Raw genomic sequence first — 57,671 nt, 5'->3', positions numbered from 1 at the left:
CTGGCAAAAATTTTAAATATTACCGAGGCAACGGTGCGTAAGTGGCGTAAGCGTGAGTCCATCAGCAACAGTTCAAACACGCCTCACCATCTCAACACGACGCTCACGCCGATGGAAGAATACGTGGTGGTGGGATTACGTTACCAACTCAGACTCACCTTAGATAGATTGCTCAACGTCACCCAAACCTACATTAATCCCAATGTGTCGCGCTCCGGCCTTGCCCGTTGCTTAAAACGCTACGGCATATCGCGGCTCGATGAGTTTGAAGCACCACAAGTACCCGAACGCTATTTTAATCAATTGCCTGTGACGCAAGGCAGCGATATCCAAACCTATACGGTCAATCCAGAAACCTTGGCCAAGGCGCTGGCTCTGCCAAGTACCGACGGTGATACTGTGGTGCAAGTGGTCTCACTCACCATACCGCCGCAGCTTACTGAGCAAGCTCCAAGCTCAGTGCTATTAGGCATAGATACGGCAAGTGATTGGATTTACCTCGATATTTATCAAGACAGCAATACCCAAGCGACCAATAGATATATCGCCTATGTCCTCCGACATGGGCCGTTTCATTTACGAAAGTTGCTCGTTCGCAACTATCACACCTTCTTAGCCCGTTTTCCCGGTGCCCATGGCACGCCAAAGACAAGCGCGGCTGAATCCCAAAACAAGGTCACCGTATCCAGGTCGACCCGTGGAGACTCTTTATGAGCCATACCCCTTCTGTACCTAATTCTGCGACTGAGTCAAAAAAAGATAAACGACTCAACAAACGTTTGAAAGATATGCCCGTTGCTATCGTCGGCATGGCCAGTATCTTCGCTAACTCGCGTTATTTAAATAAATTTTGGGATTTGATCAGCGAAAAAATCGATGCCATTACTGACATCCCAGACACCCATTGGCGCGCCGAAGATTACTACGATGCCGACAAAAGCAAAGCCGATAAAAGCTACTGTAAACGCGGTGGTTTTTTGCCTGAAGTCGACTTTAATCCCATGGAATTCGGTCTGCCGCCCAATATTTTAGAACTGACAGATACCTCGCAACTATTGTCGCTGATTGTCGCCAAAGAAGTGCTCGCCGATGCCAATCTGCCCACCGATTACGATCGCGATCGTATCGGCATCACGCTAGGCGTGGGCGGTGGTCAAAAAATCAGTCAAAGCTTGAACTCGCGCCTGCAATATCCAGTATTGAAAAAAGTATTCAAAAGCAGCGGCCTGAGCGATGAAGACAGCGAAATGCTGATCAAAAAGTTCCAAGACCAATATATCCACTGGGAAGAAAACTCTTTCCCTGGGTCCTTAGGCAACGTAATTGCAGGCCGTATCGCCAACCGTTTTGATTTTGGCGGCATGAACTGTGTAGTCGATGCTGCCTGCGCGGGCTCGCTTGCCGCTATGCGTATGGCGTTGACTGAACTGACCGAAGGTCGCAGCGACATGATGATCACCGGCGGTGTCTGTACCGACAACTCGCCGTCCATGTACATGAGCTTCTCAAAAACGCCTGCCTTCACCACTAACGAAACCATTCAACCCTTTGATATCGATTCAAAAGGCATGATGATCGGCGAAGGGATCGGCATGGTCGCGCTTAAACGCCTTGAAGATGCCGAGCGCGATGGTGACCGGATTTATGCCGTCATCAAAGGCGTTGGCGCCTCATCGGACGGTAAATTTAAGAGTATTTATGCGCCGCGCCCTGAAGGCCAAGCTAAAGCATTGGAGCGCGCTTACGACGATGCAGGTTTTGCACCGCACAGCATTGGTTTGGTTGAAGCCCACGGCACCGGCACAGCTGCAGGTGATGTGGCCGAATTCAATGGCTTAAAATCGGTATTCGCCCAAGGCAACGACACCAATCAACATATCGCGTTAGGTTCAGTGAAATCCCAAGTGGGCCACACTAAATCAACTGCGGGTACTGCCGGGGTTATCAAAGCCGCGCTGGCACTGCATCACAAGGTATTGCCTGCGACCATTAACGTCAGCCAGCCTAATCCAAAACTGAATATCGAAAGTTCGCCATTCTATTTAAATACCGAAACTCGCCCATGGTTCCAGCGCGCCGATGCAACGCCGCGCCGTGCAGGCGTGAGCTCCTTTGGTTTTGGCGGTACCAACTTCCATCTCGTATTAGAAGAATACAAACCTGAGCACAGCCGTGACGAGCAATATCGTCAGCGCAGTGTGCCGCAGACACTATTGTTTGCCGCAGCCAATAAAGCCGCGCTGCTTAGCGAGTTAAAAGCGGCGCTGAGCCAAAGCGTGAACACGAACGCGAATAAGAGCAGCGCTGCGAGCCTGAACGCTATCGCTCAGCAATATCCGCTGCGCGTACTAGCAAACACAGATGCCCGTTTAGGTTTTGTGGCTAAGGATATCGCACAGCTGCAAGCTCAGTTAAATCAATCGATTGCGCATTTAGAAACCAATGCAATTGAAGTGTGGCAATTACCTTCTGGTATCAGCTACCGCTCTCATGCCTTATTGGCTAAGAATGAATCAAAGAAAGTGGCCGCCCTGTTTGCCGGTCAAGGTTCACAGTACCTGAACATGGGCCGCGAACTAGCCTGCCATTTCCCTGAAATGCGCCAACAAGTGATGGCCAGCGATAAGGTATTTGCTCACCACGACCAAACACCGTTATCCAACATCCTTTACCCTATTCCGGCATTCGATGCCGATGCGGTTAAAGCCCAAGAAGCGGCGCTGACCAATACCCTGTTCGCCCAAAGCGCCATAGGCGCGGTTTCAATGGCGCAATATTCGCTATTAACTCAGGCGGGTTTTGCCCCCGATATGGTAGCAGGTCACAGCTTTGGTGAATTGTCAGCTCTTTGCGCGGCAGGCGTGATTTCCAATGAAGATTACGTCGAACTGGCCTTCGCCCGCGGACATGCCATGGCGCAAGTGCCGAGCGATACCGCGAGTAAAGCAGCAGACACTGGAACTCAAACTGACTTAGGGACAATGTTCGCCATCATTCTTAAGCAAAAGAATGATATCGATGCGCTCAATAGCTGTTTAGCCCAGTTTGATGGCGTTAAAATTGCCAACTACAACGCGCCGACACAATTAGTCATCGCAGGTGGCACAGAGCAAACTCAGCTGGCCGCTAAAGCCATTAGCGAACTGGGCTTTAAAGCGATTGCCCTGCCTGTCTCAGGCGCGTTCCATACTCCATTGGTTGGACACGCACAAAAGCCATTTGCCAAAGCCATTGATAAAGCTAAATTCAGCGCACCTTCTGTCGCACTTTATGCCAACGGAACGGGTCAATTACACCCAACCGATGGCAAAGCGATTAAAGCAGAATTCAAGCAACATATGCTGCAATCGGTTCGCTTTAGCGAACAACTGCAGGCCATGTATGACGCTGGCGCACGTGTGTTTGTTGAGTTTGGCCCTAAGAACATATTGCAAAAGTTAGTTGAAAATACCTTAGGCGAACACTTAAATGAGCTTTGCCTTGTCAGCATGAACCCGAATCCTAAGGGCGACAGTGACAGTCAATTACGCTTAGCCGCAGTGCAATTAGCCGTAGCTGGCGTGGCGTTAACTGAGGTTGACCCCTATCAAGCCGTCACGTCACAAGAGATTGCCGAGCGTGAAGCGCCATCAGCAATGAACATCAAACTCACCGCCACTAACCATATTAGTGCTGCGACCAAAGCTAAGATGGCCAAATCCCTCGCCACAGGCAGCGTGACTAGCCAAGTGCAATATGTGGATCGCATCGTTGAAACGGTTGTCGAAAAAGAAGTCGAAAAAATTGTTGAGAAAGAAGTCATCGTCGAAAAAGTTGTTGAGAAAATAATAGAAGTGGAAGCGAATCAAGTGGCAGCTGTTGAAATGAAACAAACATCCCCAAGCGTTGTGCAAGGCTTAAGCAATCAGCAGCAAGAGACGGCGCAGTTAAACCCAAGCACACCAAACGTCAGCAGCGATGCGTTAACCGCATTTTTCAGCGCACAATCTCAAGCGGCGCAGTTACATCAACAGTTTTTAGCTATCCCGCAGCAATATGGCGATACTTTCACGACACTGATGACAGAACAAGCCAAGATGGCAAGCCTTGGCATTGCAATCCCAGAAAGCCTGCAACGCTCAATGGAAATGTTCCACCAGCATCAAGCGCAAACCCTGCAAAGCCACGCCGAATTTATGCAGCTGCAAAGCAGTAGTAGTCAAGCGGCCTTGGCCATGCTAAACAATGCGCCGATTAACTTTACTCCAGCAGTTGCTCAGCCACGAGTAACTGCGCCGGCTCCTGCGCCTGTTGCACCTGTAGCTCCTGCACCTGTTGCTCCAGCGCCTTTTGCTGCAACGACAGTGGCACACAATGCCGCACCAGTAGCGGCTCAGGCTGTTGCGACGAGACCAGCTGTTAGCACGCCTGTTGTGCCTGTTATGCAAACGGCTCCTGTTGCTTATGCGCCTGCGGCAACAGTACAAGTTGCGCCAGCAGCTCCTGCATTAGTCATGCCTGCTCTAGTGATACCAGAAGTGACACCTGTGGCACCAGCAACAAGCGGTTTAAGTGCTGCACTTGTTCAACAAACTATGATGGCTGTGGTGGCCGACAAGACAGGCTACCCCACTGAAATGCTGGAACTTGGCATGGATATGGAAGCCGATCTAGGTATCGATTCGATTAAGCGCGTTGAAATTTTAGGCACAGTGCAAGACGAACTGCCGGGCTTACCTGAACTCAGCCCAGAAGATCTGGCCGAGTGCCGTACCTTAGGTGAAATCGTTGACTACATGAACAGCAAACTGCCTGCGGCTGGCCAAGTTGTAGTTTCTACAACAGCGCCAACACCTCCTGCCGCCAACGGTTTAAGCGCTGCGTTAGTGCAACAAACCATGATGGCTGTGGTGGCTGACAAGACAGGCTATCCGACTGAAATGCTGGAACTTGGCATGGATATGGAAGCCGATTTAGGTATCGATTCGATTAAGCGCGTTGAAATCTTAGGCACAGTACAAGACGAACTGCCGGGTTTACCAGAGCTCAGCCCAGAAGATCTGGCCGAGTGTCGCACCTTGGGTGAAATCGTTGACTACATGCAAAGTAAGCTTACACAAAATGACAAGCTGCCAGCGGCTGGCCAAGTTGTAGTTTCGACAACCGCTCCTACCGCTAATAGTTTAAGTGCTGCACTTGTTCAACAAACCATGATGGCTGTGGTGGCTGACAAGACAGGCTATCCGACTGAAATGCTGGAACTCAGCATGGATATGGAAGCCGATTTAGGTATTGATTCTATTAAGCGCGTTGAAATTTTAGGCACAGTACAAGACGAACTGCCGGGTTTACCAGAGCTCAGCCCAGAGGATTTGGCCGAATGTCGCACCTTAGGTGAAATCGTTAACTACATGAACAGCAAACTGCCAGCTGTGGGATCAGTTATCGTAGCAACTCATGTGACAACTGCCGCACCTGCCGCCAGCGGTTTAAGCGCTGCGTTAGTGCAACAAACCATGATGGCTGTGGTCGCCGACAAGACAGGCTACCCCACTGAAATGCTGGAACTCAGCATGGACATGGAAGCCGATCTAGGTATCGATTCTATCAAGCGCGTTGAAATCTTAGGCACAGTGCAAGATGAGCTACCGGGCTTACCTGAGCTGAATCCTGAAGATCTGGCCGAGTGTCGCACCTTAGGCGAAATCGTTGAACTCTTTTCGAAAGAAATAGGGAACAGCAAACTATCTGCGGTTGGCTCGGTTTCAGCTACAACAGCAGCACAAGTCACTGTTACCGCTACAATAAATAACGGCTTAAGTGCTGAAAAAGTCCAACAAACCATGATGTCAGTAGTGGCCGACAAGACGGGCTATCCCACTGAAATGCTAGAACTGAGCATGGATATGGAAGCCGATTTAGGTATCGATTCGATCAAGCGCGTTGAAATCTTAGGCACAGTACAAGACGAGCTACCAGGCTTACCTGAGCTGAATCCTGAAGATCTGGCCGAGTGTCGCACCTTAGGTGAAATCGTTAGTTATATGCAAAGTAAACTAGGCCAAAACGCGGTAAGCCAGAATGTAGCGCCAATTAGCGCTGTCGTTCAGCCTGAACCTACTATCGATTTGCCACCACATGATTTACCACCCCATAGCGAGGTGGTGCTAAAAAAGTTGCCAGCGGCGGCTGAGCTAACGCAACTATCGCCACAGCAATCGTCAAAGCAATCAGCGCAACAAGCTCAAACACGCGTTTTTGCTAAAGATGCCTGCATTATCATTAGCGATGATGGTCACAATGCTGGCGTACTTGCCGAGAAATTGCATGCTCAAGGTCTAACGGTTGCGGTTGTGCGCTCGCCAGAAAGCCTTGTAGCCAGTGCATCACCGCTCAATAGCCACATTGCCAGCTTCACATTGGCGGCGATTGACGATACCAGCATCAGCGCAGTGATTAATGAGATCAAAAGCTTAGGTACAGTTGCAGGCTTTATTCATCTGCAACCACAACATAAAACCTCAGCCGATGCGAAAGGTTTAGTGTTGTCCAGTGCCGCCAAAGCGTCGGTCGAGCAAGCGTTCTTGTTCGCCAAACACTTACAACCGCTTTTAACAACAGCAGCAACGGCAAATACTGATAGCAGCTTTATCAGCGTCAGTCGTATCGACGGTGGTTTTGGTTATCTTAACCACAGCCAAATTGCCCGCAGCGAGTTAAACCAAGCGGCATTAGCAGGTCTGACGAAAACCTTGAGCCACGAGTGGCCAAGCGTGCATTGCCGCGCCTTAGATATCGCGCCAGCACTTGATGCCAAACAACTGGCCAATGCGGTCATCGCTGAGTTATTTGCAACCGATAAGCTATTAGAAATCGGTGTGAGTGAAGCAGGCGCAACTGAAGCGCTGGCACGCGTGACCTTAGTTGCAGGCAAGGCAGATACCCGCCACAGCGCAGCTAACTTGACCAGTGCTGATAAAATTCTGGTGACTGGCGGCGCAAAAGGCGTGACCTTTGAATGTGCCTTGAGTCTGGCAAAACGCAGCAAGGCGCATTTTATCCTTGCCGGCAGAAGCAGCCAACAAGCCATTCCCGCTTGGGCGCAGGGTAAAAATAACAGTGAACTTAAAGCCGCTGCCATTGCCCACATTCAAAGCTTGGGCGAGAAACCCACGCCAAAACAAGTGGATGCCTTAGTATGGCCAGTGCAAAGCAGCCTAGAAATTGCAGCTGCACTAGAAGCCTTTACCGCCGTGGGGGCCAGCGCTGAGTACTTAAGTCTCGATGTTAACAATCCAGATGCGATCGCCAGCACTATAGTGCCTATCACCGAGTTATCACCTATTACTGGCATCATCCATGGTGCGGGCGTACTCGCCGATAAACACATCCAAGACAAGACCTTAGATGAGTTAGCACGGGTGTATGGCACTAAGGTCACAGGCATTAGCAATCTGCTTGCCGCACTGGATTTAGATAAAGTAAAACTGATCGCCCTGTTCTCTTCGGCGGCGGGTTTTTACGGCAATACCGGCCAAAGCGATTACGCTATGTCCAACGACATACTCAACAAAGCCGCACTGCAACTGGCGCAGCAACTGCCAAATGCCAAAGTGATGAGCTTCGATTGGGGTCCGTGGGACGGCGGTATGGTGAACCCTGCGCTGAAAAAGATGTTTATCGATCGCGGTGTCTATGTGATCCCGTTAAAGGCGGGTGCTGAGTTATTTGCGAGCCAATTACTGAGCAACACAGGCGCACAATTGCTGGTCGGTACTGACATGCAAGGCAGCGCACCTCATGACGACACTTCTAATAAAGTGCAAGAGACTGAAGGTGGCAATCTAAAAAAGCCTGAAGCGGATCTGACCACTGACTCGTCGGATCCGCATGCTTTGCTTAACGCTTTAAATCCAAGCGCAGTAAATATAAGCGCTGTAAAACTGCAGCGCACACTGGACCCTAAGGCAATGATCTTTATTGAAGATCACTGCATTAACGGTAATCCCGTATTACCGACTGTGTGCGCGATTCAGTGGATGCGTGAAGCCGCCTTTGATGTGCTCAAGCAGCCTGTCAAAGTGCAAAGCTACAAGCTGTTGAAGGGCATTATTTTCGACACTGTGACGTTAGAAAAAGGTGCGTTAGAAAACGGTGCGCCCATCACGCTAGAACTTGAGCTTGCACCGATTGCGTTAACGGATAAAGCCGCGAAAGACACAGACGAGTGCTTGAGTGGACAATTCAGTGCCTTAATCAGCTTTGAAGGTCGTCCGCAATATCAAGCCATCCTAGCCGTTGATGATGCTGTTGATGACGCGGCTAACGATTACTTAGCCACTAACAGCAAAGCAACTGCCTTTGACGCGCACAGCTTGGCAGGACTTTCTGCCATCACAACCGCAAGCAGCCTTTACAGCGACGGCACGCTTTTCCACGGCCCAAGACTGCAAGGTATTGAGTCTGTGGTGAAGTTTGACGATGCGAGCTTAGTCGCCAAGGTGATTCTTCCCCATGTTGCGTTAGCGGACTGCGGGAGTTTTGTGCCCAATCTGGCCCGCAAAGGCTCACAAGCCTTTGCGGAAGATTTGTTGCTGCAGGCGATGCTGGTATGGGCAAGACTCAAATATGGCGCGGCGAGTTTGCCATCAAGCATTGGGGAGTTTATTTCCCATGCGCCGTTTGCCTTTGGCGATAAAGGCTATCTAGTGCTCGAGGTGGTAAAACACTCTGACCGTGCCCTTGAAGCCAATATTGCGCTGTATCATCAAGATGGTCGCTTAAGCTGCGAGATGAACAACGCCAAAGTCACGATTAGCAAAAATCTTAACGGTGCGTTTTTAGCCAATAAAGTTGCTGCTAATCAAACCGCTGCGAATAAAGCCATTGAAAGCGTGGAGGCGAAAGTCGAGTGAACTTAGCCCCCCCTTTAGCAACGACGCATAGCGGCCAAGCTGAAACGTCGATAGCTGACACAGCTAATGCCGACAAGGCTATTGCAGACACGGTTATTACTGAAAAGCTTGCCAAGCCACTGCGTATTGCAGTGTTGCTTGGCGATGCCGTCAACCTTGACTCTCACTCAGCCCAAGTATTAGGGACGTTTACTGAACGTGAAAGAGTTCAAATTTGCGCTGCCGATGCCAACCAATCGACAGTACATAGGCCGACAGCTCATGAACCAAAAGAGCATGAACCGTCAGTGTATGAGCAAAGGTCGCTCACTGCCTTGTTAGGCCAAGCAACAACAGCCATTGAGCAAGGCCAGCTCGTTGAACTGAAATTCAATGATGCTAATCAGCCCCAGTCTCTGTATTTGCTCGATGGTTTACGCGCTGCCAAACTGCGCCTACATGCACACGCGTTTATTGCTGGCTTTGCCGCTGGCAATGAGGTTACAGGTGTTGCAAATACGGCAGTTGAAAATGCGGCGACTGTTGCTAATGCGGCATTAGCGGCGGCAAAGCGCAGCCCAGCTCAAACCGTTCAACATCAGACTGTCGCCAACACACTCAACGAGGCATTTGTTGCGCTGCGCCAAGGTGTAACCGCCCTCGCTGCGCGAACACAAGCGCCGCTTAAAGGCACTACTGATATAAAACAGACAAACGACACCAATCATCAAACTGGCTATTGGTTTAGCGACCAACATCAAGCGCGGGTGTTGTGTCTAAATCTTGTAGCAAAGACGTCACATCAAGCGGATGAGTCTCGAAATCTAAACCAAAGCCTAGTGCTGACCCAAGGCACACAACTTGCCGCGCCCAAAGCCCTTGTCAATGAAAACAGACTGTTTGTGCCGATAAGTGGTGACAGTATTGATTCACTCATAGCGCAAGTATTGCAACTAGTTAACACTCTGGAAAATAGCGTAGGCTTTCACGCGGAATATCTCAAAGCTTGGTTTGAACACTATGATGCCAACGCACCACTAGCATTAGTCTTGATGGCAGCATCGATTGACGACCTCAAACTTGAAGCCAAAGCCATGCTTACGGCGCTTGAAAGTGATGCTATTCGTCATCATGGTCAACACTTTAAGACCCCAGCGGGTAGCTGCTTTACCGCTAAGCCGCTAGGGGATGCGGGACTCACCTTCGTGTATCCCGGCGTTGGCACGGTTTACGCCCAGATGTTCAATAACTTACATGAATATTTCCCCGCGCTGTATCATCAGCTAGAACGTGAAGGCGATTTAAGTGCCATGCTGCAATCACCGCAGATTTATGCGGCAGATGTTAAAACCGCGGCTGGCATGAACCTAAGTCAGCAAGCGATTAGTGGCGTGGGTGCCAGTTATCTATTCACTAAACTGTTGACCCAAGTCTTTAATATTAAGCCTAAAATGGCGCTCGGTTACTCAATGGGCGAAGCGGCCATGTGGGCCAGCCTAGATGTGTGGCAAACGCCCCATGCTATGATCAACGCTACTGAAAATAGCGATATTTTCAACCATGCGATTTCTGGTGAGCTAACCGCAGTCCGCCGAGCATGGCAGCTTGCAGATAATGAAGCCATAGTGTGGAACAGCTTTGTCGTGCGCGCTGATAGCCATGAAATCAAGGCATTATTGCCAGAGTTTCCTCGCGCCTACTTAGCCATCACCCAAGGTGATACTTGCGTCATTGCAGGCTGCGAAACAAGCTGTAAAGCCCTGCTTGCCACGTTAGGTAAGCGCGGGATTGCCGCCAATCGAGTCACGGCAATGCATACCGCGCCTGCCATGCTAGTCCATGGGCAAGTACAAGATTTCTATACTCAAGCACTAAAACCTGAGGCACTGGAACCTGAGGCGCTGAAAGCGGCAGCGCAAGATCTGCCTATTCGCTTTATTAGCGCAGCGCAAACTGCGCCAGTAACCGTGGATAGCCACAGTATTGGCCGCGCAATTGCCGATACCTTTTGTTCGCCACTCGACTTTAGTGCGCTCATTCAAAATGCCACTGAGCAAGGTGCAAGGCTATTTGTCGAAGTGGGCGCCGATAGGCAAACCAGCACACTCATAGATAAAATCAGCCACGCCCACGCAAGCCAAAGCACTGCGAACGCGGCGACAGCCGCCATTGCTTGCAATGCCAAAGGTGCTGATGCGATTACCAGCTTACTCAAGTGTTTAGCTCAGCTAATAAGCCACAGAGTACCGCTTTCGCTCGCGCCGCTCATTCAGCCACTAAGTGCTAACGCAGCCCCTTTATCATCAGCAGTATTACCAGAAGGAGAACCCCTGTGAGTTCTCAGCATTCCCCTACGATTGATAAAACTACCGTGCCTACCATTGCGTCAAACCGCGCATCAAAAATTGCGATTGTCGGCCTCGCGACTCAGTATCCTGACGCAGATAATCCCCAAACCTTTTGGCAAAATCTGCTGGATAAAAAAGACTCACGCACCCAAATTAGCCGCGAAAAGCTCAATGCTAATCCCGCCGATTACCAAGGTGTGCAGGGTCAGTCTGACCGTTTTTACTGTGATAAAGGCGGCTACATCCAACACTTCCAGTTTGATGCCAAAGGTTATCAACTGCCAGAGTCCGCCTTTGACGGTTTAGATGAAAGCTTTTTATGGGCACTCGATTGCAGTCGTAAAGCCCTCCAAGACGCAGGGATTGCGCAAAGCGATGCCGTACTGGCGCGCACAGGTGTCGTGATGGGAACCTTGTCGTTCCCGACCGCCCGCTCCAATGAATTATTTTTGCCTCTGTATCATCAAACCGTTGAAAAGGCGCTGCAAAACAAACTTAACCAAAGCGCTTTTCAACTGGCTGATTTTAACCAAGCTCACGCTGGAGAAGCGTTAAACGTCGAGCAAGTATTAAACGTCGCCAATGGCGCCGTTGCCCACACAGCTTCAAAGCTGGTCAGCGATGCACTCGGTTTAGGTGGTACTCAGTTAAGTCTGGACGCCGCCTGCGCTAGCTCGGTTTACGCACTTAAACTCGCCTGCGATTACCTGACCACAGGCAAGGCCGATATGATGCTTGCGGGCGCAGTATCGGGCGCTGATCCCTTCTTTATCAACATGGGATTCTCGATTTTTCACGCCTATCCAGATCATGGTATTTCAGCGCCCTTTGATAGCAACAGCAAGGGCTTATTCGCCGGAGAAGGCGCAGGGGTTTTAGTTTTAAAACGCTTAGAAGATGCCGAGCGCGATGGCGATAACATCTATGCCGTCGTCAGCGGCATTGGTTTGTCGAACGACGGTAAAGGCCAGTTTGTATTAAGCCCCAACAGCAAGGGCCAAGTGCAAGCCTTCGAGCGCGCCTATAGCGCGGCAAACACTCAGCCTGCCAATATCGAAGTGATTGAATGCCATGCCACCGGCACGCCGCTCGGTGATAAAGTCGAACTCGCCTCGATGGAGCGCTTCTTCGAGGACAAACTCGCGGGCTCTGCAGTGCCGCTGATCGGTTCAGCAAAATCCAACTTAGGCCATTTACTCACAGCCGCAGGAATGCCGGGGATCATGAAGATGATTTTTGCCATGCGCTCGGGTCGACTGCCGCCAAGTATTAACTTATCAGCGCCGATATCCTCGCCTAAGGGCTTGTTTAGCGCTAAAAATCTGCCAACAGAATTGCATGCTTGGCCCGATAAAGCCGGCAATGACCGCCGTCACGCAGGTGTTTCCGTGTTTGGTTTTGGCGGCTGTAACGCGCATTTGTTGCTGGAATCCTATGCTGCCAGTACAAACAAAAAGAATGAACAACCTGCAGCTACTGTAAGTTATCAGCACACGCCATTAAATATCATTGGCTTAGCATCGCACTTCGGCCCTTTATCCTCCATTAATGCACTGGATAGCACGATTCAAGCTCGGCAAGATGCCTTTATCCCGCTGCCCGCTAAACGCTGGAAAGGCTTAGATAAACACCCTGATATTCTAGCCAACTTTGGTTTAAGCGGAACTGGCCTCGCAGCCGCACCACAGGGCGCGTATATCGACCAGTTCGATTTTGACTTTCTGCGCTTTAAAGTGCCGCCCAATGAAGACGACCGCCTGATCTCCCAGCAACTGCTGCTGATCAAAGTGGCCGATGAAGCGATTCGCGATGCGAACTTAAAGCCCGGCGGCAAGGTTGCTGTATTAGTGGCGATGGAAACCGAACTGGAATTACACCAGTTCCGTGGCCGCGTAAATCTGCACACCCAACTGGCAGACAGCCTTAAAAAACAAGGGATAACACTCACACAAGCTGAGTATCTCGCCCTTGAAAAAATCGCCATGGACAGCGTGCTCGATGCCGCCAAACTGAACCAATACACCAGTTTTATTGGCAATATCATGGCGTCACGCATCGCATCCCTTTGGGACTTTAACGGCCCAGCCTTTACCATTTCAGCGGCGGAGCAATCGGTCGCCCGCTGTATCGATGTAGCCGAAAACTTGTTATCCCAAGAATCCTTAGATGCCGTAGTGATCGCCGCCGTCGATTTAAGTGGCAGCCTTGAGCAAGTGATCCTCAAAAACGCCGTATCGCCAGTGGCATTTAATGCCACAGACACTGGTTGGAAAGTCGGTGAAGGTGCTGGCGCATTAGTGCTCACGACAACACAATCAAGTGCAGCCCAGCCAAGCACTGCCGCTGACAATGCCAATAGCAAAAGCTATGGCGACAGTTATGGTCACATCAGCGGCCAAGTGTTTGGCGCTATTTGTGACATGCAAGGTAACAGCAACACAGCGCGTATTTGCGATGACCTGTTAACCCAAGCCAAGGTGAATAGCAGCCAAATTAGCTTGATTGAAACCAGTATTGCGGTTGAGCAACTTGCCGATTCAGAGTTGGTACTCAATACCCTGCTGCCGAGTGTTAACCAGCGCAGCCAAGCCGCTGATACCCTAGGCCACAACTTTGCTGCTGCGGGAATGGCGAGTATTTTGAGCGCGCTGCTTCAGCTTAAAAATCATGGGCAATTAAAAAACCAAGCACAGCCACAAGCTAATCAAGTGCAGCACGCGCTCGTTGCCACGTTTAGCCAAGGTAAATGCTCGCAGTTATTGCTCAGTCAAAGTGCCACGCAAGCACACAGTTTGCAGCAAAGGCTTGAACAAGACTTAACGCTTTCGGCGCAAAAACACTTAATAAAACAAGTGACACTTGGTGGCCGCGATATCTATCAACATATCCTTGATACGCCGCTCGCGGGCCTTGATGCTATACAACAAAAAGCCCGAGCCATTACAGCACTGCCAGCGCGCAGCCAGCGCAAGCATTTGGCCCAAATAGCGAGCAAAGATACGAGTAGCTTTGCAACAAGCAGCCCAATCACGGCTCTACAAAAAGAGACATTAAGCAGCATGCCAATAAATGCCCTAAGCACGCCCAATAACAACGCCGCTCAAGCAGAGCTAAAAGACGCTGCATTTATACGTAATCAGCAACTAGCCCGTGAAGCACATCTAGCCTTTTTACAAAGCCGTGAGCAAGGCCTGAAACTGGCCGATGCCTTGATGAAAGCCCAGCTTGCCAGCGAGTTAGCCGTCAATGGCCAAGCGACGTCAGTGCAACAACAAGCCATTGTTCAGGCATCTGCGCCAGCGGTTCTTCCACATACTGCACTTTATCCAAACCAAGTGCTTTATCCAAACCATGCAAAAGTGCCTCTGTACACGCCGCCAACGCCGATAAGCAAGCCTTGTATTTGGGATTATGCGGATTTAGTCGAATACGCCGAAGGTGATATCGCTAAAGTATTTGGCCAAGATTACGCCATTATCGACAGCTACTCGCGCCGTGTACGCCTGCCAACCACAGACTATTTGCTGGTATCTCGGGTAACGAAATTAAACGCCCAGATGAACCAATATCAGCCTTGCACTATGACCACAGAATACGACATTCCTGTGGACGCGCCGTATTTGGTCGATGGTCAAATTCCGTGGGCCGTGGCGGTTGAATCGGGTCAATGTGACTTAATGCTGATCAGCTATTTAGGTATCGACTTTGAAAACAAGGGCGAGCGCGTTTATCGTCTGCTCGATTGTACCCTGACCTTCCTTGGCGACTTACCGCGCGGTGGCGACACCCTGCGCTATGATATTTCCATCAATCACTTTGCCCGCAATGGCGATACCTTGTTGTTCTTCTTCTCCTACGAATGTTTCGTGGGCGACAAGCTGATCCTGAAAATGGATGGCGGCTGTGCCGGCTTCTTCACCGACAAGGAACTCGCCGACGGCAAAGGCGTTATTCGCACCGAAGCCGAAATCAAAGCCCGTAACCTTGCGCTCAATAATCCCAATAAACCGCGCTTTAATCCGCTGCTTAACTGCGCGCAAAACCAATTTGATTACAGCCAAATCCATAAATTACTCGGCGCCGATATCGGTGGCTGTTTTGGCGGCGCCCATGCGGCGCATCAAGCCCAATATGGGTTGCAGCCCTCTTTATGTTTTGCATCCGAAAAATTCCTGATGATTGAACAGGTCAGCAATCTTAAGGTGCATGGCGGCGCGTGGGGCTTAGGTTCAGTTGAAGGCCATAAGCAGCTCGAAGCCGACCATTGGTATTTCCCTTGTCATTTCAAGGGCGACCAAGTGATGGCGGGATCATTAATGGCCGAAGGCTGTGGTCAATTACTGCAATTCTTTATGCTGCATATTGGTATGCACCTAAGTGTGAAAGATGGCCGTTTCCAACCGCTCGAAAACGCATCACAAAAAGTGCGTTGTCGCGGTCAAGTCTTGCCGCAATCTGCCCTGCTCACCTATCGCATGGAAATCACCGAAATCGGTATGAGCCCGCGCCCGTATGCTAAGGCGAATATCGATATTTTGCTCAATGGCAAAGTGGTGGTGGACTTCCAAAACCTTGGGGTGATGATCAAAGAAGAAGCCGAATGCACTCGCTACCTTGCGGATAATGATGCCAGCACCGCTGACAATACTGCCAAAGATGCTGCTTCGGCTGCGCCGCTAGTTTCGACAACACCCGCATCGTTCGCCGCGCCGCTGATGGCGCAGCTGCCAGATTTAACCGCGCCAACCAACAAAGGCGTAGTGCCGCTTAAGCATGTGCCTGCACCAGTCGCGCCTGCGGATTCAAAGTATGCTAACCGCGTGCCCGATACCCTACCGTTCACGCCGTACCACATGTTCGAATTTGCCACTGGCGACATCGAAAACTGCTTCGGCCCTGATTTCAGTATCTATCGCGGCCTAATTCCACCACGCACGCCTTGCGGTGATTTGCAGCTCACGACTCGCGTCATTGCGATTGACGGCAAACGCGGCGAACTGAAAAAGCCTTCTTCGTGCATCGCCGAATACGAAGTGCCCGCAAATGCTTGGTATTACGATAAAAATAGCCATCACGCTGTGATGCCCTATTCTGTGCTAATGGAGATATCACTGCAGCCAAACGGCTTTATCTCAGGCTATATGGGCACCACCTTGGGCTTCCCCGGCCAAGAACTGTTTTTCCGTAACTTGGACGGTAGCGGTAAGCTTCTGCGCCACGTGGATTTACGCGGCAAAACAATCGTGAACGACTCACGTTTGTTATCGACTGTGATTGCCGGCAGCAACATCATCCAGAATTTTAGCTTCGAGCTAAGCTGCGATGGCGAGCCTTTCTACCAAGGTAAAGCGGTATTTGGTTACTTCAAGGGCGATGCGCTGAAAAACCAACTTGGCATAGACAACGGCAAGATCACTCAGCCTTGGCATGTGCAAAATGGTATAGCCGCCGATAGCCAAATCAATCTGTTAGATAAACAGCATCGCAGCTTTAACGCGCCAGAAGGTCAGCCGCATTACCGTTTAGCGGGCGGTCAGCTTAACTTTATCGACAAAGCCGACATCGTGAAGACCGGCGGTAAAGCGGGCCTTGGCTATTTATACGCCGAGCGCACCATTGACCCGAGTGATTGGTTCTTCCAATTCCACTTCCATCAAGATCCGGTAATGCCAGGCTCATTAGGGGTTGAAGCCATTATCGAGCTGATGCAAACCTATGCGATTGACCAAGACCTTGGTGCGGGCTTTAAGAGTCCAAAATTCGGCCAGATATTATCGGATATCAAATGGAAGTATCGCGGCCAAATTAACCCATTAAACAAGCAGATGTCGCTGGATGTACACATCACCAGCGTGACAGACGACAATGGCAAACGCATCATTATGGGCGATGCCAACTTGAGTAAAGATGGCCTGCGGATTTATGAAGTCAAAGACATCGCCATCTGTATTGAAGAAGCTTAATGCGGTAAATTCTATTTATTGAATCACTTAAAAATAATCCTGCCGCTGCGTTGGCTTTTTACACCCGAACTTTTTACTCAAGTAATAGCAACGCAGCTGCAATAAAAACGAGACCCAAGATGACTAGCCATACTCTAGATCAATTCAATAGCAATAACGAAAAACTCAGCCCTTGGCCGTGGCAAGTCAACGATGCAGAGCTGAGCTTTGATATCGACTCATTAGGCAAAAAACTCAAAGATTTAAGTCAAGCCTGTTACTTAGTCAATCACAGTGAAAAAGGCTTAGGCATAGCGCAAACGGCCGAAGTGACCACAAGTGACAGCCAAGCTCCATTGGGCTCACACCCTGTCAGCGCCTTTGCCCCTGCCCTTGGCACCCAAAGTTTAGGCGACAGTAACTTTCGCCGCGTCCACGGCGTCAAATACGCTTACTACGCCGGCGCTATGGCTAACGGTATTGCCTCGGAAGAACTGGTTATCGCCCTCGGCCAAGCGGGCATTTTGTGCTCATTTGGCGCGGCTGGGTTAATTCCATCCCGCGTTGAAGCAGCCATTACCCGCATTCAAGCAGCGCTGCCCAATGGTCCTTACGCTTTTAACTTAATTCACAGCCCAAGCGAGCCCGCGTTAGAGCGCGGCAGCGTTGAGCTGTTTTTAAAACATAAAGTGCGCACAGTCGAAGCCTCGGCATTTTTAGGTTTAACGCCGCAGATCGTCTATTACCGTGCAGCGGGGTTGAGCCGCGACGAACATGGCGAGATAGTCATTGGCAATAAAGTCATCGCAAAAATCAGCCGCACCGAAGTCGCGACTAAGTTTATGGAGCCGGCGCCTGCCAAAATCCTCCAGCAATTAGTGAGTGATGGCCTTATCAGCCAAGATCAAATGGCGATGGCGCAACTTGTGCCAATGGCGGACGACATAACAGCCGAAGCCGACTCTGGCGGCCATACCGACAATCGTCCATTGGTCACGCTATTGCCGACAATTTTGGCACTAAAAGATGAAATCCAAGCTAAATATCAATATAAAACGCCCATCCGTGTTGGCGCAGGCGGCGGCGTCGGTACACCCGATGCAGCATTAGCCACCTTCAACATGGGCGCGGCATTCATCGTCACAGGTTCTATCAACCAAGCTTGCGTCGAAGCGGGCGCCAGCGAACACACCCGTAAGTTACTCGCCACCACAGAAATGGCCGATGTGACTATGGCACCTGCCGCTGATATGTTCGAAATGGGCGTGAAATTACAAGTGGTAAAGCGTGGCACTTTGTTCCCGATGCGCGCCAATAAGCTTTATGAGATCTACACCCGTTACGATTCGATTGATGCTATCCCTACGGACGAGCGTAAAAAGCTCGAAGAGCAAGTGTTCCGCTCATCACTCGATGACATTTGGGCGGGTACTGTCGCCCACTTTAACGAGCGCGATCCAAAGCAAATCGAGCGCGCACTGGATAATCCCAAACGTAAGATGGCGCTGATTTTCCGCTGGTATTTGGGTCTATCGAGCCGCTGGTCAAACACAGGTGAAGTCGGCCGCGAAATGGATTACCAAATCTGGGCAGGCCCAGCGCTAGGTGCATTTAATGCGTGGGCCAAAGGCAGTTATTTAGATGACTATAAAGCCCGTAATGCGGTGGATTTAGCCAAACATTTAATGGTAGGCGCGGCGTATCAATCTCGGATTAACTTGCTGTTATCCCAAGGCGCGAGCATTCCGGTCACACTACTACGCTGGAAACCGCTGAATCGTTTTTAACCGCTTTTAGCCCTATTGCTCAGTCTTAAAACTGATACTTAAAGCCGGCACTGTTCATCACTGCCGGCTTTTTAGTCACCTATCCTCACTAAAAATCAATTTCAATTGCCGTACATATGGCTGAAACTCTTACCGAAGCTTAGGTAAAAATTGCATATCAATCGATATACCCACTCAAACCAACCGAAAGACAATTAAATAAATGTCAATTAAAATCAAAATCATAGGCAATTATTTCAAAGTTGGCATTAAGTTCGCAATATCTAATTCACCATTAGCCGTACCTTACAAATGACACACTCGGTCATAAGAAGGATTAATACTAAGCGAGGAGGTTGATATGTTAGGTTGGACATTAGTATTTCTGGTTGTTGCCATTGTTGCTGGACTATTAGGATTTACTGGAATAGCAGGCGCAGCAGCAGGTATCGCAAAAATTATTTTCTTCTTATTTATTGTGTTACTCGTGATTTCACTGCTGATTAATGCCCTCAAGGGCAAGTCACCACGACTTTAATTATTTTTTAGAAAGGAGATGTATATGAAACCATTTACTCTGATGACAAGCGCTTCACTGGCATTATTGCTCGCTTTAGGTTTAACCGCCTGTAGTGATAACAAAGCCGAAGATGCCGGCGAAAAAATTGATGAAGTGATGACTGATGCAGGTAATGCCATTGAAGATGCCTGTGAAGAAGTGAAAGAAGGCGTTAAGGCTAAAGATACTAAGTGCTAATCTGACACTTTAACCTAACTTGAGGGTGGCAATAGACATATCTACTGCCACCCTTTTGATCTAATGTTAACAACGCGATTCACCGATTCAGTCAGCCGTTCAACATGCAGCGGTTAAATCAAAAAACAGCATTGGAGGGCGCGTATGCTAAGCAAAATCCACATCAAATATTTCTACTTTATGGGTGCCGTGTTACTCGCCTATTTTGCAGTAACGGGTACGTCTCCCCTGCTCACCTTTATTTGGGCTTGGACAAGCCTGTCGCTATTTTTAGTCGGTTCAGCCTACTGGTTTAATCTCGCCAGCATCTTTAGAAAGCGCCAAGATGGCACTATCCCTTGGTATATTCGCTGGGGCTTTATTCCGTTTCTATTGGGTAGCCGACTGTATAACCATTGGGCGAGAAAACGCGACTCTGTGCCGTCGATGCAAAAGATAGATGAGCAGTTGTATCTCGGCTGCCGATTATTTTCTGCGGATCTGGAGAAAATCAAAGCCAATAAGATCACCGCAATTCTTGATGTGACCGCCGAATTTGATGGCTTAGATTGGTCGCAGTTTGAAGATCATATCGAGTATTTAAACATTCCCATCCTCGACCATAGCGTGCCGACCAGCGCCCAGCTCAATCAAGCCGTTAACTGGTTACATCGCCAAGTGCGCGCCAATAAACAGGTGCTGATCCACTGTGCTATGGGGCGCGGCCGCTCAGTACTGGTGCTCGCCGCCTATTTAGTCTGTAAAGATAAACAGCGCAACTTCGCCGAAGTATTGCAACAAATTAAGCAGGTCCGCAAAACCGCGGGCTTAAACAAATGGCAATTACGCGCCCTTGAACACATGCTCAAGCAAGGCAAAATCAACATCCATAAAGTGGCGTGGATTATCGCCAACCCGGTCTCTGGCGGCGGCAAATGGCAACAATATGGCGAGCAAATCCAAGACGAACTAAAAGCCTATTTTGACCTAACGTTAAAGCTCACCAGCGAAAATATCAGCGCAAATACCTTCGCCAAAAAAGCCCGTAGTAGCGGCGCCGATATCATTATTGCCTGTGGTGGCGATGGCACAGTGACAGAGGTGGCATCGGAAATAGTGAACACCGACATCGCCTTAGGGATCATTCCCTTAGGCACCACTAACGCTCTCAGCCACGCGCTATTTGGTTTAGGCAGTAAGCTTATTCCTGTCTCTCAGGCTTTAGATAATATTATCCAAGGCCATTACCAAGCTATCGATACTGCCCGCTGTAATCAACATTTAGTCTTGCTACTTGTGGGCATTGGTTTTGAACAGCAGATGATTGAATCTGCGAGCCGTGAACGTAAAAATGCCCTCGGCCAGTTTGCCTACCTCGATGGCTTATGGCGCGCCGTGAATGCCGATATCACTCTAACCATACAGCTCAGCTTAGATGATGCCGAGCCCACAACATTGACCACCCATAGCCTTATTGTTGCCAATGCCGCCCCCTTTACCAGCGTATTAGCACAGGGCGATGGCGAGCCAAACATGACAGATGGCCTGCTCGATATTACCTGGCTAGATGCCGGCAGTGAGCCGACAGACAAGCTCCTTAGCCTAGCCGAATTAGCCATTGCAGGATGGGTAAAAGAAGGCAATAAAGACACACAGTCAAAGCCACCTAACGTGCCATCTAGCACAACCAAGGTTCACCACGCCCACGCAAAAAAAGTGCGTATTAGTAGTGAGCCCAAGTGTAAATATGTGATTGATGGCGAAATCTTTGAACCCGCGGATCTCACCATTGAAGTCCAACCCGCATCCCTTAAGGTGTTTGTGCCTTATCAGGAAATAACTGAAGAGGATGGATAACGGCTCAATGCTCAACGCTCAACGCTCAACGCTCAACGCTCAACGCTCAATGCTCAATGCTCAATGCTCAATGCTCAATGCTCAATGCTCAATGCTCAATGAGGCCAAAAATCCGAGTCGCCCCTGCCTATTGTCAAAATAATATTGAAACAGAACCGATTTTTACACTCTTTTTTTTGTAAATAATAACTTCTATTCTACAGCCCTTAATCAAAAAGCGGAGTTAGAATATGAAACACCTCGTCACATCAGCGTTATGGCTTTCTTTGACAGCCAGTAGTTTTGTGAATGCCACCACAGCAATAGGAAGTCTTGAAACCGTCGCTGAATTGCCAATACGACCAGGCAATGTCAGCGTAACTGCACAAGGTCGGATTTTTGCCACAGTACATCCACTTGATACACCATCAGGTTTGCAATTGATTGAAGTTAATCGTGAGACCAACGCTTATAAAGCTTGGCCTTCAACGGATTTGCAAAAAACATCGACTGCCAATACCACTCAATTTGATACCTTATTAGGGATTGCTCAGGACAAAGCTGGACACCTTTGGACCGCAGATATGGGGTTAGAATTAGGCCAGACAAGGATTTGGGGATTCAACATTAAGGATGGCAGTTTATATAAACAAATCGTCCTACCGCAAGCACTAGCGCCCAAAGGCAGTTTTATGCAGGATCTGGTTGTCGATTCACAAAAAGGCTGGATTTACTTAGCCGATATCGCTAACCCAGGCCTCATAGCGGTTCGTATTGACGATGGTCATACAATACGTTTTTCAGATCATAGTTCGCTGCAGGCCGAAGCGGATGCAGTAATGAACATAGACAACAAAACAACATTGTTTAATGGCAAAGTTGCCAGTGTCGCGGTCAATCCGATCAGTTTATCCGCTGACGGAAACACACTCTATTATGGCGCAATGAATGGCACTCACTGGTATCAGTTATCGACTGCGGCTTTACAAACAGGCAACGATAATAAAATTATCGCCACTGTAAAATTAGTCGGAGCCAAGCCAGTATCAGATGGCGCATCAACGTCCAAACAAGGTAATCATTACTTTACCAATTTGAACCACAATGCCATTTCCATGCTAGATAACAAAGGCACACTAACCACAGCGGTCAGTTCTCCACTACTGGATTTTCCAGATAGTGTGCAATTTGGTGAAACGGGTTGGTTATATATTTCAGTAAATCAATTGCATAAAGCAAAAGCCTTCAATGGTCAGGCCGAAACTGCTAAACCACCTTATCGCATCATGCGACTCTGGACCGGTGAAGATACCGCTGCGGGGCAATAATATTTGAGCTGCAACTGCAAAGTTGCAGCTCATTTTTGCTTAAGGGCCATAAAGCATTCATCGCAATCTAAGTAAACGCCCCCATAACCTTCACTTTTAAGCCTAAAAACTACATCTCTGCATTCGATTCACCCGCTTCGATTTGCTGCTCGTATTTGCTGAGCTTGTTGTAGAGGGTTTTCACGCTGATCCCCAGCTGCTCGGCAGTATCGGTTTTATTGCCTTGAGTCGTTTCTAATGCTTGATAAATGGCGATTTTTTCTAAGTCATCTAAACGCATGCCCTGCGGGATAACGACTTGGTCATCGCCAGAAGCGCCCATTTCACTTGCCTGTGGCAACTGTAAATGGCTGGGTAAAATCTCTTGATCTGCCAAAATATAGGCTCGCTCAATGGCATGTTTTAATTCACGCACATTCCCTGGCCAAGGATATGCCGCAATCATCTGCGCACTGTCTTCAGCGAGGCTTTTATTCTGCTTTTCGGCCACATTACGATAGGCAAGAAAATGCTGCGCTAGCCCGAGAATATCATCGCCACGTTCCCTTAAGGGTGGAACGCGGATAGGGAACTGGGCCAAACGGAAATACAAATCTTCGCGAAATTGCCCAGCCTCAATCGCCACTATGGGATCACGATTAGTTGCCGCCACAATCCGCACATTGGCATACTGCACTTTGGCACCGCCAACGGGACGATATTCGCTATTTTCAAGCACTCTGAGTAACTTCACTTGATGCTCAATCGGCATTTCGGTGACTTCATCAAGAAATAAGGTTCCACCTTCTGCCTGCTCAAATACGCCTTTGTGATCGCGATTCGCACCAGTGAAAGCGCCTTTGACATGACCAAACAGCTCACTATCGACCAACTCAGGGCTTAATGCACCGCAGTTAATTGCAATAAAAGGCTCGTTCAATCTCGGGCTGGCAAGATGTATGGTATTGGCAACGAGCTCTTTCCCTGCGCCACTCTCACCAATAATCAGCACATTACTGTCGGTCGCAGAAACGCGACGTATCGTACGATACAGCTTGTGCATAGCTGCAGAGGAACCGACAAGCAAACCATATTGGTCTAGCTCGCTGGAAAAAGGCCGAGGCCGGATTGGTGATGAGACTAAATACTGGGCAAAATCGGCGAAGATGTCACTGATCAACGTCATATCGTAGGGTTTACGAAAATGATAACAGGCAAAATTCGACATTAACTGATCAAGATTGGGGTTCGGCTGACCATCGGAGAGAAAAATAAACTCGATATTAGACAAGGCCGTATTGTCCAGCAGCCCAAGATAATCCTCACGGCTAAGGCTAGACAGCTCAATGATGGCAACATCAATGTGGTTCGCCTCAAGCTGCTCTATCCAAGGTAAATCATCGACACTGCGTAGCTTATTAAAGTCGGCTGCGCCGGCGAGTTCTAAGATAGCTTGCTCGGCGTTTACATCCTGCAGGTGATAAAAAAGTGTCAATCGAGCCATGCTATCCCACTCCCTGTGTATGAAGGGCTACTGTATGTCAGTCGTGAAATTTTAACAACAGCAACGGTAATAGTTGCCGATATTCTAAGAGGATGGCGCAAGTAACCGAGAATATCAGCCTAAAAATCAGCCTGTTAACATACCATTAAAAATGAGAACAAAATATGCATGGTAGCTGAACGAAACGCAATTAGTTAAGCCAAACCGTTAAACAGGACTGTGCCGAACACTGGCATTTGGAGGCATTCATGAAGTCTAATGTTGTGCAACATCAGACTGATATCCGCGCCGATATCAGTTTGATTGATGAAATAATAAAGCTCAATCAAGAAGGGCTAACATTCTACAATCAGGCAATGACGTACGTCGAAGACTATAACCTTAAGCGTATTTTTTCGACCAAAGCGAATATCCACCAACGAATGTTGACGCGTTTTGAACAGCTGCGCCCTCTAACTGGTGAGCCTATTCATGGTCTAAGTCATGCAATACCAGTGACTTATACTCAAGTGACCAAATTGCTGCAACAATGCCATATGGCACAAGCGATGGCCGCACTTGTCGCCATTGAACAACAAGTGTTAATCCAGATGAAACAAGCGGTAAGGCAAGCACATCAGCCACAGCTTGCCAATCAGCTCGCAGAAGGTGCCGCTTGGTTGCAAATCAGTTGCGATGGTATGAGTTCACTCAACCCCAGTTAATCCTTGTAGCTGTTAGCATCAGTGCACATCAATATGATGTCTCTGTACTAATACGGCTTGCTACTGCATACGCGAAACCTTACACACTCAACCGCACTTATTCGTGCGGTTTTTTTATGCTCTAAAGATGGCTTTGCTTACCAGAAAAAATTACATTTTGTCGGTAAAAAAGACCGACTTAGGGGAAATCGCTGAGACATGAAAATATCGAAACCATCAACTAAAAGCATTAAATTCAATAACTTAATAAAACTGGCACGATTCACGCATTATCTAACATCGGGAAAACAACGGAGGATATGATTATGAAAACCACAACAGCATCAGTACTAGCGACCTTACTTGTCGGTTCAATCAGTTTAAATGTCGCAGCGGCTCAAGATTGGAAGGACGGGGCAAAGGATGCGTGGATCGATGGTAAAGCTGAAACCACTTTACTGCTCAACACTAACCTCAATTCCTTTGACATTATCACCGATGTGAAAGACGGAAACGTCACATTAACAGGTAAAGTGGAAAGCAGTGTCGATAAAGCCCTCGCCTCTGAACTGATCAAAAGTTTAGACGGGGTAAAAGATGTCGATAACCAACTCACTGTAATGAATGAGAAAGAAGGCACCAGTGACGTTGTCGCGTCGTTGACCGATTCTAAGGTTGCCACAGTCGTCAAAACCCGTTTACTGTTTTCAACCGATGTTTCTGGCACCCAGATTAATGTGGATGTCGCCAATGGTATCGTCACCTTAAAAGGTGAAGTTGCTAGCGATGCCGAACGTCAGTTAGCGCTGAAAATTGCCGAGAATACCGACGATGTGAAAAAAGTTGTCGATAAAATCAAAGTCGTTAAAAAAGCCTCTTAACGCTAGTTAAAGCTGCATTTTCTGTAACTGCACTTTCTGAAACTAGCTTTCAAAAGTAGCGCTTTAACAGTTGTAGCACTTTAACAGTCAGAGTTAAGTACAAGGCGTTAATCTTGCCTCAACTTTTGAACTCGATTGATAAGAAAGAGTAATAACAAAAAACCAGCCTAGGCTGGTTTTTTTATGTCCATTATTTCACTCAATCAAGCAAGGTCTTCTAGGACACGTAGATAAGACTAGGTTTGAGAAAACGAAATCAAGGTAGGAAAATTGAACGACATCAGGCTAATGCTGGAAGCGATAACACCTTAAGCAATAGTGCCTGAAACTATATTTTCAGAAACAATCATGCCTAAAAAATAATGCCTGAAGTCGCGTTAAAATGCGGGCTCAGCGCTGGCTTCAAAGCCAAACTGGAACTCATAAAAATGCTGACCATTTTCAATACTGATGGCCATAGTGCCCGTTAATCCTTGCAACTCGCCCGCGCCGGAATGGGGAACCACTTCTAAGATCAAACGGTTTTGTCCATCGGTCATAATGCCAAAATGTTGCAGCACGAAACTCCCCTGCTTACCACACACCTTGCCAACCACTTGCTCAATCGCCACATAGCCAGCCGAGCCTTTGACTGACGTCATTGCACTGAGCATTTCCCCTTGGCTTCGGCCCTCAAGCTCGCCATAAAAGGTTTTATCTAAACCCATACGCCCAAGCGTCACACCGCCCACACCCGTAGCATAGGTGCTATCTGGAGTGAGCTTAACATCAAATTTCCCAGTGATTTTGCTAACTTGCATGACACTCTCCTTGTCAAAACATTATGCCAAGTCTATCTACCCGAGAATGCTTGCCGCTGCGGCAAGCATGATTCACGGAACGAAAAATAACTTAGCACAAGCCTGCGCAGATCCATAATGCATTTACTCCCGACCCGTTGCGCACGACTACTCACTACTGATTTATGTTAATGATGCCAGTTTCGCTGACTGTCACCTCTAAGGTTTTGACGATTTCAGGGCTTTCAGACATAGGTTGGTCAGGCGCTCTATCGCGATAAGTCACGGCAATTTTGAATGGAGCTTCGAAGGGATAAACAGGTTCAATATTGTCCACCTCAATGCGATCACCCAGCATAACGCTGCCTAAATGCTTCAAGTTATTGTGTTCAAAATCGAGGCTAAACAAGCCAAGATACCAAAATGCCCCCGAACCTTGAGTCGTCACAATAAACGGTGCCACAAAGGGCATAGTCTGCATTTTAGGATCATCTTGAATGGGCGCGTTACTCTGGGTGTCGGGCTCTAAAGCGGGATCGAAATTTAACGGCGTAATGCGCAAATAATCCAGTAATACTCGGCCTTTTACCTCGCCATCTTGATAATCGCCCATTGCAAATTCTGTTTGCTTGATCTTAATAAAATGGGTCAATGCAACCGATTTACCGCCCTCTGGTAGGGTAATTTCAAACGGGTTAGCGGTATTTAAGCTAAAGAGTTTAAGCATCACTTCCGACGCATTCGCCACCGGCTTAACCTCCAGCGGTGTCACCACTTCGACCTCATTGGCCTGTGCCTGCGTTTTTTCCTGCGCCATAGCCTCGTCGTATTGCATGACCTTACCATCTTCCATCACCATATAAATATCATCATTGGTCATGTTGAAACGGTAAATACCTGCGGCGAGTATGGCTAATATCACTAAGGTGCCCGCTAAGGTTAACTTTACAAACGTACTCATTTTCTCTCCCCAATCGCGCGCTTTGTGCGCTGCTTTTCTAACACTGATCAACTTCAAATCAATGTCGGAGCAGTATTACAGATACTGAGTTAAAGCGAAGTGGGTAAAGTGTAAAAAAGTGACGCTATTTTGAAATTTGTCAGGCTAAGTTCAGCAACATGTCCTTTACTCGGTGAATATTATGGGCCGAGTAAATACTCAGCCCAACACTTAGCTACTTCTCGTTTTTCCACAAGGCTGGGGTTTGACTCGGTTGCCAATTACTTTGGGAGAAATGGGCTTGCACTAAGGAATAGATTTTATCTTGATACGAGACAAAATCAGGCTGCTGATAATCATGCTGATCCTGCCAAGCGGGGGCATAGTTATCTAGCGTGTCGAAACGGTATCCTTGGCGCTGCGCCTCTTCCACGAAGCGTTTAATTTTAGGCAAATTGATGGTCGCACCTTGACCACGGTGCGCATTCTCAAACAGGAAGTCGTGGGTCAAGATCACCACTTTACCGTCGTGCAAACCATCGCTGCAGTCTAAGTTCTGCGTGCGACTGTTGAGAGGGTTCATTGTGGTGCCCGCACAGGTGTTGATCACTTGATTGATTTTATCCACCAGCTGAATCCCATCGGCCATAGATTCGGCTGGAAAAGCCACGCCCCAATCCTCTGGCCCCCAATCAAAGTCCCAACCAAATATTTTATAATCACTCTCGGCGAGCATGTTTTGAATTTGCACCGCAACTTGCGAACTGTTGGTAGAGGTTTCGGCGGTACAAGCAAAAGCAGGGTCCCAAGGCGGCACAGTATCAGAGGTTGCACACAAGCCGTCACCTTTAAGTTTACTGCTCACTCGCCAGCCATTGGTATAGGGCAAACGCGCCAACTTAGTCATCTTGTTGTTGGGATAACTGGCGGCATTAGGAATAAGTTCAACCACTTTGGCGGTATTCGTCACAAAGTAGGTAAAGTCGGTAGCCGCATCTTGATAGGATTTAACTGGCCAGAGACCCACTTGATTGCAATAAACTGCCCCCGATTGCACACCATCGGTGCAGTTATGCAGCATATGATCGTAACTGTGGTTTGCCAGAATATGACCATCGTCTAGCAAACGTTGTAAGGCGACAGCCGCTAACGCTTCGTTTTCATCCCCTTCGCCATACATATGAAAAGCATTGATAAAGAACGTCGCCTTGATATTGGCATCCTTTAGCGCATCCAATACCCCTAAAGTCGCGTCAATTGGACCATCATCAAAGGTGAGGTAAATGGTTTTATCGCTGGCGTGGGCAAGACTTACGCTCGCTAAACAGAGTCCAACTGCGGCGGCTATCGATTTCAGTTTCATGATCTCATCCTATAGATAATGTTTGAGGCTAATGATTAAAAAGCAATGAGTTAACGCCAATGCATCTCTATTCGCACACAGTCTCGCACTCATTCGCTCGGCTTATCTATAGTGAGTAATCTAGCCGGCGTTAGTTATACCATCCTAGCAACAAGCCATACTTTTCTACGCTAAGTCGTTAAATCGTTAAATCGTTAAATCGTTAAATCGTCCATCAGCATTCAAGTTGAAATCACCGCCGCCCTCGCGTTAAACACAATAGAAAAATACCAATCCTAGTGTGAAAAGTACCGCATCAACAATTCGATAACAGGTAAGTTAACTGGAGAAAAAACAACACTAAAGCACTACAGGGACGCTATAACATGTCAGAAGGTCAACTATTTAAGAGCTCTTTGCTCGCATTGTGTATCGCTAACGTCTTATTCGGGATGAGCTCAACCGCAGTCGCGGCGGAGCAACAAGAGGCAACGGCAGAAAATATGGAGGTGATCCAAGTCCGCGGCATACGTCGCTCGATTGAAGCCTCGATGAATACCAAACGCTTTGCCGACTCCACGGTCGATGCCATCACCTCGGAAGACATAGGTAAGTTTCCCGATAAAAACATCGGTGATGCGCTGCAGCGAATTTCAGGAGTCACAGTCGATAGGCAATACGGCGAAGTAAGCGGTGTCACTATTCGCGGCACAGCGCCAGAGCAGAGCCGTATTTTGCTGAACGGTCAAACCGTTGCCAGTACTTCTTGGTATGACCTTGGTCCCGCCACGCGGACCTTCAATATGGAATTATTGTCGGCAGAGCAAGTGAGTGCGGTTGAAATGCACAAAACCCCGACCGCCAGACTTGAAGAAGGTGCGCTGGGCGGTACTGTCGATCTCAAAACCCGCAAGCCCTTAGATCTCGATGCCCACACCTATCAAGTCGCTGGCGAGCTGAGCCAAAGCAGCCTGTACGATGAAACAGACCCGAGTGGTTCTTTCCTAGGGAGTTGGAAAAATGACGACGAAAAGTTCGGCATTTTAGGCGCCTATTCAGTAGAAAAAATTACCAGTGGCCGCCAAGTGCTGGAATCTCTCAGTGGTTATTATGAATACTTCGCCGCCGATCCCGCGCAAAATCAAGAATCTACCGTTGGCGCTTGGGGCATAGGCTCGCAGGCATTTAGAGCGGAACGTGAACGGACCAGCGCCCAAGTCACACTGCAATTTGCACCAACTGACAAAACAGAGTTCACCTTAGATTACTTTAATTTTGAACTCGATATCCCCCACGTAAACCACAACTTCTTAACCGTTGGTGCGCGCGGTTCGGGCTCCACCAACGTAGTGAACAACGCCCAAGGCGGCACGGCATCGGCAACGATTCTACCGGCGTATGCGTCGATTATTTATAACCCTGTGGTACGCCACGCGGTCAATATGAAGTCTGACGTACTCAACTTAACCGGAAAATACATCGGAGACAGTTTTACGGTGAGTGGCGTCATTGGCCAATCGACCTCAGATGGCGGCACCCAAGGCGGTTCATCTTCTTGGTGGATCCCAGCGACGGATCAAGGCGGTAAAATTGGCGACCCCGCCTTCCCTAATGGTCAAGGCAGTGTCGATGGTGGCTTTAGTTACGACGCCACCGGTCCCTACCAAGTGGTGCTGACGAGTTTAGATGCTAACGATGCCAGCCAATTCAAGCACGCCCAAGAGGCGAACTACGAAACCACAGTGCAAGATCATAAAGTGACCTACGCACAGTCCGATTTCGAATATCAACTCGACCATGATTTTATTAACAAAATTGCGGTCGGGATTAAGTACAACACCAGTGATTTCGAGCGTAATGCCTTCAACCGTAACCCCGCAGAAATCCTAGGTTTCGTGCCTAATGGCAACCTAGCCAACTGGAGCGATGGCGTGCTGTCTGGGCTACATTCCCAGAGCGGCGGCAATGTGCTCGACTCCTATGCCAAGTTAGATGAAGACAAATGGTGGGCCTTTATCAGCGAGAAATACGCCAATGGCGAGTTAGTGGAAGTCGCCGATCTCGGTAACACCTTCACTGTCGAAGAGGATATGTTGGCCCTGTACGCCCAAGCGGATTTCAGCGGCGAATTCTACCGTGGTAACTTTGGCGTGCGTTACGTTAACACTGACCAAACCTCAACCGGTTTTGCCGATGGCAAGCCCTACAATGAATCCGTCAATTATGATAATTGGCTACCGAGCATCAACGTCGCCTTCGATCTGCAAGAAGATTTAATCCTACGTGCTTCGGCCTCTTCCGTGATGGCGCGTAACAACTACAGCGATCTCAAACCTGGTTTAGCCATAGCGAAAAACTTTGGTACTGCTACCGGCGGTAATCCAAATTTGAAACCCTATAAGGCGAATCAAGCCGACCTTGGCATCGAATGGTACTTCACTGAATCTTCTATGTTGTCGGCGGCCTTGTTCTACAAAGATATTGATAACGTAGTGTTTGTCACTGAGTCGACTCAGTACATTGAAGGTTGCGGCGCGTCAGAATCCGAGTGGGATAAATGCCGCGTCACAGCCCCAGCCAACGGCGGCAGCGGCTCAGTGACTGGGCTTGAAATCCAGCTACAGCATAACTTTGAAAGCGGTTTTGGCTTCTTGACCAACTACACCTATGTTGACAGTAAGAGCACTCGACCCGATGGCACTGAACAAATGATTGAAGGCGTATCTGAAAACTCCTTCAACGGCTCACTCTTCTACGAAGATGATCTGTTCAGCGCCCGTATCGCCTATAACTGGCGTTCAGAATACTTAGGCGTGGGTAACATTCAAAACGTGTTAAACGACAGCTATCAACAAGTCGATGCCTCGATTATTTGGCATGCGATGGAGAACTTAGATGTTTCACTCGAAGGGGTAAACTTAACCAACGAAGTAGTGCAATCCTATGATGTTAAATACGGATTAACCCAAAACACCATCGAATTTGGTTCACGCTATTTCGTCGGTGCCAGCTACAAATTTTAAACTTAAGTCACACCATAGCCGACCTTAGGGTCGGCTTTTTGCGTTGATAATGCAGCGGGGATAAGCCATGAAAGTAAAGCAAGCAATCAGAAAAATCATTATCTTAGGTGGCGGCACCGCAGGTTGGATGGCCGCGGCCGCCCTCGCGAATAACCCCGTATTTGCCGCCATTGAACTCTGTTTAGTGGAATCGGACAACATAGGCACTATCGGCGTTGGCGAAGGCTCTACGCCACACCTAAAACGCTTTATGGACAACTTAGGCATTAGCGAAAAAGATTGGATGGAGCAATGCCACGCCAGCTATAAAACCGGCATCGACTTTATCAATTGGAATGGTGACGGGCAGCAATATTTCCACCCTTTCTATTTTCAAATGGATGTAAAACCCGCCGAAGTCTTTTTTATCAACGCCAATGCAAGACGCCGCGGTCATGGCAGTGCCGTTAAACCCGATGCGTTTTTCTCTAGCGGCGTACTGGCCAAACACAATCTCAGCCCAAGGCCGAAGAAAACACTACCCTGCGCTAACGAATACGGCTATCACTTCGATGCGACTGAGCTGGCCAACTACTTAAAAGATTATGCCTGCCAGCGCGGCGTACGGCAGATCATTGCTGATGTGGTTGAGGTTTCAACCACCCAACACCAGCAGATTGAGACACTGATCCTGGCGAATGGCGAACGACTTAACGCCGATTTTTTCATCGATGCCAGCGGCTTTAGCGCTAAGCTAATCCATAAAGCCCTAGGCGTGCCCTTTCAATCCTTCGCAGATGAGTTACTCAACGACAGCGCCGTTACTGTACCTGTATTAATGGATCCCATTCAGACTCAAGCACAGCAGGCCAAGTACCATACCCGCGCCACGGCGCTCAGTGCGGGCTGGCTATGGCAAATCCCCCTCACCCACAGGCTTGGCAATGGCTATGTTTATAGTAGTCGCCACCTCAGTGCCAATGCCGCGGCTAAGGAATTATTGCACAGTGTAAATTTACCCGAGTCGACCCAAGTGCGGTTTCTCAAGCTGCGGGTCGGCGTCAGTGACAAGGCTTGGCACAACAATGTGCTGGCGATAGGGCTTGCGCAAAGTTTTATCGAGCCGCTCGAAGCCACGTCGATCATGATGACTCAGTTCACCCTTGAAAGATTTATGTCGTTATTCGAGCGCTATCAATTAAATAAGCAGGCAGAAACCTTAAGTCGACAAACATTAAATCAAGCAGTAATGCAGTTAGTGCTCGGCATAAAGGATTACATTCAGGCCCATTATGTCACCAGTCAGCGCAGCGAAGCTTATTGGGTGGCAGCGAGAAAAGTCGCTATTTCCCAAAGGCTGACGCAACTATTAAAAGCTTGGTATCAAGGGGAAGACTTTGATTTACTGCTTTATCAATACGATCAGCAGCTAGCCTACTTTCGCCCTTCTTGGTATGCGCTATTAGCGGGAATGGATTACCGTGACCCTAAACTGAAGCGCCCATTTGAGCCGATTTCAGCGGAGATCACGGCGCAGGCGATAAGCTATTGCCAAACCTTAGTGGAGCAGTATTTTCAGCCTAAGCATTTGTGATAGTAAGGGTTAAATCGCTCTTTGTTTACTGCTAAAGCGCTGACGAAAGCGACTCGGCGTGACGCCTTTAAATTGAATAAAACGTCGATTGAAATTAGATAAATTATTGAAACCACACTGATCGCTGATGGTTGAAATCGGGCTCTGGTTCGAGAGTAATAACTTGCACGCCTTAGCGATCCTGAGTTGATTGATAAACTCAGTTAAGGTTTTCTCGGTGCGTTTTTTAAAGAAGCGATGGAAATGATTGGTGCTCATGTGCGCCAACTTTGCCAAGTCCTGTGCCGACAAGGCCTGAGTGTAATTGTCATAAATATGCTCAATCACTTTATCGAGCTTTTTCACGGTAAAGTCGAGCTTACTGCCGTGGGTGAACAAGGTACTGGACAAGAGTTCTTGCTGACTATCCTGTTGTAATAACGCTAATAATTCCAATAACAAAATATAGCGTTTAAAGGGATTGGCCGTCTCCATCGCGATAAACACGCTATGCGCCTTGCGCGCCGTTTCCTCACTAAACAACACGCCCCGTTTGGCATGGGTCAAAAGAGAATGCAAGGATGCTAACTCGCGCTGCTCATTCACAATTTGGTGTAGCCAGGCTGCGGGAATTTGTGCCACATACACGACTTCCTTCACTCGACTTTTCGAAGCGGAGCCCTTCAAACTGGGCTCTTTCAAACCGACCGCAGTTGAAGTGCCGCCTTTCAAACAATCGTTCTTTGAAGCCTCGTCAGGTGAAATATCAAGGTTAGCCTCGGATTGCCAGCCGTGGGGCATGTCTGGGCCGATGATCACTAAATCATAATCGCCATAGCGGGCAATATGGTCGCCCACATAACGCATGCCATAACTGTTGAGGGTTAAGCAGATTTCGTACTCGGGGTGATAATGCCAGTTGAGATCCATGTGGTCCCATTCATAGCGAAAGTAACGCCAAGAGCTGTTTTCATCGGGGATCACTTTTTCACACAGAGGTTTCATCCATTAAACTCCAGTTACTCATTCCTTTACCTTAGCTTCAATCAGCTCTTACAGATCAACGCCATTCACTCAAGCTAGCAGTTATTCCATCCTGTTAAATTATTCAATTACTTAAACCTTATTTTTAATGCAAGCCTTGACCTATCAGCTCGGCTAAATCGCTGTGCCTCGCGCACTATTGTCTATAGCAAGTCAGCCCTACAGTGATACTCAACTCCGTTACTCTAATACTATTCTATCCAATGTTAATTAAAGGTAACTATTTTACAAGTAAACACTTTATTAACAGATACTAAAACACGGTTTTACCTATGCCTATCCGCAGCAGCTAACTGCAACTCGTATCTATCGCCAGTATCTATCGCCAGTATTTACAAGTATCTACAGCCCGTATTAACTGCACCTGATGTAAATCAGCCAAATCTGCGCGAACACGATTTGCATATGTGAGAAAAGTATCGACAGAGGCACTATTCGTATCACCGCCATAGCGAGCGTCAGTCCACAATGAATTTCACTTAATTCAATTGGCTAAGCACATGAAACACAAACTCATCATTCTGTTTGTCCTCTGCACTTTCTTTGTGATTTCCTTGATGACCAACAGTATGGGGCCGATTTTCCCTGCGTTAATTGACAGTTATGCTATCGGTCTGACGTTGGCGGGGCTATTTCCCTTTGCGTTTTTTATCGCCTACGGCGTGACATCGATTCCTGCGGGAATTTGGGTGGACAAGTACGGTGAAAAACGGGTGATCATCTTAGCCTTTAGCCTCGCGTTTATCGGCGCCGTCACTTTTGTGTGTCTCCCTACCTTTAGCATCGCCATGTTTAGCCTGTTTTGTATCGGCACTGGCATGAGTTTATTGCAGGTAGCAGTGAATCCCTTACTGCGCCAAGCCGCGGGGCCTGAGCACTTTGCCTTTTTCTCCGTACTGGCCCAACTCGCCTTTGGCGGCGCCGCAACCTTAGCGCCGCTGGTGTACCAGCATTTTGTCGCCTTAGATCAAGCCAGTGCAGCATCCGCAAACTATGTGCAACAGCTATTGCCCGAGAACATGAGTTGGCTTGCCATGTACTGGTTATTTGCCGTGGTCGCACTCGCCATGGTGCTCTTTGCAAGCCTAGTGAAGATGCCCAAAGTGGATAAATTGGCGGATGAGTCGGCGGGTGCACTGGAGACCCATTTACGCCTTTTCAAAGATAAAACCGTTTTGAAATTCTTCTTCGCTATCGCCGCCTACGTCGCACTTGAGCAAGGGCTTGCTAACAGTATCTCAGTCTTTTTGTCGCAATATCATGGTCTTGATACCTTAAGTGTCGGCGCCAATGTGGTTAGCGATTTTTGGTTTTACATGACGCTCGGCTGCCTACTCGGTTTGCTGCTACTTAAGCTTATCGACAGTCAGATCTTGCTGCTCAGTTTTTCCCTTAGTTCACTGGTTTGTTTTCTGGTGGCGATTTGGGGACCGAGCCAACTAGCATTAATTTGTTTCCCATTGGTTGGCTTTTTCATTTCTATCATGTGGTCGGTGATCTTCTCGCTGGCGCTCAATTCTCGCGCCCAAGATCATGGATCATTCGCTGGCATTCTCTGCACTGGCATTATCGGCGGCGCGTTTATCTCGCCGATCATTGGTGTTATCAGTGAGCTGTCCGGCGAGTTACGGTTCGGGATGTTAGTGCTGTTAATCCCTATGGCTTACATAGGTTATGTCGCGCTAACGGCTCGCCCCTTGATTAAAAACACCACCCTATTTTCAACAAAAGCGGCATCAAAGAATGACGGTTCTAAGCAGATGGCAACAACCAACACGAGAGGCAACAAGCTATTATGAGCGTCCTATGTTTAGATCTTGGGGGAACTAAACTGATGTTGGCACAGGTGGAAGGTAAAACCTTACTCGACACTTGGCGGTATCCCGTTCCCGCCGATGGCAATTTCGAACAGTTATTCGATTTCCTCGTGACCTGTATCCACAGCCATCTCACGCCTGAAACCTATGGTATTTCCATCGGGATACCCGGCATGGTGGATATGCAAAGCGGCACTTTACTCGAAGTGCTCAATATCCCTGCGTTGACGGCAACGCAGTTAGCCCAGCAACTGCAAAATACCTTTGAAATGGATGTGGTTGTAAATAACGATGCTAACCTCTTTGCCCTTGGCGAAGCTGTGCTCAACAGCAATCAAGACATGCTCGGGATTACCTTAGGCACTGGCGTGGGCGCTGGGGTGATTTTTAATGGTCAGTTGTATTCGGGTAAACATTGCGCCGCAGGTGAAATCGGCAGTTTGAGTTATCGCGATGGCATTATTGAGCACTACTGCTCGGGGCAATACTTCACCACTCACCATCACATGAGTGGCGAACATTTGTATCAAAAAGCCTGTGAAGGTGATAGCCAAGCGCTACAAGCCTTCGCCCATTTTGGTGAACACTTGGCGCACATGATCGCCCAAACCTTACTGGTATACGATCCCAAAGATATCGTCCTTGGCGGCTCAGTCAGCAAAAGCTTTCCCTTCTTTATTGAAGCGCTTAAACAGAAATTGCAAAGCTTAGTCTATGGCCCGCAACTGGCGGACTTGACGATTTCAGCCAGCCAACATCACAATGCGGCACTCATAGGTGCCGCGCAGTGGTTTTTACAACAAAAGGACTCAGTTAAGTGAAAGGACTAACGAAAGAGAAAGGTAAAATAAAGTGGCAGAGGATTAAGACGGCCTTAGTCAGCGGCATAATGGCCGTGCTTCCCGCGATGCCTGTGCTTTCAATACTTGTTATGCCATCAGTACAGGCAGCCAACGCCGTGCAGGAGGCAAATCATGTCGCACTTAATCAATTGGCCGATAAGCTCCAATTAAATTATCAGTTAACCGCCAGTTATCTTGAAACCTGTCCCGCAAAAGAAACCCAATGCTATCGCTCTGCCATTGAGCTGACCTTGCCCGCTCAGCTATCTAGTGACAAGCTATCCAGTGAAGAGTTAAATCACGGCGACTGGCAAATTTATTTCAGCCAATTATCGCCTGTTTATTTCGTCGATGCGGGTGACTTTAGCATTGAGCATATCAATGGCGATTTACATAAAATCACTCCTAAAGCCAGCTTTAAGGGCTTCGTCGCCAATCAAGTTTATCGTATTGAGTTTTATAGCAAAGGCAGCCAAATCACCCGTTCCGAGTTTATGCCAAACTTCTTTGTCGCTATGGGCGATAAGGCGCAGGTTATCAAGAGCACCCAAACAAAGCGCGATCCAGAAACCGGTTTAGCCGAGCAAGACTACCTGGCGCCTTTTAATGCAGAGAAACAATTCTTACTGGCAAAAAACGATGCAACCCCCTTTGCCGATGGCCAGTATTTAGCCGAGCAATATCAAGCCTTAGCCGCAGACAAAGCACCAGACATTAGCGGCAAACTCATCCCCACGCCACTTCACAGCCAAAGCCTAGACTCGGCGCCTTTATCCCTTGCCAAAGGTTATCGACTCACGGCTGCGACTGTCAATTTTAAAGGACGGCAGGCGGCGTTTGATTACCTCGCCAGTTTAGGCTTTGTGGCCAAGGACAAAGGCACGCCGCTGTTATTGCAACTCGATACTCAAAATCCTAAAGTCGCCAGCACTGAAGCCCATGATAGTGAAATGAAAATAAGCGAAGCCTATCGGTTAACCATAACGGCCAAGCAAATCAGTATTCGAGCGGGCAGTGAAGCGGGACTCTTCTATGGCCTACAAAGCCTAGCTGGGCTGATCAGTTTAAGTGACGATCAACTCGTCGCCATCGAGATCCAAGACCAACCTCGCTACGCCTTTCGTGGCCTGCATATCGATTTAGCCCGTAACTTTCACTCGCTCGATTTTATAAAACGCATCATTCCACAGCTCGCCGCCTATAAAATCAATAAGCTGCATTTGCACTTAGCCGACGACGAAGGCTGGCGTTTAGCCATACCCGGCTTACCCGAACTGACCGATGTGGGCGCAAAACGCTGTTTCGATTTAACCGAGCAAACCTGTTTATTGCCACAACTAGGCAGCGGAATTGCGGACGTTAATCCCGTCGATGGCTACTTAACCGTGGCACAATACCAAGAAATATTACAACTGGCTGATGCTCACCATATCGAAATGATCCCCTCACTGGACATGCCAGGGCATTCCCGCGCCGCGATAAAATCCATGGAGGCGCGTTATCACCATTATCTATCCAAGGGAGACAAAGCTAAGGCGGAGGAGTTTTTACTGACTGAATTTGCAGATAAAACCCAATATTCGTCGATTCAGTATTATCACGACAATACACTCAATGTGTGCTTGGCGAGCACCTACCACTTTATCGATACTGTGATTGATGAAGTCAAAAAAATGCACCAAGCCGTAGGCGTTCCCTTAGTGCATTACCACATAGGTGCCGATGAAACCGCGGGCGCTTGGGTCGACTCTCCCGCGTGTATCGCAATGAAGCAACAAAAAGCCGATGAGTTAACCAGACTGCATTCGCTCAATGGTTACTTTATCGAACGCGTTGCTAACATGCTGGCAGATAAAGGGATTATTGCCGCAGGTTGGAATGATGGCATGGGTGAAGTGCGCCCCGAAAACATGCCCCCCCAAGTGCAATCTAATGCTTGGTCGCTGATTTCGGATAACGGTCATCAAATCGCCCATAAGCAAGCCAATTTAGGCTGGAAGGTGGTGATCTCAACGCCGGAAGTCACCTATTTTGATTTCCCCTATGCTAGCCATCCAGATGAGCGCGGCAATCATTGGGCCTCGAGGGGGATTGACAGTTTTAAGGTGTTTAGCTTTATGCCAGACAACCTGCCCGCCCACGCCGAGCGCTGGCGTAACACGCTTAATCAGCCCTTTACCTTAGATGATACTCAAAGCCAATTGCATGCTGGCCGCAGTTTTTATGGCTTGCAGGGGCATCTTTGGAGCGAAATGGTGCAATCGGACGAGCAAGCCGAGTACATGTTATTCCCGCGCATGGTCGCCCTCGCCGAACGGGCATGGCATAAGGCGCCATGGGAATTAGCCTATGATTATCAAGGTAAAATCTATAGCCAACAGACTCAATATTTTGCCAGTCAACTCAATGGCCAAGCCGAACAAGTCCTCAAACAGGATTGGCAAACCTTCGCCGCAGTTTACGCCAATAAAGTGCAGCCTAAGTTAGCAAAAGCGGGAGTTTTCTACCGCATAGCACCACCTGGGATTCTTGTTGAAAATCAGCTGTTAGTGCTCAATAGCTTATATCCCAATGCCGAGCTGGAATACCAACTCGACTCAGGACCTTGGCTAAGCTACCGCCAAGCTTTCAAGCTTAATGATGTCAAACACATCCGCGCCAGAGTCAAAGATGGTACGCGTTACTCTCGCCCATCGACTTGGCAAAGCTCCCTCTAATCGTTCATCGCACAATATCGGCCATCACATATGATGGCCGACGCGTTAACGCACAACTGATGCCGCTGATATTTGTTTTTTTGAAACGCTCACGTTATCAATCTGAGATTACGACTTTATGCTTGAAGCTCTCTAAAAAGTTAATTAATTATTTAAAATCAAATTGCTACACGGCTACCTAACAGGGTTAATTTATTACACCTCTCTTAGGTTGAATAAATTTTGCCTTAGCAGTCACACACGCGATATCAGCCACATAAAGTGAGGCTTCCAATTGGTACATTCCCATACGCTGGCTCACGATTCGGCCGACAATTTTAATGGCATCTCCCACCTTTATTGGCGCAACAAAACGCACAGTCATTTCAGCAGTTAATGCTTTTATGCCCTGCATAAACAAACAATGGGTCATAGCGGCATCCACTAAGGAACTGGCAACGCCTCCATGTAGTAGGTTGTTATAGCCCTGAAGCTGGCGATTGACCTTATGATAACCCACAACCTGATCCTTACCGTCAGCAAAAAACTTACACTGCAACGACAAAGGGTTTTGAGTCGCGTCGCCACAGACAAGGCATTGGCTGTGGCTTTGTTTACAATCTTGATAATTGTTCACGCTGCACCTATTTATTGATGGATGTAAATGGTTTTAAAATCCATCTTTAATGCTGTTATTCACTAAAAACGTGCATTAACCATTTGATAAGTTTTATAGCCACCACTGAGGTTGCGTACCTTAAAACCATGTTGCACTAACATCCGATAAGCGACATGCCCGCGCAGACCCACTTGGCAAAATACGAGCAGTTCTTTGTCTTTAGGAAGTTCATTGAGCCTGTCTCTCAGTACTGGCAACGGAATATTAATCGCACCAACAATGGCACCCACTGCCGTTAGCTCGCTCGGGTTGCGCACATCGATAATGACTTGTTCAGCCGTCAGATGATCTAGTTCCTGAGAATGGCAAATGGATTCATCACCTAATAAGACGTTTGCAGCCACCATGCCGGCTTGATTCACTACATCACGCGCCGAGCCAAAGGGTGGTGCATAAGTGAGTTCAAGATCGGCTAAATCATAAACTGTCATTCCTGCCCGTTGTGCTACTGCTAACACATCAATGCGTTTGTCGACGCCATCAATCCCAGCGGCTTGAGCCCCTAAAATACGGCCGTTATCAGGGCAAAACAACAGCTTTAGGGTAATGGGATGTGCTCTAGGGTAATAGCTGGCATGGCTAGCGGTGTGCACATAAATCTTTTCAAACGGAATAACTTGCCTTAGCAAACTCTTCTCGTTTAACCCCGTTGAGGCGATTGCCATATCAAACAATTTACAAATTGCAGTACCTTGGGTGGCACGATACAGCTTATTGCCGCCAAGCATATTATCTGCGGCTAATCGACCTTGACGATTGGCGGGACCTGCGAGTGGAATAAGTATTGGATTACCTGTAACAAAATCATCAGTTTCAATCGCATCGCCTACGGCATAGATGTCCGGGTCAGAAGTGCGCATACTGGCGTCAACGTAAATTCCACCGAGCTTGCCTAAGGTTAAACCGCATTCAGATGCTAAGCGGGTTTCAGGCTTAACACCTATGGCAAGGATCACTAAATCTGTAGCTAAGCTGCTGTTATCACTCAAATCTAAATGTAGATGGTAATGAGGAAACACTGGCGTATCGTAGTCATCGGTAATGTCGGATTCAGCCGGTTGAATAGGACGCTCATGAACTGCGGTCAATCCTGTTTTTAAACGTAAATCCACGCCATTATCGACTAATTTTTGATGCAGTATATTGGCCATTTCAACATCGACCGGCCCCATCACTTGGTCGGCAAGCTCTAGTAAACTCACCTCTAATCCTCTATGTCGTAGTGCTTCTGCCATCTCTAAACCAATAAAGCCACCACCGACGACAGTGGCATGCTTAGGTTTATGCAGCAGAAGGTTAGCTAACACCTTATCCATATCGGGAATATTTCGCAGGCTATGCACAAAATGACTATTAATGCCGCTAATTGGAGGTTTGATTGGCGAGGCACCTGGACTTAGCAACAACTTATCATATGACTCTTGATAGACTTCATCTGTGAGCAGATTACGTATGCTTAACTGCTTGGTTTGTCGATTAATTGCAATCACATCATTAAACACGCGCACTTCAATATTAAAACGTGATTTAAAGCTTTCAGGCGTTTGCAGCAACAAGGCCTCTCTAGACTCTATCTCACCGCCAATATGATAAGGCAAGCCACAGTTCGCAAATGAAATAAACTCGCCTCGCTCTAACATGATAATTTCAGCAGTTTCTGATACACGTCTTGCTCTTGCTGCTGCAGATGCGCCACCAGCAACACCGCCTACAATCACTATTTTAGTCATGTTCTTCTCCAATAAAATTAACGAATAATATTTCGTCTATCTACCCGATTTGCTCTCAAGCTTTTGCTTACAATCAAAACAGTGACCATAAATATTAAGGCTGTGATGATCGATACTCATACCGTGACGTTCAGCTGCTAACCATAAACGTAAGTCAATCAAAGGATCGGCAAACTCAACTAACTTGCCGCAAGTTAAGCAGATTAAATGCTCATGACGCGGTTTCCCATTGAGCTCATACATCGCATTTTCAGACTCAAAAAACCGCCTTACCACTAAGCCGGCTTGTTCGAAATGCGCCATGATTCGGTACACAGTATTTAGGCCAATGGTCTCGCCCTGCGCATTTAACCCCTGATAGATATTTTCGATGGTTAAATGTTGCTTATCGACTTGAGTTAAAAACTTAAGCAACTTGCATCTTTGAGTGGTGACTTTGAGGCCCGAGTCTTTCAATACTGCTTGCATTACACTTACCTAGACACGTCGATACGCGTTACCAGTGTTCAATACTCAGTTGATATTGTTTGTCATCAGCGCTTTACCGTTGATTAAGCTATCAACCACCTTATACCTTGCCCCTTTAACTAAATTCGCCAAGGTTTGACGTGATACACCCATTGATTTAGCCGCTTCCTGTTGCTGCATACCGAGTAAATCAACTAAGCGCATAGCCTCGATTTCGTCCTCGGCCAGCGGCACCTGCTCTAACTGTGTCATAGGAATGCCATTAGGCTTAAAACAGATATTGGCTCTTTGGCCACAAATAGTTCTGGGGATTTTTGGTCTGACCATGTTACACCTCGTTTATAGCATATGCCATTTATATTCGATTTAGTTCTCATATGCAACCTATATCAGTAGACGAGGAAAATGCTAAAAGCGGCCTAAGCCATGAAAGCACCGTTCGCTATTTGCATTTGAGCTTTTCAATATCACCTAAACTCAGGCTATAATCGCCACAACTAAGGCAAATGCCGATTGACAGCGTCGTGAGTTGCTCATTTTTAAGCCATATCATTCACTCAATTTTTAAGGATTTCACTGCCGATGACAACTGCTTCTACTAGCCCCTTTGCCGTGTTAAATCAAACCACTGCGACCTCGTTCAATGAGCAGAAGAATCTGATTAAACGGGTATTTAAAGGTAAGCCAGTGCAATGTCCTAGCTGTAAACAGACATTAAAAGTGATATTGCCTGAGCAGGCAAAGGCAGAACAAGCGGCAGGAATTTACTGTGCCAAAGGCTGTACTGATATCGAACTCGATATGGAAGCCGTCGCGGGACTCTAGCAAATTAGAATCAAAACTTTTGCCTGAAAACTTTTGAATTAACACTACGGCGGTATTACGAATAACTCGCCGTAGCAGCATTAATTACTTCGCTATTTATTGACATTGTTCGAGCGAAGTTCAATCTTTTCAAGACTCAAGACTCAAGACACTTGCCATTGCCATTCGAGTAAAGGCTCAGCACTCGCTTGCAGACCCCTGCTCAGCGTGACGTTAAATACACTTTTAGCGGGAATCACTCCCACGCCCTTGGGGGTGCCTGTCATCACAATATCGCCTTCATCGAGACTGATAAATGCTTGCAACTCGGACAATATGGTCTGAGGTTTGTAGATCATTAAATCGATACGCCCCTCTTGCACCAAGTGATCGTTGATACTCAAAGTAAAATGCAGCGGCGCCTCGGCATCATCAATCGCCACAAAGGGACTGAATAATGCAGCCCCATCGAAGGCCTTTGCCCGCTCCCAAGGCAATCCCTTGGCTTTTAACTTGCTTTGTAAATCACGTTTAGTGAGATCTAAGCCAATGGCAACGCTGCTAAAACGGCCATCTTGAAACATAAAACACAGCTCGGTTTCATAATGCAAGGCTTCACCTTGATGCTCAGAAAGTAGCTCAGTCGACATCGCCGAATTGGGCTTTAAAAACACCACCATGTCGTCGGGTATGTCATTGCCCAACTCATGGATATGGTCGACATAATTACGTCCAATGCAGACAATTTTTGTCGGCACGATACACTTTTCACCCAACACGACTGATTTCATTTTTAATCCTTTTTACGATACGGTCGAGATTATTTTTAAATAATCAAACCAAGAAGTTAACCTTAACTAGCGCTAAACTCTTAATAGAATAATTCACTTTACTTGTGACGAACTCTGCTACACTTGAATTAATATTTCAATAAAAACAGCGATCTAATCATTAATAAACCCATTTTACAGGGACAGTCATAGAAGAGGTTTTCGCACTATGTTGACGCTTACCATAAAACAAAAAATCATTTTTAGCTTTAGTGCCATCGGCGCCCTGCTCATCGCTGGCAGCAGCTTCTTCTATTATTCACTCTCACAAGTACAAACCGCCTATCAAAATATCGAAACCTTAGCCGTACCGGTGCAAAAGCAGAGTAATAGCTTGCAACTGGTACTGTTGAAAATGTCACGACTTGCCACCTTGGCCCACAGCCAGCAAGACACAGCTGCCTTAACCAAAAGTCAGCAAGCATTTACAGCGCTGCAGAAGAAATATCAAAGTATCGAAAATGAGTTAACGGAGCGAGTGGCAGATCAATCTAAGATGCAGACTTCCCTGCACGAGGCGCAGGCTAGATACCAAGCCTATTTGCAACAAAGCCAAGCCATGTTTAGTGCGAAACTCGCCAATGAACAAGCAAAGCAGCAATACCAACAACTTTTCCAACGCTTTAACGATGCCAAGACCAACGCCAGTAATGCGATGATCGATCTCGAAACCCTGTCCATCCCCGATAATCCCACTCTGCTCGAAGAGATTGTCGGTACAGGCACGCGTATCGACGACATGTTGTATACGCTAACCAACACTATGGGAGAGCTGATCCACACTCAAAGTTTGGAGGTGATCCAATCGCACCAGCAAGATGTCAGCATCTTACTGGGTAACCTCACCACTAACTTTACCTTTTTAAAACAACAAACTGATGGGCTTGATACCTTAGGCTTGCTGCAAACCTTCGAACAGCAATATGCGATTATCAATACCTTACTCGCAGCCCCTGCCGAGCTTTATAAAACACAAGAAGCCGTGGTTGAGGCGCAGCTTCAAGCCGAGCAACATTACCTTGATGCCGATAAAGAATTTAACGCCAATAATCTCGCCTTAGACAAGTTAATCACCTTAGCCGATCGCCGATTTAGCAGCCTGCAAACTATTGCTAGCAATGCCATTGAGCAAGGGCAAACCTTAGCGATAGTGCTCGCATTGGTGTTTATCGTTATGGTGAGTTTTATTTCCTTCTTCACCTCCAAGGCCATGCTCAATCCATTAGCCTTAGTGAATGGCGCACTCGCAAGCATCGCCCGTGGGGATTTATCTAAACGCATTCACAAACGCCATGATGATGAATTTGGCGCCCTAATTGATAACATGAATACCTTGAGTGACGATCTTGCCAAGCTATTAACCAATATCAGCCAAAATGCCCATTCGCTGGACAGCTCAGCCACCCAAACCAATGAGCAAGGTCAGCGCATCGCCAATGCCGCAACCGCGCAAATCAGCCGCGTAGATGAAACTAAAGCCTTAGCAGAACAGATGTTTACCAGTTCTAATTTGGTGACAGAACAGGCCAGTGAGTCAGCGAAACAAATTAGCCAAGCCTCGAAATACGGCAATCAAGTGAAGCAAATTGCCGATGATAATCGCAATAAAATTGCCGAACTGAGCGCCCGTTTAAGTAGTTCGGTTGAGGTCATGTCTCGCTTGAGCATTCAAAGCGATAATATTGGCAGCATTTTAACTACCATTAGCAGCATTGCCGAGCAAACCAATTTGTTGGCTCTGAACGCCGCGATTGAAGCCGCCAGAGCGGGGGAACATGGGCGAGGTTTTGCCGTCGTGGCCGATGAAGTGCGATCCCTTGCCTCACGCACTCAAGCCGCCACCGCCGAAATTCAAACCATGATCACGGCCCTGCAAAAAGAAACGTCCACGGCAGCCGATGCAATTACTACGGGGCAAAATCAAGCAAATGAGTGTGTCGGACAAAGCCAAAATCTGCAGGATGCTATCACCTACATAGAAAGCACTTTGCATACACTCAATGACATGGGTCTAGAAATCACCCACGCCGCCCACGAGCAGTTAGATTACAGTCAACGTATTGAGTCAAGCATGAGCGAGGCGGCGCAAGCAGCGGATCAAAATGCCAATGAAGCCATGGACATGGCCAAACGCAGCAACGAAGTCACCACGCTTGCCCACTCACTCACCAGCTCAGTGGAACGGTTTAAACTCTAGTGAGTTTAGATATTTGGGAATGTCGAAAATGGCATTCGTAGGATGACTAGGCAGAAGTTAGCGAAGTAAAAATAAGCACTTAAAAAGGATCACAGAAGTCGCAAAACCATCTTAGCGACTTCTGTGGCTGTATATCCAATGCCAACAAGTCTGCGGTTAAGCATATTCCATCAAAAATTCATCGAGCTGTTCATTGGCCATTTCAATTTCGTCGCCTTCAAACTGGGCGATATGGAACATGCCCTCGCCTTCGTTAGTAACGGGAATATTGCTGATCCCTATGATGATGCCGTCGGTTGGTGCACGAATCGCAACACTATCACCGCCGTGGGGGCTGACGATATGGGCGATAATATAACCCTTAGTCACCCGCTGGCCGAGCTTAAGCTTCATATTCACTAAACCATCGGACTCGCTGCGCACCCAATAACTGCGAATGGCGCTGACACTCGAACCCTTATTAGTCACCCGCCCTTTTAACATGCCTAAACTGCGCATCACATTGAGCACGCCCTTAAGGCCAGATTTTATCGACAATTCACTGAAACGTAGCGCCTCGCCCGCCTCGTACAAAATACACGGAATGCCCTGCTGATTAGCATAACCCCGCATGGAAACACTGCGCGCTTTTGAATGCATAATCAGCGGTGCACCAAAGGCATTCGCCATGGCCAGCATAGTCTCATCGCTGGTATCACAGCGAATTTGCGGCAAGTTGTCTCTGTGAATCGCGCCCGTATGTAAATCAATCACATGGGTTGCATGGACTAATAACTGAGTGGCAAACAGGTTGGCTAACCGGCTTGCCAGTGCCCCTTTACTGGAGCCTGGGAAGCAGCGGTTGAGATCCCGCCTATCGGGTAAATAACGGGATTGCTGAATAAAACCAAACACATTCACAATAGGCACCACAATCAAGGTGCCCGTCAAATTCTTAGGATTCACTCTGGCTAATAACCGCCGACAAATCTCGATACCATTGAGTTCATCCCCATGAATGGCGGCACAAACCAGCAAAGTTGGACCGGGTTTGGCCCCGTGAAACACTTCCACATGAATATCGAGTTGCGTATCGGTATACAACTTAGCGGCGGCCAGCTTGATCCCCAGTTGAGTCCCTGCTGTGACTCGTTTACCTGCTAATTCAAATGCTTCACGTCTTTTTACCATGGCAACTCCCTTGTACTATCGAATGATGTCCCGCGCGGCTGACTCATATTGGCTAATAGCGCTCGGCTATCACTTATCGCCAGATGTCTAACACTAGAAACTAAAACTCACGTGAAGTTTAAACAATTTATTGCGGCTCAAATTGGTTCAGCCAAGATTTTAAAATCTGCAGCAACATAGGTCTATCTTCAACGCTCACGCCCGCTAACAATGCACTCTGACATTGAATATGCTGCGGCAATGCCTTATCAATGAGCGCCTTACCCTCAGCAGTTAACGAGACATGTACGGCGCGGCGATCTTCCTTACTGTGCGCCCGCTCAATCAGCCCCTTATTTTCGAGTCTGTCTAAACGGCTCGTCATAGCGCCAGAGCTTAGCATCATGCTCTGATAAAGCTGTGAAGGTGAGAGTGTAAACGGCTCACCCGAACGCCTTAAGGTGGCAAGCACATCGAACTCGCCCTGACCTAAGCCAAATTCGGCGTGGCATTGCAGCAGTACCACTTCAATATATTTCGTTAAACGCGCGATTCGCCCAAGCACAGCCATAGGGATCAAATCATCAGTCACCCCTTGTTGCTGCCACTGGCCGACAATATTATCCAAACCATCTTGTCTATCCAGACCATCTGCTTTGGTGTTCGAAGCCGCTTGGTCTTTATCCGAAGGACTCGCGTTTTTATCCGCTGAACTCGCATTAGTAACCGCAGGATTCGTGTGAGTGAGTGTCGTTTTCGCTGTCATAGCTTTATCTCAACATAAAGATTCTTTATATCATTCTTTACATCTTAGTCATTTTCTCGCAGAATTAAAATATCTTTATATCAAGATACATCTGAAAGAGATTCTTTTTGAACTGTAGCGATGCTGCTTCAACTTACTGTTGTTGAAAGGAAATCATCGTAAATGTGCTAAATGCCGCTACAGGTCACTCTTTCAACAAATCAAACTTAGCTTATTTTGGAGACAATCCATGCGGTCACCCCAGTCAGAGAAAGCGAATTTATTGCTTCTCGGAATCGCGTTCATTCTTATCGGTCTAAATCTGCGCCCCATTCTCGCTTCCGTCGGGCCTTTGCTGCCCAGCATACAAGAGGATATCAGCTTAAGTTTTACCTTAGCGTCTATGCTGACATTGCTGCCCGTGCTCGCCATGGGACTGGGCTGCTTTGCGGGTTTTAGTATTGCTAAGCGGTTAGGATTTAATACCGTGATGACGGGATCGTTGCTCCTCTTGATCGTCGCCACGGCGATGCGTTTTTGGGCGATGGATGCCAGTTGGCTTATCTGCTCGGCATTACTAGCCGGAGTCGGTATCGCTCTTATTCAAACCATCATGCCTGCCATGATCAAACTCAATTTCGGTGAACGGGTGCCCTTAATGATGGGGCTTTACGTCACCGCCATTATGGGCGGCGCCGCTTTGGCCGCCAGCAGTGCACCTTTTATCGGGATGAACTTGGGTTGGCGCGCGGGCTTAGGCCATTGGACTTGGTTAGGCATAGTGGCACTGACGCTATGGCTGATGGTTAAACATAACGCCGCATTGCCGAGTCAAACTGCGGAGCAAACTGTGCAGCTTAGCTTTTGGCGTTTTCGTCGCAGTTGGCTATTAGCGATATTTTTTGCTTTAGGCACAAGCTGTTATGTTTGCGTACTTGCATGGCTAGCCCCCTACGCGGTCGAGCTAGGTTATAGCCAAACTCAATCGGGATTAGTGTTAGGTTTCTTAACCAGTATGGAAGTGATCGCGGGCTTAGTGTTTCCTTGGCTTGCCAGCAAGTCAACGGACAGACGCGCTATTATTGCCCTACTGTGCTTACTGCAACTCATCGGCTTTATGGGACTCGCACTCGCCCCTCAAGTGTCGCTATTTTTATGGGCGGGGCTTGCGGGATTAGGCATAGGCGGGATTTTTCCACTCGGATTAATTGTGACTATGGATCATCAACAAAATCCGATGTTAGCGGGTAAATTAACCGCCTTTGTACAAGGTGTGGGTTATACCATTGCCGCCATTTCGCCTTGGATTGCTGGATTGATCCGCGATAATTTCAATAGCTTTAACAGTGCATGGTTGTTGCTCGGGGGCTTAAGTCTGATGGCGTGGATACTATCTTGGCAATTTAATCCGCAGGGTTATGCACGCCAATATCAAGTCACCCGCTGCGTATCTTAACTCTCTAATTCAAAATAAAAAAACCGCCATGTCGATTAACGAGCATGGCGGTTTTTTATGGTGTGCGGCTCGATAAATCGAGCCCACACTAGGTTCAACTTAAGACTTTTTAACGAAGCACGTCAGGATCACAATGCGAGTCCCGTTAACACGGCCTTCAATGTGCTCTGGGTTGTTAGTCAAAGCAATGTTACGCACAGCTGTGCCGCGCTTAGCCACAAAGCTAGTGCCTTTCACGTTTAAGTCTTTGATGATCACGACCGTATCGCCGGCGTTAATCACGGCACCATTACTGTCTAACGTCGGGGTAGTGTCGTCACCTGCGGCGGCAACTTCAGCATCGCCCCACGCTTTTACATCGTCTTCAAGGTAAAGCATATCCAGTAAATCTTGCGCCCAGCTTTCGCCATTTAAGCGCTTAAGCATACGATATGACATCACTTGAACTGCCGGTACAGGGCTCCACATGCTGTCGTTCAGACAACGCCAGTGGTTCATGTCCATGGTATCCGGTGCCGCAATTTGGCCACTGCAGGTTTCACAAATCATGATCTCATTGTCACGGCCATCGGAGGCTGGCAGATCATAAATAGAGAGTTCGATCTCGCTGCCACACAGTTCACACTTGCCGCCACAGCGACTTAGCAATTCATTTTCAGTCATTTTTCTGTTCTATATGCCTAGTAAAACGCGGATTATGCCATAAACGGGCTTTTTTCGGCAGGGGGCTGAGGCAATATAACCCTATTTTTTATAAGTTTTATAAACTGCGCCCACACTGCCTTGGTGATTAATCTTTAAAATTCATAAGCTAAACTCAAGCGAACATCGCGCCCTGCAGCTGGGATCCCATCGGAGAGAAACGGCACCACTTGCAGATTGGTGAGGTTTTTCACCATCAAACGTACGCTTAATCCCTTTAAACCAGCTTGAGGTTCATAGGCGAGGTACAGGTTCTGCAGGAAGTAATTTTCGCTCGGCGACTCGGCATTAAAGATATCGCCGTGGGGAACATTAGTTTGCGCATCATACCAAGCACCCTGCCAAGCTACTGAAATATCATCGGTAATATACATGCCTAAACGCAGACGAATATCGAGCGGTGCCATGTTGGCTAAATACTCGTCGTCATCTTGGCTGTCTCTGAGTGACCCATTGTGTTGACCTTGCAGCCATGAAACCGCCAGATCACTGAACACGTCTTGATAGCGATATTGGGCCTCAAAATCAGCACCGTAAATATGGTAACCATCAAGATTGGTGTAACCGCTTTGAATTAACTGGGTTTTATCAGACTTAGCCCCACGGCGCTGGGCTATATCATCGCGGCCTAAGTTGGCAAACAGAGTGAACTGCGTCGACAGCGCATCATCATTGGCAAGCAGATGCTGGTGCTGCGTCATCAAGCCTAACTTGAAAGCGTGTAAGCGTTCGACATCGATGTCGCGACTCGTACCGGTAATGCTGGCTTTGGCGTATTGCACGGCATAAATCTCATCAACCACAGGGGCTTGCAGACTATAGGCGTAATCAAAGTTTAACCGAGCGTAGTTTGTCAGTTGATAATCTATGCCTAATCTTGGTGAAAACCCCGAGTGGTGAGTCGAGCTATAATCGTGACCCGCGTTGATGTCGTTATAATCTGGCGCAATATTTGGCCGACCTATGCTGTAGATAAAATCATATCGCAGCGAGGGAGTGACGGTTAAGTCGTTGGTGAGATGAATCGCATCGCGAACATACACGGCATAGGTGTCTTGGCGACCTTCAGGTTGATAATAAGGTGTGTACCAGCCAAAGTTTTTCTCAGGATTCTTCTCATAACTCTTGTTAAACACAAGCGAAGTACGCTCGAGACTGCGGTACTGCAATCCTGTGGTGATCTCGTGATCGCCAATCAAACTCAAGTTGTTGATATCAATATAATCACGTTTGTAATCTAGCCAAGATTCGTGACCGAAGTTGCCTACGGAAACCGTCATTTTCTCCCACGCAATATCGGGTCTTACCCAGTGACGCGCATTCGCCGAATGGGAGATCACCACTTGGGTATCAATCAGCGGATTGCTCGGCGAATAACGATAATTGGCAGACCAAGTGTTGTCTTCATAGGTGTTATAGGCGGTTGTGGCATACAGCGCCTGCTCGTAGGAGCCGTACTTTTTGATGTTGTAGTCTGAGATGGCAGGCATGGGGCCACGGCGATTAGCCCAAGGTTTGCGGCCCTCATCGAGATAATGGGTCACGCTCAAGGCAAGTTGGTGATCGCCCTGCTCATAATCCATCTTGCCTAGATAGTTATCTTGCTCATAGCCCGAATATTCAAACTCATCGCCATTGGCTAGAGTGACATCCCCCGCATCACGGCGTGTAAGATGCAGCAAGCCAGATAAGTGTGAATTCACCCGGCCATAAACTGTCCCCGTATAACCCATAGCGTCATTATTGCTGGCGTAGCTGGTTTTGACTCGCGCTCCAAGGGATTGATCATATTTAAGAAAATCATCGGCCGATTTAGTGACCACATACATGGCCCCACCAAAACCGCCATTACCCGAGCGCACATCATGGGCGCCTTTGATCACTTCCACTCGTTTGATGAGATCAGGATCGAGGAAAAATGAGCCATAGCGATACTGCTCAAATCCCACCGGAGCATTATCCACATAAACGTTAAAATCTTCGGTCTCGCCAAAGCCCCAGATATTAATCCGCTCACCGCCGCTGCGAGTACCGCCATCTATATGCGCCCCTGCCATATCATCAATCACTTCGGCGAAGGTCGTTGCCTGCATCTCCTCGATTTGTTCCATGGAAATAATCGCTTCACCCGGTTTAGCGACTGTGATGACCCTACGATATTGCTGCCCATGAACCTGTAGGATTTCAATTGGCTCAACCTTAGGCTCGCCCAATACCTCAGCGGCGTACAACGGCATTGAGGGCAATATACATAATCCCATCAGCGACAGATTTCTATTCGCTTTCCACTTCTCAAACTTAGGCAAGCAACCCATTCAACGTCTTCCTATTAACAAACCAATCTAAAAATAGGGCGGCATTATAGGCACTAACGAAGAAGATAAGAATAGTTCTCACTTGGCTTTACGTGTAAATAACGGTCTGGTTGAAAACAAGATAGAAACGGTACGCTTCAAAAATTTTAAGTGAAGATCTTGCCTAAGGATGGCAGTATGACTGCCATATTTGATAGCCTTTCATCCTCTATAGAATGTACGACCTTGAAATAGTTGAGTATACGGCAGTTCGCCTGACGTTCGCCCTGCTTGCATCTCTAGGCTGTTGGCACTCGTTTCACATGCATTAATAAGGTTCACCGATAATGGCTACGCTCACGACTAAAATGCCTATTGCGACTGGTGCAACGTTCAGCGCTGCAAGTTTGCAATTTTTAAATCAACTGGCGCAAAACAACTCCCGCGACTGGTTTAAAGCCCATCAGGCGGAATACGAAGAAACAGTGCGAACCCCAGCGCTACAGTTTATCGAGCAAATGCAGCCCAGTATCCTCGCCCTCTCGCCTAGGCTCACTGCCGTACCGAAAAAAGTCGGTGGCAGTCTTATGCGCCCCCAGCGAGACAGCCGTTTTAGCAAAGATAAAACGCCCTATAAAACCAATGTTGGTATTCAATTTCGCCATTTTCAGGGCAAAGACGTGCATGCGCCGGGACTGTACTTACACATTGCCGAGGATGGCTGTTTTATTGCCGCAGGGATTTGGCACCCAGAATCGAAAGCCTTAAATGCCATTCGCACTTGTATCGATGAAAATCCCAACGGCTATAAAAAAGCGCTACAAACCTTGCGGAATCATGGATTTAACATGGACGGTGATAGCTTAACTCGACCACCAAAGGGGTTTGATAAAAACCACCCTATGCTGGCAGAGCTAAAACGCAAAGATTTTATCGCCATAAAAAATATCGCTTTTGAAGAACTCTGTCGCCCAGATACCGCCAGTTTCTGTGCCGAGCAATTTGCGCACTGTACTCAATTGATGGCCTATCTGTGTTTCGCGCTGGATTTGGATTTCTAGACAATAGGATTTTAAAAATAGACTTTTAAAAAGCAAAATGGCCTAGACAAAAATCTAGGCCATTAAAACAGCAACTTTTGCTGTTAAACGGCATGATTTGCACTTAAGCATTTGTAGTTAAACTGCACTATTTGCATATTTGCACTTAAACTTTTGTATTTAAACTGCCTAAGTAGCCCTGTAATACCGCGAATGCATTGTCTAGCAGTTCATATTCACCCGCTTTACCTAACACTCTAATTCCTTGTAATTGCAGTACTAAAAATGCAGCGACCTGATGCGGCTGTAAATTGGCCAATAACTCGCCTCGCGCTTGGCAGTCCAACAACACTTGGGTGAATGAGGTCTGTAATCGGCAAAATAAGCGCTGACATTCCTGCAGCACACTCTCATCGTCGAGGCTCTTTTCTAATACGGCATTTTGCATAAAACAGCCATATTTTTGTTCCCTCTGCAGGGCAACAAAGCGGGCTAGATAAGCTGCTATTTCGGCCAAGCCTGCTTTTTCATGCAGCAGGGTATCTGAGGCGCCAAAGGAGTAGTTATCGAGGTAGAAACTGAGGCACTCGCGGTAAAGATTCTGCTTGTCACCGAAACTGTTATAAAGGCTAAATCGATTAATGGCTAAATGGCCGACGAGATCGGAAATCGAGGTTTCGGCAAAGCCCTTTTGCCAAAAAAGCTCCATTGCCAATATGAGTTTTTCCCGCCGATCAAAATTACAACTTCGTGCCATAAGCCTGCGACCTAATCTCTTGAATACGCGCTCACGATCAGCTTTACCATTCCTCTTTACCACACTCCTCTTTACAACAGAAAGTTGAGGGGCAAATCATTCTTGACTGATCGTTTAGATATGGCGTAAATTCTATCCTAACCGATCGTTCCGTTAAAGCCTTATATGCTCAAATCGAGCATAAAGCACAGATAAAAACGACAGGACTTTAGATGAAACTCTACGAATTAGCTCCGACTCCCAGCGCGCGTCGCGTCAGTATTTTTCTTGCGGAAAAAGGCATAGCAGTGCCAAGAGTGAACGTCGATATCCGCGGCGGTGAAAATTTAAGTGCCGAGTTTAAAGCCAAAAGTGTAAATGGCCGCATTCCATTACTCGAACTCGATGATGGCAGCTACCTATGTGAATCCGTTGCCATTTGCCGCTATTTAGAAGAAATCCACCCAAGTGTTCACTCGCTGTTTGGCAATACGCCACTTGAGCGCGCTAAAGTAGAAATGTGGCAACGTATCATAGAGTTACAAGGCTTAATGGTTGGGTTTCAAGCCTTTCGTAATTTAAGCGGTGTCTATAAAGACAGGGAAAATTGTGTCGAGTCTTGGGGCGCAGAATCACGCCAAAGGGTCATTGACTTCCTACCAAGCTTAGACCAACAATTGAGCAAGTCGCCCTTTGTGGCAGGCGATGAATTCAGCATTGCCGATATTTCGGCTTACGTTTTTATCAGCTTTATTAAGAATTTAGATATTGAAGTCACTGACAGCTTGCCGCATCTTAAGGCTTGGTTCATCACTATGGCGCAGCGTCCTGCCATAGTATCGTTAACCCCTAAAAAATAGCGGCACGAATGCCTGAATGGGCCCTAAAGTGAGTAGCTATAAACGTTATAACCTAAAGGAATCATCATGATAGATTTATACACAGCCGCGACCCCTAACGGTTTTAAAATCTCCATCGCACTGGAAGAAATGGGGCTAGAATATCGCGTCCATAAGCTAGATTTCAGCACCAACGAGCAAAAACAGCCTGAGTTTATTGCCATTAATCCAAATGGCCGAATCCCCGCCATTATCGACCGCGACAACGAAGATTTTGTGGTATTCGAATCCGGTGCAATTCTGCTGTATCTCGCCGAGAAAACAGGTAAATTCCTGCCAGCCGATCCTAAAAAGCGCTCACTGGTGATCCAATGGTTAATGTTCCAAATGAGCGGCGTCGGACCCATGATGGGTCAAGCTAACGTATTCTTCCGATACTTCCCTGAGAAAATCCCCGCAGCAATAGAACGTTACCAAAAAGAAGGTCGACGTTTATTCGAAGTTATGAATACTCAACTCGCTACAAATCAATATCTTGCAGGTGACGAATACACGATTGCCGACATCGCCACTTGGCCTTGGGTACGCATCCACGAGTGGAGCGGCATCAATATGGAAGGTCTGACCCATTTGCAACGTTGGTTAGATGAGCTAGCGCTCAGACCTGCGTGCCAAAAAGGCATAATCACGCCGCCACCGGTAGAAATGAGTGATGAAGAACGGGCTAAGCAAATCCAAAAGATGGTGACGAAATAATCACCTTCCAAGCGGTAATTGAGCGATAGCCTGCAAATCGCCGTTAGGTACTGAATTCACTATAAGTTTAAGTAACAGAACCACAAAAAGCCCCGCAAGTTGATGCGACTTTGGGGCTTTTTTACTGCCTGTTATCGGGCAAAACTGCTACACTCTGCGCCACTTATTTTTCCCCTCTGTTGCGGCTATGTCCCTTACATAAGGCGCCGTCACAGAAGCATGATCTAGGCTAAATTTATGGGTAATCCAAGCAGCTTCTCTTCCGGTATGGCATCCAAATCAGATACATCTTCGGCGTTAAATGTTCAGGCGAACACTCCTGCGCAAAAACGCGCGCTCAGTTACGCCAGTACAATTAAACAATTATTCGATGAAATTCAAAGCAGTAAAATGCCCGCCGACCGTATTCTAGCAAACTACTTTAGAGAACATAAAAAACACGGCTCGAAGGATCGTAAAGTCATTCGTGAATCCTTGTTTAGTCTATTTCGCTGGTGGGGTTGGTTTCAGCGATTAGGCGATCAGCAAGAATCTACCGTTTATTTTGCTAGCCTAAGCGCCAGTGCTCTATTGGAAGCTCACGCTTGGCAAGATATTGCCAGCGCTTGGCATGAGTTATCACAATCGCCCATCGATTATCAGCAAGCTCAAGCACTTGCCGTTGAAAGTCTCGACGACAAACTGGCATTGATACAGCATTTATTTCCCGCGACTGAGTTTAAGGCACAGGATTTATTACCCGACTGGTTCTGGCAAGTGTGCCCTGTTGATACAGCACAACAAACGCAATTAATTGCAGCTATGTCCAGTCGCCCACCAATTTGGGGACGCGCGCAAGGGATCACGAGTCAAGATGCAGCGACACAACTGCAAGCGCTCGGCATAGAAGCGAGTTATGGTCATTACTTTAGCGATGCCATAAATCTTGGCAGTAAGAGTATGAATCTTAATGAAATCGCCCTGTATAAAGACGGTAACATCGAGATCCAAGATTTGGCTTCACAGGTCATTGGTCAAATTTGTGCGCCTGAACCCGATGCCCATTGGTGGGATGCTTGTAGCGGTGCTGGCGGCAAAACTCTGCAACTGCGCTCTTTGATGTTAGCTAAAGCTGCTGATAACCAAACGTCATCTGCGGGCAGCATCATATCGTCCGATATTCGCTCCAATGCCCTAGAAGAACTCACTAAACGCGCCCAAAGAGCGCACTTTAACGGCATTAGCGTGGCCCGTTGGAAGAGTGATGCCCTCCCCGTGCCTGCGGATCATTTTGACGGTGTGTTAGTCGATGCCCCGTGCAGTTGTACTGGCACTTGGCGACGTAATCCTGATATG

At 47.7% G+C, this 57,671-nt stretch carries 38 protein-coding genes (2 of these 38 only partly in view); 23 read left to right on the top strand and 15 right to left on the bottom strand.

Going from position 1 to position 57,671, the window contains the following annotated elements:
- The 9 genes from AC5YB3_RS18720 to AC5YB3_RS18680 form a co-directional block, all read left to right on the top strand.
- A protein-coding gene (locus AC5YB3_RS18720) for a transposase family protein (protein ID WP_494525923.1) crosses the window boundary here: on the top strand, positions 1 to 714 show its 3' portion. Its footprint begins 156 nt before the window's first position; 714 of the gene's 870 nt are visible here — the last part of the coding sequence; its start codon lies beyond the left edge, outside the window; it ends in the stop codon at positions 712 to 714.
- The gene (locus tag AC5YB3_RS18715; RefSeq protein ID WP_494525922.1) at positions 711 to 8,894 is read left to right on the top strand and encodes a beta-ketoacyl synthase N-terminal-like domain-containing protein; all 8,184 of its coding nucleotides are present in this window, start codon (positions 711 to 713) and stop codon (positions 8,892 to 8,894) included. Before AC5YB3_RS18720 ends, AC5YB3_RS18715 begins: the two co-directional genes overlap by 4 nt.
- Positions 8,891 to 11,209 carry a PfaB family protein gene (locus AC5YB3_RS18710; protein ID WP_494525921.1) on the top strand — a complete coding sequence of 773 codons (2,319 nt, stop codon included), beginning with the start codon at positions 8,891 to 8,893 and terminating at the stop codon, positions 11,207 to 11,209. The genes AC5YB3_RS18715 and AC5YB3_RS18710 overlap by 4 nt, the downstream gene beginning before the upstream one ends.
- Complete coding sequence (locus AC5YB3_RS18705; RefSeq protein ID WP_494525920.1) at positions 11,206 to 17,184, top strand: hotdog fold thioesterase; 5,979 nt, start codon at positions 11,206 to 11,208, stop codon at positions 17,182 to 17,184. Before AC5YB3_RS18710 ends, AC5YB3_RS18705 begins: the two co-directional genes overlap by 4 nt.
- Before the next feature lie 119 nt (positions 17,185 to 17,303).
- Positions 17,304 to 18,950, top strand: coding sequence for an eicosapentaenoate synthase subunit PfaD (gene pfaD / locus AC5YB3_RS18700; protein ID WP_259558455.1), 1,647 nt, complete (start codon positions 17,304 to 17,306; stop codon positions 18,948 to 18,950).
- A 340-nt stretch (positions 18,951 to 19,290) separates the two neighbouring features.
- A complete protein-coding gene (locus tag AC5YB3_RS18695; protein ID WP_126492406.1) occupies positions 19,291 to 19,467 on the top strand; it encodes a DUF1328 domain-containing protein in 177 nt (58 codons plus the stop codon).
- A gap of 24 nt (positions 19,468 to 19,491) precedes the next feature.
- Positions 19,492 to 19,686, top strand: coding sequence for a hypothetical protein (locus tag AC5YB3_RS18690; protein ID WP_006080946.1), 195 nt, complete (start codon positions 19,492 to 19,494; stop codon positions 19,684 to 19,686).
- Positions 19,687 to 19,830: 144 nt separating this feature from the next.
- Positions 19,831 to 21,522 carry a diacylglycerol kinase family protein gene (locus AC5YB3_RS18685; protein ID WP_494525919.1) on the top strand — a complete coding sequence of 564 codons (1,692 nt, stop codon included), beginning with the start codon at positions 19,831 to 19,833 and terminating at the stop codon, positions 21,520 to 21,522.
- Between the two features lie 230 nt (positions 21,523 to 21,752).
- Positions 21,753 to 22,829, top strand: coding sequence for an L-dopachrome tautomerase-related protein (locus AC5YB3_RS18680; RefSeq protein WP_494525918.1), 1,077 nt, complete (start codon positions 21,753 to 21,755; stop codon positions 22,827 to 22,829).
- Positions 22,830 to 22,938: 109 nt separating this feature from the next.
- Here the strand turns inward: AC5YB3_RS18680 and AC5YB3_RS18675 are convergent, their stop codons facing one another.
- Positions 22,939 to 24,312: a sigma-54 interaction domain-containing protein gene (locus tag AC5YB3_RS18675; protein ID WP_494525917.1), complete on the bottom strand. Its 1,374-nt coding sequence runs from the start codon at positions 24,310 to 24,312 to the stop codon at positions 22,939 to 22,941.
- Between the two features lie 248 nt (positions 24,313 to 24,560).
- On the opposite strand from AC5YB3_RS18675, the gene AC5YB3_RS18670 reads away from it, so the two are divergent.
- Positions 24,561 to 25,016: a hypothetical protein gene (locus AC5YB3_RS18670; RefSeq protein WP_012088704.1), complete on the top strand. Its 456-nt coding sequence runs from the start codon at positions 24,561 to 24,563 to the stop codon at positions 25,014 to 25,016.
- A 305-nt stretch (positions 25,017 to 25,321) separates the two neighbouring features.
- The gene (locus AC5YB3_RS18665) at positions 25,322 to 25,876 is read left to right on the top strand and encodes a BON domain-containing protein (protein ID WP_012088703.1); all 555 of its coding nucleotides are present in this window, start codon (positions 25,322 to 25,324) and stop codon (positions 25,874 to 25,876) included.
- A gap of 377 nt (positions 25,877 to 26,253) precedes the next feature.
- On the opposite strand, the gene AC5YB3_RS18660 is transcribed toward AC5YB3_RS18665, so the two are convergent.
- The 3 genes from AC5YB3_RS18660 to AC5YB3_RS18650 form a co-directional block, all read right to left on the bottom strand.
- A complete protein-coding gene (locus tag AC5YB3_RS18660; RefSeq protein WP_006080939.1) occupies positions 26,254 to 26,676 on the bottom strand; it encodes a DUF3224 domain-containing protein in 423 nt (140 codons plus the stop codon).
- Between the two features lie 154 nt (positions 26,677 to 26,830).
- Positions 26,831 to 27,616: a hypothetical protein gene (locus AC5YB3_RS18655; RefSeq protein ID WP_432339984.1), complete on the bottom strand. Its 786-nt coding sequence runs from the start codon at positions 27,614 to 27,616 to the stop codon at positions 26,831 to 26,833.
- A gap of 214 nt (positions 27,617 to 27,830) precedes the next feature.
- A complete protein-coding gene (locus AC5YB3_RS18650) occupies positions 27,831 to 28,958 on the bottom strand; it encodes a polysaccharide deacetylase family protein (protein WP_494525916.1) in 1,128 nt (375 codons plus the stop codon).
- A 365-nt stretch (positions 28,959 to 29,323) separates the two neighbouring features.
- Here AC5YB3_RS18650 and AC5YB3_RS18645 point away from each other — a divergent pair, with 365 nt between their 5' ends.
- Together AC5YB3_RS18645 and AC5YB3_RS18640 are read left to right on the top strand one after the other, a co-directional pair.
- Positions 29,324 to 31,960 carry a TonB-dependent receptor gene (locus AC5YB3_RS18645; RefSeq protein WP_494525915.1) on the top strand — a complete coding sequence of 879 codons (2,637 nt, stop codon included), beginning with the start codon at positions 29,324 to 29,326 and terminating at the stop codon, positions 31,958 to 31,960.
- Between the two features lie 67 nt (positions 31,961 to 32,027).
- Positions 32,028 to 33,533 (top strand): tryptophan halogenase family protein, encoded by a 1,506-nt coding sequence (locus tag AC5YB3_RS18640; protein WP_494525914.1) that lies wholly within the window; start codon positions 32,028 to 32,030, stop codon positions 33,531 to 33,533.
- Between the two features lie 9 nt (positions 33,534 to 33,542).
- On the opposite strand, the gene AC5YB3_RS18635 is transcribed toward AC5YB3_RS18640, so the two are convergent.
- A complete protein-coding gene (locus tag AC5YB3_RS18635) occupies positions 33,543 to 34,517 on the bottom strand; it encodes an AraC family transcriptional regulator (RefSeq protein WP_494525913.1) in 975 nt (324 codons plus the stop codon).
- A gap of 539 nt (positions 34,518 to 35,056) precedes the next feature.
- Here AC5YB3_RS18635 and AC5YB3_RS18630 point away from each other — a divergent pair.
- The 3 genes from AC5YB3_RS18630 to AC5YB3_RS18620 are packed head-to-tail and all read left to right on the top strand — an operon-like array spanning position 35,057 to position 39,932.
- The gene (locus tag AC5YB3_RS18630; protein WP_494525912.1) at positions 35,057 to 36,355 is read left to right on the top strand and encodes an MFS transporter; all 1,299 of its coding nucleotides are present in this window, start codon (positions 35,057 to 35,059) and stop codon (positions 36,353 to 36,355) included.
- The gene (locus AC5YB3_RS18625) at positions 36,352 to 37,194 is read left to right on the top strand and encodes an ROK family protein (RefSeq protein WP_432320385.1); all 843 of its coding nucleotides are present in this window, start codon (positions 36,352 to 36,354) and stop codon (positions 37,192 to 37,194) included. The genes AC5YB3_RS18630 and AC5YB3_RS18625 overlap by 4 nt, the downstream gene beginning before the upstream one ends.
- Positions 37,191 to 39,932 (top strand): family 20 glycosylhydrolase, encoded by a 2,742-nt coding sequence (locus AC5YB3_RS18620; protein WP_494525911.1) that lies wholly within the window; start codon positions 37,191 to 37,193, stop codon positions 39,930 to 39,932. The genes AC5YB3_RS18625 and AC5YB3_RS18620 overlap by 4 nt, the downstream gene beginning before the upstream one ends.
- Before the next feature lie 187 nt (positions 39,933 to 40,119).
- On the opposite strand, the gene AC5YB3_RS18615 is transcribed toward AC5YB3_RS18620, so the two are convergent.
- The 4 genes from AC5YB3_RS18615 to AC5YB3_RS18600 all read right to left on the bottom strand — a co-directional run bounded on the left by AC5YB3_RS18615 (position 40,120) and on the right by AC5YB3_RS18600 (position 43,115).
- Entirely contained in the window at positions 40,120 to 40,548 is a 429-nt protein-coding gene (locus tag AC5YB3_RS18615; RefSeq protein WP_006085190.1) for a PaaI family thioesterase, read from the bottom strand.
- Between the two features lie 62 nt (positions 40,549 to 40,610).
- Positions 40,611 to 42,320 carry an FAD-dependent oxidoreductase gene (locus tag AC5YB3_RS18610; RefSeq protein ID WP_006085189.1) on the bottom strand — a complete coding sequence of 570 codons (1,710 nt, stop codon included), beginning with the start codon at positions 42,318 to 42,320 and terminating at the stop codon, positions 40,611 to 40,613.
- A gap of 36 nt (positions 42,321 to 42,356) precedes the next feature.
- On the bottom strand, positions 42,357 to 42,788 hold the full coding sequence (locus tag AC5YB3_RS18605; RefSeq protein WP_494525910.1) for a transcriptional repressor: 432 nt from the start codon (positions 42,786 to 42,788) through the stop codon (positions 42,357 to 42,359).
- Positions 42,789 to 42,833: 45 nt separating this feature from the next.
- Entirely contained in the window at positions 42,834 to 43,115 is a 282-nt protein-coding gene (locus AC5YB3_RS18600) for a DUF134 domain-containing protein (protein WP_006085187.1), read from the bottom strand.
- 255 nt (positions 43,116 to 43,370) lie between these two features.
- Here AC5YB3_RS18600 and AC5YB3_RS18595 point away from each other — a divergent pair, with 255 nt between their 5' ends.
- Entirely contained in the window at positions 43,371 to 43,613 is a 243-nt protein-coding gene (locus AC5YB3_RS18595; RefSeq protein WP_006080930.1) for a hypothetical protein, read from the top strand.
- 143 nt (positions 43,614 to 43,756) lie between these two features.
- Here AC5YB3_RS18595 and AC5YB3_RS18590 read toward each other — a convergent pair whose 3' ends face one another.
- Complete coding sequence (locus tag AC5YB3_RS18590; RefSeq protein WP_413487812.1) at positions 43,757 to 44,383, bottom strand: fumarylacetoacetate hydrolase family protein; 627 nt, start codon at positions 44,381 to 44,383, stop codon at positions 43,757 to 43,759.
- A gap of 208 nt (positions 44,384 to 44,591) precedes the next feature.
- Between AC5YB3_RS18590 and AC5YB3_RS18585 the strand changes: the two genes are divergently transcribed.
- Positions 44,592 to 46,619, top strand: coding sequence for a HAMP domain-containing methyl-accepting chemotaxis protein (locus tag AC5YB3_RS18585; RefSeq protein WP_494525909.1), 2,028 nt, complete (start codon positions 44,592 to 44,594; stop codon positions 46,617 to 46,619).
- A gap of 156 nt (positions 46,620 to 46,775) precedes the next feature.
- On the opposite strand, the gene AC5YB3_RS18580 is transcribed toward AC5YB3_RS18585, so the two are convergent.
- Entirely contained in the window at positions 46,776 to 47,789 is a 1,014-nt protein-coding gene (locus AC5YB3_RS18580; protein ID WP_106649974.1) for a succinylglutamate desuccinylase/aspartoacylase family protein, read from the bottom strand.
- 127 nt (positions 47,790 to 47,916) lie between these two features.
- A complete protein-coding gene (locus tag AC5YB3_RS18575) occupies positions 47,917 to 48,534 on the bottom strand; it encodes a MarR family winged helix-turn-helix transcriptional regulator (RefSeq protein WP_494525908.1) in 618 nt (205 codons plus the stop codon).
- 229 nt (positions 48,535 to 48,763) lie between these two features.
- Between AC5YB3_RS18575 and AC5YB3_RS18570 the strand changes: the two genes are divergently transcribed.
- The gene (locus AC5YB3_RS18570; protein ID WP_494525907.1) at positions 48,764 to 49,969 is read left to right on the top strand and encodes an MFS transporter; all 1,206 of its coding nucleotides are present in this window, start codon (positions 48,764 to 48,766) and stop codon (positions 49,967 to 49,969) included.
- Positions 49,970 to 50,068: 99 nt separating this feature from the next.
- Here the strand turns inward: AC5YB3_RS18570 and AC5YB3_RS18565 are convergent, their stop codons facing one another.
- The gene (locus AC5YB3_RS18565; RefSeq protein ID WP_006080922.1) at positions 50,069 to 50,632 is read right to left on the bottom strand and encodes a PhnA domain-containing protein; all 564 of its coding nucleotides are present in this window, start codon (positions 50,630 to 50,632) and stop codon (positions 50,069 to 50,071) included.
- 134 nt (positions 50,633 to 50,766) lie between these two features.
- The gene (locus AC5YB3_RS18560) at positions 50,767 to 52,986 is read right to left on the bottom strand and encodes a TonB-dependent receptor domain-containing protein (protein WP_494525906.1); all 2,220 of its coding nucleotides are present in this window, start codon (positions 52,984 to 52,986) and stop codon (positions 50,767 to 50,769) included.
- Between the two features lie 326 nt (positions 52,987 to 53,312).
- Here AC5YB3_RS18560 and AC5YB3_RS18555 point away from each other — a divergent pair, with 326 nt between their 5' ends.
- Positions 53,313 to 54,026 carry a DUF2461 domain-containing protein gene (locus tag AC5YB3_RS18555; RefSeq protein WP_494525905.1) on the top strand — a complete coding sequence of 238 codons (714 nt, stop codon included), beginning with the start codon at positions 53,313 to 53,315 and terminating at the stop codon, positions 54,024 to 54,026.
- A 145-nt stretch (positions 54,027 to 54,171) separates the two neighbouring features.
- Here AC5YB3_RS18555 and AC5YB3_RS18550 read toward each other — a convergent pair whose 3' ends face one another.
- Entirely contained in the window at positions 54,172 to 54,762 is a 591-nt protein-coding gene (locus AC5YB3_RS18550; RefSeq protein ID WP_494525904.1) for a TetR/AcrR family transcriptional regulator, read from the bottom strand.
- A gap of 212 nt (positions 54,763 to 54,974) precedes the next feature.
- On the opposite strand from AC5YB3_RS18550, the gene AC5YB3_RS18545 reads away from it, so the two are divergent.
- The 3 genes from AC5YB3_RS18545 to AC5YB3_RS18535 form a co-directional block, all read left to right on the top strand.
- Positions 54,975 to 55,601: a glutathione S-transferase gene (locus AC5YB3_RS18545; protein WP_494525903.1), complete on the top strand. Its 627-nt coding sequence runs from the start codon at positions 54,975 to 54,977 to the stop codon at positions 55,599 to 55,601.
- 66 nt (positions 55,602 to 55,667) lie between these two features.
- Positions 55,668 to 56,336, top strand: coding sequence for a glutathione S-transferase family protein (locus AC5YB3_RS18540; protein WP_494525902.1), 669 nt, complete (start codon positions 55,668 to 55,670; stop codon positions 56,334 to 56,336).
- A gap of 237 nt (positions 56,337 to 56,573) precedes the next feature.
- Positions 56,574 to 57,671, top strand: partial view of an RsmB/NOP family class I SAM-dependent RNA methyltransferase gene (locus AC5YB3_RS18535; RefSeq protein WP_494525901.1) — the 5' portion only. The gene runs 294 nt beyond the window's last position; only the first 1,098 of its 1,392 coding nucleotides appear in the window; the start codon lies at positions 56,574 to 56,576; its stop codon lies beyond the right edge, outside the window.

It is taken from the genome of Shewanella sp. 1311, from assembly GCF_059338235.1.
Note: the sequence above shows the minus strand (reverse complement) of the source record. Positions and strands in the feature narration are given on the sequence as shown.

Excerpts from the sequence above, each read along its gene's own strand:
- AC5YB3_RS18610 (WP_006085189.1), bottom strand. The coding sequence starts at position 42,320 with ATGACTAAAATAGTGATTGTAGGCGGTGTTGCTGGTGGCGCATCTGCA.
- AC5YB3_RS18545 (WP_494525903.1), top strand. The coding sequence starts at position 54,975 with ATGAAACTCTACGAATTAGCTCCGACTCCCAGCGCGCGTCGCGTCAGT.
- AC5YB3_RS18605 (WP_494525910.1), bottom strand. The coding sequence starts at position 42,788 with ATGCAAGCAGTATTGAAAGACTCGGGCCTCAAAGTCACCACTCAAAGA.
- AC5YB3_RS18590 (WP_413487812.1), bottom strand. The coding sequence starts at position 44,383 with ATGAAATCAGTCGTGTTGGGTGAAAAGTGTATCGTGCCGACAAAAATT.
- AC5YB3_RS18550 (WP_494525904.1), bottom strand. The coding sequence starts at position 54,762 with ATGGCACGAAGTTGTAATTTTGATCGGCGGGAAAAACTCATATTGGCA.
- AC5YB3_RS18680 (WP_494525918.1), top strand. The coding sequence starts at position 21,753 with ATGAAACACCTCGTCACATCAGCGTTATGGCTTTCTTTGACAGCCAGT.
- pfaD (WP_259558455.1), top strand. The coding sequence starts at position 17,304 with ATGACTAGCCATACTCTAGATCAATTCAATAGCAATAACGAAAAACTC.
- AC5YB3_RS18685 (WP_494525919.1), top strand. The coding sequence starts at position 19,831 with ATGCTAAGCAAAATCCACATCAAATATTTCTACTTTATGGGTGCCGTG.
- AC5YB3_RS18580 (WP_106649974.1), bottom strand. The coding sequence starts at position 47,789 with ATGGTAAAAAGACGTGAAGCATTTGAATTAGCAGGTAAACGAGTCACA.
- AC5YB3_RS18660 (WP_006080939.1), bottom strand. The coding sequence starts at position 26,676 with ATGCAAGTTAGCAAAATCACTGGGAAATTTGATGTTAAGCTCACTCCA.
- AC5YB3_RS18570 (WP_494525907.1), top strand. The coding sequence starts at position 48,764 with ATGCGGTCACCCCAGTCAGAGAAAGCGAATTTATTGCTTCTCGGAATC.
- AC5YB3_RS18585 (WP_494525909.1), top strand. The coding sequence starts at position 44,592 with ATGTTGACGCTTACCATAAAACAAAAAATCATTTTTAGCTTTAGTGCC.
- AC5YB3_RS18655 (WP_432339984.1), bottom strand. The coding sequence starts at position 27,616 with ATGAGTACGTTTGTAAAGTTAACCTTAGCGGGCACCTTAGTGATATTA.
- AC5YB3_RS18630 (WP_494525912.1), top strand. The coding sequence starts at position 35,057 with ATGAAACACAAACTCATCATTCTGTTTGTCCTCTGCACTTTCTTTGTG.
- AC5YB3_RS18640 (WP_494525914.1), top strand. The coding sequence starts at position 32,028 with ATGAAAGTAAAGCAAGCAATCAGAAAAATCATTATCTTAGGTGGCGGC.
- AC5YB3_RS18670 (WP_012088704.1), top strand. The coding sequence starts at position 24,561 with ATGAAGTCTAATGTTGTGCAACATCAGACTGATATCCGCGCCGATATC.
- AC5YB3_RS18715 (WP_494525922.1), top strand. The coding sequence starts at position 711 with ATGAGCCATACCCCTTCTGTACCTAATTCTGCGACTGAGTCAAAAAAA.
- AC5YB3_RS18540 (WP_494525902.1), top strand. The coding sequence starts at position 55,668 with ATGATAGATTTATACACAGCCGCGACCCCTAACGGTTTTAAAATCTCC.
- AC5YB3_RS18625 (WP_432320385.1), top strand. The coding sequence starts at position 36,352 with ATGAGCGTCCTATGTTTAGATCTTGGGGGAACTAAACTGATGTTGGCA.
- AC5YB3_RS18565 (WP_006080922.1), bottom strand. The coding sequence starts at position 50,632 with ATGACTGAAAATGAATTGCTAAGTCGCTGTGGCGGCAAGTGTGAACTG.
- AC5YB3_RS18575 (WP_494525908.1), bottom strand. The coding sequence starts at position 48,534 with ATGACAGCGAAAACGACACTCACTCACACGAATCCTGCGGTTACTAAT.
- AC5YB3_RS18635 (WP_494525913.1), bottom strand. The coding sequence starts at position 34,517 with ATGAAACCTCTGTGTGAAAAAGTGATCCCCGATGAAAACAGCTCTTGG.
- AC5YB3_RS18595 (WP_006080930.1), top strand. The coding sequence starts at position 43,371 with ATGACAACTGCTTCTACTAGCCCCTTTGCCGTGTTAAATCAAACCACT.
- AC5YB3_RS18650 (WP_494525916.1), bottom strand. The coding sequence starts at position 28,958 with ATGAAACTGAAATCGATAGCCGCCGCAGTTGGACTCTGTTTAGCGAGC.
- AC5YB3_RS18690 (WP_006080946.1), top strand. The coding sequence starts at position 19,492 with ATGAAACCATTTACTCTGATGACAAGCGCTTCACTGGCATTATTGCTC.
- AC5YB3_RS18665 (WP_012088703.1), top strand. The coding sequence starts at position 25,322 with ATGAAAACCACAACAGCATCAGTACTAGCGACCTTACTTGTCGGTTCA.
- AC5YB3_RS18675 (WP_494525917.1), bottom strand. The coding sequence starts at position 24,312 with ATGGCTCGATTGACACTTTTTTATCACCTGCAGGATGTAAACGCCGAG.
- AC5YB3_RS18560 (WP_494525906.1), bottom strand. The coding sequence starts at position 52,986 with ATGGGTTGCTTGCCTAAGTTTGAGAAGTGGAAAGCGAATAGAAATCTG.
- AC5YB3_RS18645 (WP_494525915.1), top strand. The coding sequence starts at position 29,324 with ATGTCAGAAGGTCAACTATTTAAGAGCTCTTTGCTCGCATTGTGTATC.
- AC5YB3_RS18600 (WP_006085187.1), bottom strand. The coding sequence starts at position 43,115 with ATGGTCAGACCAAAAATCCCCAGAACTATTTGTGGCCAAAGAGCCAAT.
- AC5YB3_RS18695 (WP_126492406.1), top strand. The coding sequence starts at position 19,291 with ATGTTAGGTTGGACATTAGTATTTCTGGTTGTTGCCATTGTTGCTGGA.
- AC5YB3_RS18555 (WP_494525905.1), top strand. The coding sequence starts at position 53,313 with ATGGCTACGCTCACGACTAAAATGCCTATTGCGACTGGTGCAACGTTC.